The sequence below is a fragment of the Paractinoplanes pyxinae genome, from assembly GCF_026626335.1.
GTDB classification, from domain to species: domain Bacteria; phylum Actinomycetota; class Actinomycetes; order Mycobacteriales; family Micromonosporaceae; genus Actinoplanes; species Actinoplanes pyxinae.
In genome coordinates this window covers 173,014-216,783 of record NZ_JAPNTZ010000018.1, presented here as the reverse complement: position 1 = coordinate 216,783, position 43,770 = coordinate 173,014, and the positions used below count along the sequence as shown (strand labels likewise).

The window sequence follows — 43,770 nt, the reverse complement described above, 5'->3', positions numbered from 1 at the left end:
TCGGGCAGGCTTGATGCTTTGACCAGGGCCTGGTTTTCTGCCTCGAGATCGGACAGGTCCAGCACCACTTGACTGGGTTGCCGTCTGCAGTGGTGCGTAAGCGCGGCACGCAGCGCGGTGACTGAGTCATCGTCGGGTCGGCCATGGATCGCGACGTGCACAGTTGTCGGGCCCGTGTCGGCCTGCCACGTCAGTGGTGACACGACACCGACGCTTGTCTGGCGGGTGTGCGGAGCTGGTCGGGCAAGCATGAGCTCGGATGAGAGATGACAGCAGCAAGGCTCCAGCGTAGGACTGGTCTGTTCCGCGCTTCGACAGCGCCAGTCTTCTTGTGGCTACTGTTATCGACTATGTTGCCGATGCCCTTCATCTGATCCGTGACCATGATCGCTAAGACGGTTGATTGGGATGGTGAGCTTCGATGTGCTGTCACCCGACCTGCGTACCCCGAGGGTTCGCTAATAGCCCTGTGCACTGATTCCCGGAACGTGAGCCGGTGCCCGCCAAACTTGATGCCACCTGCGCTGGTTGGCTGACCTGCGCTGTGGTTGAGATTGAGCGATTGCTCTAGATCAGCTCGATCAAGCGTGGACGTACGACGTCGATCAGCACGGCTGCAAGCTTTCGTCGCTAGCCGAGCCCCGTCGGCCGCACACTCCGGCGACGGGCGGAAGCATTGACGTCCTGCTCAAGCCCGTACATCGCTGTGCGCACTGGCCGCCAGCGGCTTACGGCTACTTGACCTCACGCGGCACCAGAGCCGCCAGAGCATCGCCACCTTACTTCGATCGTCGCAGTTGGACCCGGAATCGACGTCACGCATCTAGGTGGGGCTGGTTCTGTTCGATTACTAGTGCGGCGGTGTCGGTCAGGGAAGTGCCGGCCGCGGCGGCTTGTTCGCACAAGATTAGGTAGCCGCGATGTGTGTCCATTCTGCCTGCGGACAAGATGGCGGCGGCTCGCCGGATCATGGCGCGGAGGGCTACGGCGCTGATGAGGCCCGCGGTCAATTCCCGGCCGCCGGGGTCCAGCGCATCGTGGTTCCAGCAGTCGAAGGGGTCCGGATCGTAAGCGGCCCACACCGCATTTGTCAGCGTCGACAGGGTACCGGCTCGGCGGCTGTAGAGATTAAGTGACGCAAATGTCACACCGGAACCGGCGAAGAGTGGAACCGATAGGGACGTCTTCAGGCCCAAGCTTGCTGCGGTATCGCGGAAACGCGGCCACGTGACGGTGGCGGCGATGTCCGGCACGAAAGCTGGATAATCCGCCTCAAGAGCTTCGAGGCACGGGCCGGCTCCGTCGTCATACTGTGCTTGGTCGACGGCCGCCGCCAGGTCGCTACCTACCGCGGCGGTAACGTATCTGTTCCCCAACCTGCTGGTGACTGATACCCAGTCGACTGCTGTGATCAGCTTCTCGGCCAGTTGAGCAACAATGATGAGATCAGTTGCGATCCGGAAGCTCCCGTTCGGTGTTGCGGCCAATGCTAAGCAATCGGTCCTGTAGCAGACCGGACAATAGTGTCTGCTCTGTTAGCGATGCCACAACTTCTCCTGTCGTCCGGCATAGGTGCCCGAGTCACGCGGCGTCGAAGTACGGGATCACCGTGGCGGCGAGCATGTCCCGGCTGTACACCGCCAATACGTGATGGTGGGCGAGAGCCGCCATATGCCAAGGACGCGGGCTTGAAGCTGATCAACCGTGACTTGACCATTCTCCCCCTCGACGACCGTGCCGTGGCATCGCCGTCCTCGGCGGCCCCGAGAGTCGGGACCTTTGGTGCGCTGGTCATCGACTCCTCCTTAGCGAGAAAGGTTCTCGACCTGCCGCGCATACCCTGCAGTGCGACAGAGATTCGTCGGAAGCGATCTCTTTTGATCCCGTCGTCGAGCCCGACGCTCCGCTTCAGACAGTTGGGAGAGCACCCGACCACGCTGGCGGATGCTCTCCCGCAAGGCGTCCGGCCGGTCCCGTCTGCGGTTAGCAGCGGCGCTCGAGCCCCCTCGCTCCAACGCCGCGAAGGACTTGACCGGCCGTCACGCGGACGGCCGTATTAGCCGACTCGGGCCTGATAAACATCGCCGCAAGCTGTTCTTGTGCAGCCGGTATCGCAGCCCGCCTCGCCGGCCTGCAGCTGCTTGCCACCTACCGGCTCCTCGGCCTGCGCGAGCGATCGCCGCCCGCGCCGGCGTGGTCACCGCCGTACTGGCCGAGCTTGACCGGCGCACCGTGCTACCCGCAGGTCATCTGCGCCGGGTATCTAGGCGGCATCATTATTCGTGACGGGCGGGATCGTCGACGTGCTGTCCTGTCGACGGCACCCTCGCTCCACCGGGGCCACAAGATGATGTCAGCAGCGATCGGGGGAGGCGCGGGAGCCCGCTGATCGGGTGCTGCTCTGCACCGGCGGCATCGTTGAGGCCCGGTTCATTACCGGCGAGCAGGACGGCATGGATCGGCTACTACAGCTGCAGTCCAAACTCGCGCTGATGGAGTCCCTGTGCAGAAGGCGCCAGTCAGGTGGATGGGGCGGGATCGTAGGAATCAGATCGGCCGCTGCTACCGCGATGTGGCTGCCCTCTCCGGGGCGCCGTTCGACTGAACCGGCGCGTGACTGGTTACCTCGTCAGGGCGGCGACAGCTGACGAGGTGAACTGGTGTTCGAAGTCGGCGGCGGGCATCGGCCGGGCGTACAGGTAGCCCTGCGCGTACTGGTAGCCGAGCCGGCGGAGCCGGTCGGCCTGTGCGATGGTTTCGACCCCTTCGGCGACGGCGTCGATGGCGAAGTCGGTGGTGAAGCCGATGAGGTTCTTAACGATGATGGCGCCGGCCTGGTCGGCGGCAGTGCCGCTGACGAAGGACTTGTCGACCTTGAGGATGTCGACCGGGCAGTCCAGCAGCAGGCTCAGCGTGGATTGGCCGGTGCCGAAGTCGTCCAAAGCGATGCGTACACCGACAGTTTTGAGCTGTTCGAGTCGGCGTGCGGCGACGGTGGAGGAGAAGACCGCGGTTTCGGTAACTTCCAGGACGAGCCGGCTGACGTCCATGCCGGTTCGCCGCAGGATCACCTCCATTTGGTCGACGAAGTCGGATTTGGCGAGTTGCCGAGCGGACACGTTGACGCTGATCTTGGCAGGGGCGTTGTCGCCGTAACGATCCCGCCAGGCGGCGGCCTGCCGACAGGTGTGTTCGAGCACCCAGTAGCCGAGTTCGACGATGCAACCGCTGCGTTCGGCCAGCGGGATGAACACGTCCGGGGAGATCAATCCGCGCTGCGGGTGCTGCCAGCGCATGAGCACCTCGCCACCGACGATAGCCCCGGTGGTCAACTCGACGATGGGCTGGTACAGCGCGAAGATCTGCTCATCGGGTAACGCTTGGCGCAGGTCAGCCGACAGCCGTGCAGTCTCGTTGGCGGCCTCGTCCAAGGCTGCGTCGAACCAGTGCCACCGATGGCCGCCGGCCGTCTTCGCGGCGTACATGGCGACGTCGGCGCGGCGCAGCAGATCCTGTGGGTTGTCGCCGGCGCGGCTGACGGTGACACCGATACTGACAGCGGTGACGGTGGTGTGTTCGCCGAGTTCCGCCGGTTGAAGGGCCGTTCGATCTGGTTGTAGTGCTTGTCTGTTCGGTGTCGAGGATTGGTGGTGGCCACCCGTAACCGCCAGGCGGGATCTGGGCCATGCCTTTGCTCCCACCTGATCCACCAACCAGGGCTTCGGCGACGATCTGCGTGAGGCGGTTGTTAGACCGTCAGCGAAAGCAATTTTTGCGGAGTTCGTGACGTGATGTCGGCCGCCGGTAGGAGAATGTCGGTTAGAACCTCCGACTTGTCGCGGCGGAAGTGGGACGGCTATGAGGGATGCGCGGTCCACGGTCGCGCTGTCCTGGGTTGTGCGGTCGTGGCGGCTCTCACCGACTGTGGCTGTCCTGGCGGTCCTGATTTTAGCTGGTCAGCTGGTCGGCGCCTTCGACGGCGAAGCCAGGCCGTGGATCGTCGGTGTGTCGATCCTTGTGCTGGACGCGGTCGGCGCCGCGGCCAGCTGGCGAGCCGCCAAGAGCTCTCTGACCGGTCCGCTGCCGTGGGGATTGATCGGGGCGGGCCGGGCAGCGTCTGTGCTGGCCACGATCGCCTTGTTCGCCGCCGACTCCGGAGCGACGACGATCTGGTGGTGGGTTGGTGCGGTCGCCCGGCTGGTCATGTTTGCACTGATCAGTGCCGGGATGGTCGCTGGCGGCTTACGTCAGTTCTCCGGCCGCCACCGCATCGCTTTGATCGCAGAAATCCTCGTCGTGCTGTGCGCCGGTTTCATGGTGACTTGGTATTTCGACCTTGAGCCCACCCTTGTCGCGCAGGACCCTTCACGGTTGTGGCTGATCAGCGTCGGCTGGCCACTGGGGGACCTGCTTCTGCTGGCCGCTGTCGCCTCGGTCGTGCTGCGCGGCGCGGTGACCCGGTTTGCCGCGCCGATCACCGCGTTCAGCATGGGGCTGGCTGTGTTATTCGCCGCCGATGTCACCTGGTCGATCATCGACGCTCGCGGAACGGCGGCGGCGGTATCCCCGGCCGCGGGGCTGAGCATCGTCACCGCCGGTCTGTTGCTCACTGCAGCACCGATCGTTGCCGGCGCACGCCGGGGACGGCCGTTCCAGCGCCGGTTGAGTGACCCGCCGACTTGGGCGACTCACTTGCCGATGGTCGCGATGGTGACCGGCGGTCTGCTCATGCTCATCGTTACTTTGCGCGAGGGGCAATTGCTGCCCTGGGGAGGTCTGGTCTGCGCGCTGATCGTGATGACCTGCGCGGCGGCGGTGCGGCAGACGATCTCGCTGCGCGAGAGCCATGATCAGGTCATCGCCGATCCGTTGACCGGCCTGGCCAACCGGGTCGGCCTGGACCGGGCTTTCGACCGGCTGGCTCGCCGCGGCGAATCGGCGACGGTGCTGCTGATCGACCTCGACGGGTTCAAGCTGGTCAATGACGCCTACGGTCACGCCGCCGGCGATGCCTTCCTGATCCACGTCGCCCGGCAACTGGACGCGGTCGTCCGCAAGCAGACCACCATCGCCCGCATCGGCGGCGACGAGTTCGTGGTCCTTCTGGCCGGGATCTCGTCTGCGACGCAGGCGACGGCGGTGGCCGGCCGGATCCTGGCCGCGCTCAGCGAGCATCCGGCAGACCTGGACGACGACGTGGTTCCGGTGCGCGCCAGCGTCGGCGTCGCTCTCGCCGAATCCGGCCAGGACAGCAAAATGCTGCTGCGGCAGGCCGATATCGCCATGTATCACAGCAAACGAGCCGGCAGCCATGGCCACACCCTCTACCATCCTGCCCTGATCGACCGGCGCGCCGCCGACGCCGCACTGGCCGACGATCTCGAACACGCCCAGGCCCGCGGTGAACTTCATGTGCTCTACCAGCCTCTGGTGGACCTGAACACCGAACGCCCCATTGCCGCCGAAGCGCTGCTGCGCTGGCAGCACCCTGTCCACGGCCTGATCTCGCCGGTGCAGTTCATCCCGATCGCTGAACGCACCGGAACCATCAACTCGATCGGGATGTGGGTCTTGGAACAGGCGCTGACTCAACTCGACGCCTTCCATCAGCAGAACCCGGCCGGGCCGCGAATGCACATCAGCGTCAACCTGTCACCCCGGCAGTTACGAGAACCGAGCATCGTGCACGACATTCTCACCGTGATCGCCCGCGCCGGCGTCGACCCGCGCCACCTCGTCCTGGAGGTCACCGAGGCCGTCTTGGTCGACGAAGCCGGCGGCATCGCCGCGCTACGGGCCCTGCGAGAACACGGCATCCGCATCGCCCTCGACGACTTCGGCACCGGCTACTCGTCCCTGCAGTACCTCACCCGCCTTCCCGTCGACATCCTCAAGATCGACCGGAGCTTTGTCGCTGAGCTCAACGGCACCGCCGAAGGCACCGCCGTCACCGAAGCCGTCATCCGCCTGGCCCAAGTTCTGCACCTGAACACCGTCGCCGAAGGCATCGAAACCAGCAATCAAGCAGCTGAGCTCCGGGCCCTGGGCTGCCACACCGGCCAAGGCTTCCTCTACGCCAAACCGCTTCCAGCCGGCGAGTTCACTCAGCTGCTGCAGCCGAGCTGAAAATAGTGCAGCACCGGCACCATGGCTTTGCAGCGCAGGAAAGGCATGGACGCCGCTTCGCGACACCCGGCCCGCGGACGCGTCGACGGCGGTTGCGCGCCTCGGCCAAAGTCGACGATTCGCGTCCGTACGCCTACCAGGTAGCGGGGCCACCCTCAAGTTCCCGCCAGGTGCGACCGGCTATCGACACAGTACCGGTTGGCGTTGACGGTCCTTTCGTGCGCACAGATCCACATGGGCCCCGGAATGAATCAGCATCGCTCGAAAGACGGGCATCCATGTGTGGCTCAAGTATTGAGTGCTCAGGCGACGAACTGTGCCCAGGAGGCGGGCGGAACGCGGAAGAGATCGGCCGCTCCGGGCGCCATGGTGAGCGCGACGAGCGCATGCGAAATGGTGTGCAACGGAAGGACCAGATCGACGCAGCCGGTGGCGAGCGCGGCGGCGGGCATCCCGGCGGCTCGGGCGGAAGCGGGGTCTTCAACCACGGTCCGGCCCCCGTGCCGTTTGACGGTGCGGATTCCGGCGGCGCCGTCGTCAAGGCGACCGGTCAGCACGACCGCAATCGCCCGAGTGCCGTAGGCCGCGGCGACACTGCCGATCAGCGGATCGGCGCTACGGGCACTGCCGGCCGGCTGGAGCCGCAGCCGGTCGCCGTCAACGATGCCAGTGTGCCGGGCGGGAAGCACGGTAACCCCGGTTGCGAGCACCTGCTGGCCTTCCCGTGCCAGCCGCACGGGTAGAACAGTGCGCCTCCGCAGGTGTTCGACGAACACGGTGTCGATCCTCGCGGTGCGGTGCTGAACCACCAAGACGGCGGCCGGAAAGTCCACGGGCAGTTCACCGAGCACAGCGGCCAGAGCGGCAGGCCCGCCGAATGACGCGGCGACAACGACCACGTCAAAGCCAGTTCGGCTGTCGCGGATATGTACGGGACCTGACACAGCATCAGCATAAGGCTTATGTACGGTGCCTGGCATAACCAGACTTCAAGAGGGTAGTCGCCGGCCTCGAAGGAGGACTCACCGTGACCGACCTAGACGACGCCCGCATCCACAACTTCCTGTTGTCCGCGCTGCCTGCCGACGAGTGGCAACGGATGCGACCGCACCTGCGGCTCGTGACCGTGCACCTCAAGGAAACGATGTACGAAGCCGGGCAAGCGATCGAGCATGTCGACTTTCCCGTCTCCGCGGTCCTTTCCATGATCACGCAGGTCGACCAAGAGACGGCCGTGGAGGTAGCGACCATCGGCCGGGAAGGCATGGCCGGCCTGCCGGTGTTCCTGGGCGTCTCGGACAGCCCCAACACCGTTGTCGCGCAGATCGAAGGACTCATCATCCGGATGCCCGCCGCGCGGCTGCGCGAGTTCCTTCTCGGCGACGGAATCCTGCACGCCCAGCTGCACCGCTACGTGCAGGCCACGATCGTGCAACTGTCGCAGAACGTTGCCTGCAACCAGCTGCATACTACCGAGGAACGCGCCGCCCGATGGCTGCTGATGACCGCCGACCGTGTCGGCAGCCCGCAGTTCGCGCTCACCCAGGAGTTCCTGGCGCAGATGCTCGGCGTACGACGGGCAACCGTGTCTCTGACCGCCGGCATGCTTCAGTCCGCCGGACTGATCAGTTACCGGCGAGGCAACATCAGCATCACCGACCGGGCGGCCTTGCAAGATGCTGCTTGCGACTGCTATCCCCGTATCCGGTCGGAATTTGACCGGCTACGCAATAACCGTTAGCGCTCAGCCCGTCAACTGGGGCCGTCATTTCCCGCCAGTCGACAAATACGACGGACAGAGGGGAGATCGGCGTAACGAGCTCAGCGATTCCGCCGAACGTGTGGATCGCCCAGAGAGTCTGACGAGAATGTGGGGATGTCGCTCAAAGGACGTCGGTAGCGTGCCGACCTGGCGCGGCAACCGCCGGCTCTGTTCGGCTCGGTACAGGTCGCGCACATAGTGGAGCAGGGATCTCCGGGCTCAGCCAAAGGTGTCGGAGAACTGTTCCCGGCTCTTTGTATTTTGAACCTCGTCTTGGCGGTCAGTTCATCGGCCTCGTGCTCGGTCATGCTGCATGCATGGCGAGCACTTTCATCGTTCGGTATGGGGTTCGAAAGAAGATGTGCACTGGCCGGGGCGATCGCTGGCAGGGTTGGCTCGGTGGGTCTGTCGGCGGCTCTTTGCCCGACTGCGCTGCCGGCTTCCCCGCCCGAGCATCCAGCAACATCGTTCCGGCGATATCGCTCAGGCAAGCACACCGTAACTTTCGAATTGGGGGACACCACGTTCCGAGGTTGCGGCGGCGCTCTATTCGCCAGGCTAGGCCTACTGGTCGCGGATGGCAGCGAGTGCGCAGGCGATGAGGGCTGGCTGGCCGAGCAGCCGCAAGGCTCGTTTGCCGTCGGTGTCCATGCTGGGATCGTCATTGCGCTCGATGTATTGGGCTATATTGCCCGGAAAGACTCCAACGAGGAATGCGGCGACCGCGGCGCCCAGACGGCGGCGGACAGGTGCTGTGGCTACGCGCCCGTCCGTCCGTCCGTCTGGAAAACGATCAAGCGTTCGGCTTGAGTAAGACTTTGGTGTAACCGTCTATGCGCTTGTCGAACTTGTCGTACGCGTCGGGCGCCTTGTCCAGTCCGATTTCGTGCGAGACGATGAATGACGGCTGGGCCTTGCCGGTGATGATGAGGTCGCGTAGTTGCCGGTTGTAGCGTTTGACGGGAGCTTGTCCGGTACCCATCGATTGGCCCTTGCTGAAGAAGGTGCCGTACTGCCAGGTCACCCGGTCCGCTCTTGTCGGCTGGTCGAGGCCTGGGTCCTCGGGGACGTACACCCCGACCACACCGATGCCGCCGGTGCTGCGTACGACGTTGACGAGGTGGTCCAGCGTCAGTCCGGGATGTTCGTCGCCGCCGGCGTCGTGGGCCTGGAAGCCGACGGCCTCGACGCCGCGGTCGCAGCCTTGGCCGCTGGTGTGTTGGAAGATTTGCTCGTCCGGGTCGCCGGCTGAGAAGTCGATCGGGGTGGCGCCGATCTTCTCGGCGAGTTTGAGTCGGTCGGCGACCTTGTCGACGACGAAGACCTCGGTAGCCCCGCGGATCAGGGCGCTGTGCGCAGCCATGAGACCGACCGGGCCGCCGCCGAACACGGCCACGCGGTCCCCGGGCTGGAAACCCGACAGTTCGACGCCGTGCCATCCAGTCGGGAAGATGTCCGACAGCATCGTGAAGTCATTCACGAACTCCGTGCCGGGTGGCAGGTGCAGCAGATTGACATCGGCGTACGGCACCCGCAGGTACTGAGCCTGGCCGCCGGCGTAGGGGCCCCATGTTGGCGTATCCGTAGGCGGCGCCGTCCATGCCCTCGGTCGGGTTGGTGCGGGTGCAGGACGACCACCACCCGGACTGGCAGTTACGGCAGGTTCCGCAGGCGATGTTGAACGGCACCGAGACCCGGTCACCGGGTTTCACCTGAGTGGCGCCCGGGCCGACCTCCTCGACAATGCCCATGTTTTCGTGGCCCAGCACCGTGCCCTGCTCTACAGCAGTGCGACCCGCGTACATATGTGCAGGTCGGAGCCGCAGATGTTCGTGGTGGTGAGCCGGATGACCGCGTCCAGCGGTCCTTCTACTCCGGCGTCCGGCACCTCTTCGATGGCGACCTGCTTGGTGCCCCGGTAGACAAGACCCTTCATCGCGACAGGCTCCCTTGACTGTCGAAGGCGGTCAAAAAGTGTTGGGCGGCCTCCTGCTGCGCCTGCTCGGACTTGTCCAGCACTGCGGAAGCACCGAAGAACTCGTGCATCACTCCGGCGTAGTAGCGGTGTGTTGTCGCGACGCCGGCGGCCTGCAGGTCTTCGGCGAACTGCTGGCCCTGGCTGCGCAGCACGTCCTGCTCATCGGTAATGACCAGCGTCGGTGGCATCAGCCGGCGCTGCTCGTCGCTCCAGTCGAGCAGGGCGATCCGCGGGTCCTCGGCCGCGTCCGGCCTTCCCTCGAAGGCGTGCATCGCCATCCAGGACAGCAGCGCACGGTTGAGCGGCCGGGCGTCGGCGGCATCCTCCATCGACTCACCGAACTGCTCCGCAGTGGTCACCGGGTAAACACATACCTGCGCGAGCGGAATCTGCTCACCCGCCTCGGCGAGCTGCAGCACGGTGGCCGCCGCCATGTTCCCGCCGACCGACTCGCCACCGATGCCGACACGGGCCGGATCACCGCCGAGCTGTGCGGCGTTGGCAACCGTCCACCGGTATGCGGTCAGCACGTCGTCATGGGAAGCGGGAAAACACTGCCTCCGGTGCCCGCCGGTAGTCCGGCGACACGACGATCGCACCGGTCTTGTTGGACAGACCTCGGCACGAGGCGTCGTAGGTGTTGATGTCGAACAGTACCCACCCGCCACCGTGGACCCAAACGATTATCGGTGCGCCGGTCTGTACCCCTTCGGGTTTGTAGACGCGCAGCGTCTGGGCGCCATCGGCGGCATCGGGAATCGTCAGGTCCTCGACCGATCCGACTGGCTCCGGGCCGTCCAGACCACGGTCGGCCATGACTCTCTTGACCGCGTCGTCCGGTCCTGGCTGTCGCCGCGCTTGTGCCGGCTCCAAGACTTCGAACGGCTGCGGCCCGAGTTCGCTGTGCGCGTTGACGATCGCCTGTGCCTGCGGGTCCAAGAGTTCCTGAACCGTCGGTGGCCAGCCGTGTCTTCTTTCCGCTGACGACGGCCTTGAACTGGTCAATCGGCTTGGTCAGCGCACCGACGAGCTTCTCGACGCCGCCACCGTCCGGCGCGCTCGGGTGCGCGGCGGTCGGCGCCTGACGCTTGGCGGCCAGGAATTCCTTACCGAGTTCGGCCATCCGCTGCGCACCCACCTTGGACCGGAACTCCGGCAGCTCCTGATCCTCCTCGTCGTGCACATGATGGCGGACAAGCGGGATCAGCTCGGCGAGGGCCGGTTCGAACTCCGGCTCGCCGGGGTCATTTTTGTCCAGCGTCATCAGCAGGTCCTTCATTCGCTGATGTTCCCCGCGGGCGTCCTCGTTCTCTTCTTCCATGCCCAGTTCGAGCCATGCCGGATACAGCACAACTCCTCGGCGAACGCGTGCAGGGCTAGCTCAAAGCCGATCTGGTCCACGAGGGTCCGGCGGTCTCCTCGTCCAGCCTCCAGGTGCTGGAACTGCCGCTCGACGATGGCGTGATCGTCGGCGATCAGGTGATCGATGTCGCCGGGCTGGGTCGGGTACGACAAAGGCATGGCACTCCCTGACTCGGAACGGCGTGGGCCGGTCGCTTACCCGGAGAAAGCACGACCATGCGGGCTTTCATGTTCGGCTCGGCGGCGTTCACGTGACCCGGCCGGCTGCAGCTATCGTCATCGGATGGCGCAATCAACCGGGACGGCCGGCATCTCCGACGGGCGCCTCCTGCGCGGCCAGCGCACCCGACAACTGATTTCCGCCAGAGTGGTCGACGTAGCCTCCGCGGAAGGCCTCGACAGTCTGTCCCTTGCGCGGCTCGGAGCAGACCTCGACATCAGCAAGAGCGGCGTCAAGGGACACTTCGCCAGTCGTCTTGACCTTCAGCTGGCGGTCACCGGCGTCGCAGCCAGGCTCTACATCGACCGGGTGGTCACACCGGCCATGACATAGAGCCGACGGGCTGCCTCGCCTATGGCATTTCTGCGAAAGCTGGATCGAGTTCATGCGATCCGGCGAACTCAGCGGCCGGTCCTTCTCCCTGACCGCTCTCGTCGAATACGATGCCCGGCCTGGCCCATCCGTGACGAACTCCTGCGCCTACGCTTGGAATGGGAGCACCTGTTCACCGCGTCACTGCACACCGCGGTGAGACTCGGCCACCTGAGCAGCGCCCCCGGTGACGCCCAACTGTTCTATGAGGTTGCCGCCCTCATCGCCGGCGCAACGCTCGAGGCCCAACTACGCCACGATCCCGGCGTCTTCGACCGCGCCCGCGCCGCAACCTTGACTCGCCTACGACTGCTGGCTGCCGCTGCAGACGTACTACCTGTGTCCTGATCGGTGCCGACCGACCCGCCGACTACCTTAGTGCGTCAAGAGATCACCTGATTCGATGGCACCCACACGCGCCGAGTTCTCGTCGACGCCGTCAACTGCCGTTCGACATCTTCATCTAGAACGAAGGCATTGTCGCCATCCCAGGTGCATCGCAGACTGGTACCACGGCACCGACGACCAACCGGCGGCGGCGAGTATCGTCGGTACCGGCGACGGCGACGTCGTGAATTGAATCAGCGCCCGGGCGGGGTCACGAGATGAGTTGACCATGCCCGTACCTTTGAGATGGACCATCAAAGCCGGCAACGGCTGTGCAATCGTGAGAGTGTGGGGGGCGCTGGATGTGGCAGCAGCCGCTCGCCTGCGCACCAGCATATTGAAGTATCTTTGTGAAGATCCGGCCGCTCTATTATTCGATCTGTCTGCAATGACTGTACGTGACCAGCTGAGTCTCAATGTATTCCCTGCTCTTATATCGCAAGCCAATAGGTGGCCGTCCATTCCTTTGCTGCTATGCAAGCCTCAGCCTTCCGTCGCCAGGGCACTGAAAAGCGGACGCTACGGGAGAGTGCCGGTCTACCCGTCGATCGTTGCCGGCCAAGCGGTCGCCCGCCTCGGCGCCGAGGCTTCGCCCACACTGACCGAACTGTTGCTGCCGATCGATGGTGCTGCTCGCCATGCCCGGTCCTTAGCCATCGAGGCATGTCTACGGTGGGGTGTACTGCACCTGGCCATTCCTGCGTGCTTGGTCACCGACGAGCTGGTCAATGGCGCGGTCGATAATGCCGGCACTATAATGACCTTGCGCATTACCCGACGCCCACAATTCTTGCTCGTCGCAGTTCTCCATGGTTCACCGGTACGTCCCGTCTTGCCGCGATTCCCGTTGTCTGATACCGAGGATCACAAACGAAGTCTGGTCGAAAAATTCGCCACCCACTGGGGCAGCTTACCCAGCCGTGACGGCAGAGCCGTCTGGGCGACATTGAAGATCGCGCGGCTTTGATCGGACATCGATGTCGTTGGCCAGCCAAGAAGCTTTCCCAGTGTTATGTCATTGACGGCCGCGTTGCGTTCCTCCTCAATGACCTTGCTGACGTCCCTGATTACGGGCGATGGCTCGGCCCGCGTCCCCCGGTGCCGTGAAAACTGCGCCGGGGCGCCAAGCGAAGATATTGCTCGCTCAAGGCGAGGTATTCACCAAACCGGTGATCACACAGATCGCCCGCCAGACAAGGGAGAACCTGGCGCAGGTCGTCCTGCGCTGGCACATCCAGCGCGGCGACATCATCTTCCCGAAATCGAAGATGGCCGAGCGGGTCCGTAAGAATTTCGCGATCTTTGACTTCGAGCTCGACGGCGGCGCGATGGGTAGCATCACCGCCCTCGACCGCGGCGACAAGGGACGCACGGGAGCCAACCCGGACACCTTGAACTACGGCGCCGAACACTGACCACCGCCGGCCCGGTCCGAAACGGCCCGGGTCTAGATGAGCCGCCCGGCGGCGGCATGCTGTGATCTTGATCGGGTGGGCGTCAGTAAATGCGCTGGCTTGTTAGATCAGCGCATCGGCTATCGTTTCAGGAATTGAACGCACCGTTACGGGTGCACGATGTTTGTTGGAGAAGAGTCTCATGGCCAAGCAAGTCATTACGGTACTCACCGACGACCTCGACGGTAGCGACGCCGACCGCACGCTCGAGTTCGGATTCGATGGTGTCAACTACACCATCGATCTGTCCGAGAAGAACATTGGCAAGCTCCGCAAGGCCCTCGACCCCTATCTGGCGGTGGCCTCTCGAGTGGGTCGCACCAGTGGAAGTGGGCGCATCGCGTCTCGCCCGTCGGCGCCGGCGCGAGCAGACCGGGACCGGAACCGAGCTATCCGGGAGTGGGCCGCGAAGAACGGCTACGAGGTTTCAGAACGAGGACGCATTCCCACCTCGATCGTGGAAGCTTTTGACGCCAAACGCTGAATCAGCCGACTAATCACGACCCTCCGAGATCATCTGCTGCTTACACACGAAGACAGCGAAGCATACTTGGACGTTGCTGCAAGGGGCAAGGCTGCGACGGCATTGCGGTAAACGGCGACTTGCTGAACTAGTCAGGTCGCCGTTCGCAGGCTATGAGTCGCATGGGTGGATGTTCGCCGCCTGTGGGACATTCTTGCCCTGAGCGACTCTGACCTCCACCTGCTGGCTGTCGAAAAGGTTGCGGAGAGTTTCGGTACGTGCGCGCTAGGACAAGCACTCCCGCCGGCCAGCGTAGCGAAAACCACACGACCCTGGCCCGGACGACGACTTGGGCGCCGCAGCAACCGCCCAGCTACCCACCACGACGTCCATATCGTCACCAGCACTGACCGTCCGAACGGCTCATAAAAAGTAGAATCCAACCGTCCACGACCCCGCGGCACGGGTCAAGACGTAAGTAGTCGCCGACGCCGGATCGTCCTTACAACCGGTCCTGGACGAGCAGACCTCGGTCCGCGGGGATCGCCGCGCCGGTCCGCCCAGCTTTAGCTCGATACATCGAGGTGTCCGAGTCGCGTAAGAGCTGGTCGGCGCTCATGCCAGTCGCGCAGTCCGCGTAACCGATGCTGACGCCGATTTGTGCTGTGCGATCGCCCAGTTGGTAAGGGGCGCTGATCGCCGTGCGCAGACGATCAATCAGGTTGTTCAGAGCAGCGCCGGGGGTGGTGTCCCGGAGCAGGACAACGAACTCGTCACCGCCGAAGCGGGCGGCCAGGTCCGACTCGCGCAGACAATGGCGGATGCGATCGGCGACCTGGATGAGCAGTTCGTCTCCGGAGTGGTGTCCCAGGGTGTCGTTTACCTGTTTGAAGCCGTCCAGGTCCATGAACAGCACGGTGCCGGGGCGGCCGACGGCAGCGGGAAGTGCGGCGGTGAATGAGGAGCGGTTGGGCAGGCCGGTCAGTCGGTCGGACTGAGCCGCCCACAGCAACCGGGCCTCCTGCTCACGCCGATCGAGCGCGACGGTGAGCAGAGCCGCGCACTGGTTGACGAGCTCCCGGCCGTCCTCGACGCGATTCTCGACCCGGTCGACAAGGGCGAGCCATCCGCGGTCACTTTCGGACACTTTCGCCCGTACGACGAAGATCGCCTTGCCGGGATCGGTAGCTTCTATGAGCTCGTCCGGAGGGAAGGCCTCGGCGGACGTAGGACCGGCGGGGATCGCAGGACCGGGGTGCCGCCGCCAACCGGGAGTGCGGACGAGGTCTCCGGCCCGGTCGCGCAAGGCGATCGCACCGGCGGTGGCCGGGGTCAGAGCCAACCATGAAGGATCTCGTGGGTCGACTTCGCGGCGGTGGAGAAGCGTGATGCTTAGGTCATAGTTCACGCTGATCAGCGAACGCAGATGCAGCTGGTCACCAAGTTGTAGCCGGTTGAACGAGCGCCCGAGAAACATCACGATGTCTTGAATGCCGCGGAGTGCGCCCGTCGTCGAGGCCGCGTATTCCTGAACCGCACGGCATATTACCCGCAGCGTTTCCTGGGTCGGGCTCGCCGCAAGCAGCGTGTGCAGAACTTCGGCTGCAGGCACAACGGCGGCGGCATCGAGTGCGTCGGCCACGATCGCACCCGTGGCAACGGGGTCGATGCCGGAATCGAACACGACTACATCGGCTAGGCGGATGGCCAGGCGACGACGCGGGTCGGCCGTCGGCAACTCCGGGAGCCGTTCGGCGAAGGCTGTGCACCCGCAAGATGTACGTCGGACGAACCGGGTCGGCAGCCGGTGCTCGACCGGCGGCACCGGCTCTCCCCGCATCTCACGTACCAGCAGATCAACTCCTAGACGGCCCATCGCGTCGAGCGGCTGGGCGACGGTGGCCAGCTCAGGCCGAACGAAGCTGGACCGGTCGAGATCGTCAAAGCCAGTCAGGAGATAGTCGTCAGGACAGTTGAGGCCGGACGCCGCGAGCGCCCGCTGAGCGCCGATCGCGTTGCGGTCGGTCGCCGCGACGAGGGCGTCCTGTCTGCCGTGACGGAGCCAGTCGGCCGCGGTCCACTCGATGCCCATCTCGATGTTGCTGGTGGCGGGCAGCAGCGGCCCAGGTGTCAGCCCATGCTCGTGCAGCACCTCGAGGTACGCCTCATGTCGTTCCCGGATATCGCTTGCTTCAAGGAACCCGGTGAAAGCGATCCGGGAACAGCCATGTTCGCGGATCAGGTGGGTGACGGCGGCTCGCATGCCGTTGCCGTTGTCGGCCAGCACAGCGGGGCGGTTCAGCCCGGCGACCGTGTGGCCGACCAGCACCACCGGCTTGCCCGCGCGGCCGAGCCGGTGCAGATAGCTGGGGTTCACGGCGTCGGCGAATACGACGAAACCGCCGATGTGGTCCCAGGCCACTGAGGCGTCGAAGGCCGGGCTGCCGCCGCTGACGGTGAGGTCGGCCGCCGCGTCCAGGGTTTGTATCGCGAACAGGGGGAGCTTCTGGGCTGCCGCCGCCGTGAGCGTGCCGGCGACTAGCGTGCCGTAGTAGGTGCCGCCGACGAAGGGTGCCAGTACGCCGACGCCATCCTTGGACCCCATATCGGCCCCATCGACCGCCGCGACCGCTTCCTTAGCTGTGATCGAGCAGCTCTTCGTACTCTGCAACTACACCAGGGACAAGGGCTCTAGCATTAGCCGTGCGACGTCCTGAAGAGAACGATCTCGAGCAGTAGGTTGAGCTGGGTCGCTTGCTCCAGTGTCAGGCCAAGTGGCTCTTCGACGTCGTTGACTGCTTCGGCGGCGGCGCAATGTGGCGCGACCGCTTGGTGTCAGGCGGCCGGTATTCGGCGCCCGGGCGCTCTATCGGCGGCAGAATAGCGCAGCCGATCATTGACTGCCGGATTCGGCTTTCTTGCTCTTAATTGGGCGTGCGTTGTGGATGAAGCCGAATCTGGGTGGGGCACCCGCGGACCGGAAAAGTGACAACGAACCGCACAGCCTCGGCGACATCTGCGGGGGCGAGCAGCTCGTGTGGCCGGTCTTTTCCCGCTGGTGTGTTGAGGCTGGCGCCGGCGGCGACCATGCCCGGCGAGATCAGGCTGACTTTCACGTCAAGGTCACGGACATCGAGGAACACCGCTTCGGCAAGCCCGGCCAAGCCGTGTTTGCTGGCCACATAGGCGGCGTTGTTGGCGAACGCGCGGTGAGCGGCGCCGGACCCGACGTACACCAGACTGCTGGGCGCGGCAGCGATCAACATGGGCAGCACGTGGGAGGTTACGGTGGCGGCAGCGGTGAGGTTGACGTCAATGACACGTTGCCAAGTTGCCGGGTCGGCGGTCTGCGCCGGCGCCCAGTCGAACATTCCTGCCGCGTACACCGCGACGGTCAGAGGGCCACGGTCGGCCACCGCTTGGATCGCGTGGCCGACCGCGGCGCAGTCCGCGACATCGACCATATCGACTGAGCAGTGCCGGCCCGTTTGCCGGCAGAGCGCCGCGGCCCGCCGCAGGCGTTCGCGGTCACGGCCCCACAGGCTCATCGACATGCCCAGGGATGCAAGCTCGACAGCAATGGCACTCCCGATCTCGCTGGAAGCGCCGATTACGAGGGCATGAGCTTCCTTCATGTCTACAGCATGCCAGCGCTGAGTCTGACCGACGGACCATGCTGAGGTTACTGCGCGCGTCGTCGGCAGCAGAGTGGTACAGCCGCTCACGGCCAACGGCGACCGTCTTCGAACGCGCCGGTCGGACCGGGCCTACCCTGCAAGGGCGGATTCTGCTCGAGCCACACCGCCGCCTGTCACCAACCGGTCGCGCTCGACGCACCCGACCGTGCTTTATCTGCGGCTAAATGAGTGCGCCGACGGCTCCATGCGGTGCGTCAGCTGCCCCTGGCGGATCTGGTTTGTCTGACTCATGCGGCGAGCGGTGGTGGGCGGTCCAGTGCCGCCCAGACCACTTTGCCGGTGGGCAGTGTAGTTGATCCCCATCTGACGGAGACGGCATCGACTAGTGGCAGGCCACGGCCACCGCTGACATCGGGCTCAATCTTCCGTGGTGTGGCGGCGGCGGGGGAGCCGTCGAACACGGCGATGTGCAGGTGGCACAGGCGTAGCCGGATTTCCAGCGTGATGAGGGTGTGGGCATGAACTGCCGCGTTGGTCACTAGCTCACTGGCGACCAGCATCGCATCGTCGATAAGGTCGGGCTCACCCCACTGTCGGCAAACATCCATGACTGCCGCACGGGCACGCTGAGCAGCACCGGCGACCGGAAGCAGCTCTTCAGTCATCGGTGCCACCCTGGCCTGTACAGCCGAGCGGCCAGCAGCGAGACTGCCGAACAACAGCCTTGGATCCAAAATGTCGGCCTCGAGCAAGGGCAGGACGTCGGTGGCGGGGGCGCAGACCAAGACCATCACGTCCGGCCACTGCACCGCTACCGCCATGATCCTGGTGAACACCGTCATTGCCTCGCGGTCGGCGATCGTCAGCCCGGACACGTCGATCAGCACCGCAGGCCGCCGCTGCACGACATCAACCAGCACGTCGTACAGCACCTGGCCGGAGGCTTGGGTCAAGGAACCTTGCACGGCCAGCGTTGACAATCCGTCGTGGATATCATGACGCCACGACATGGCATCGTCGGTTCCTGGCATGCTCAGTCCTCCTGCGCTCGCACCTGTGCGGAGTCACAAGTTGATGAACCTGAGAGCCGTTACCACGGGGTGAACCGTTGGCCTCCGAGAGTCAGGGTATGCCCGCTGCGACCTACGGCAAACGACCCGCCGTGCCTCCATGAGGTGGCAGGCGGTCAGCGCCCGGCTACTGCCCGGCCACGGATGGTCAGAAAGATGGTCGAGCGATGCCGAACCGATGCTGGCCAAGGGGGAGTTTTTGCACGGCAAGTGCTAGAAAAGCAGGATGGACGACGACTACTTCACCATCAGGAGAAAAGCCGCAGCTCCGGGCAGTGATGGTGTGGTCGAAAGCTACGTCGAACTCACCGGTGAACTCGACATTGGCGCCCGTGATGCGGTACGCGAAGTACTGCTCGACATCGTCGACCGTGAGTCCAGCCGGCGGACCATGGTCGACCTGAAAGATGTCGCCTTCATCGACTCCGAGGCCATCAGCGCCATCCTGGACGGGTACGTCGCCGCTCAGCAAGTCGGCAAGACTCTTGTGTTGATTAACGCCAACGGTGTGGTACGGCGGGTGTTCCACATCATCGGCATGGACGAACTAATGCGCGACCTCCGGTAACACCGCGAGCGGCCTGCCAGCTTCTGCTACCAGAGACGGCGGCTGCTTCAGGTGAGGCGCCCCGTAGCGCCGCAGCCCTGGAATTGGTCACCAGCAGCCGCATTATTACCGTCGAATCGACGTCGACCAGAGTCATTGCAGGGGTGTGATCCTCGGGGAACGGGGCATGCGGGCCGGATGTTAAGGCGATCACTTCCGTCACCCGCAGATGAGCTGCACTGCTGGCTCCCACGGCCAGGTAGTCCACTGTCAGGGCTACGGGCAGAGCTGCGGCAGCTGCTGACCGAGTCCAGGGATCACACTCATCCGGTGGATTCCGCGGTGATGTTCGGGGTGCCTCTGGCCGCGACCGAACTGATCAGCAACGCCTGGCAGCACGGAAGACCCCCGGTGAAGCTGAGACTGCTCCGTACCAACACGTCCTTCATCATCGATGTCGTCGATCATCATCCCGGTGCGCCGCCGGCCCCCAGGCCGCTGCGCTGGTCACCTTCGGACGGATACGGACTGCACCTCATCCGTCATGTGGCATCCATGTGCGGCTGGACCGAAGCGTTGCTGAGCAAACACATCTGGGCCAGCTTCCATATCGACGCCAGCAGAGCATGGCGCCGAGGATTCGACATCAACGCCCCTTTGCTCTAAGCGGCCGCCGTGGTGGCCGCTACTGGCCACAGAGCACAGGTAAAGGGGCCGCCGACATCAGACCGACACCGACTTGGACGAGATCACCGTCCGCCCACCCGCCGGAGAGCCGCGACCTTAACTTTCCTCGAACCGGCGTGAAATAGCGTCATCCTCCCCGCGAGCACGACGGGCCCGTATTCACGAAGAGGTAAGCGATGAGCCTGCTCGGCGATGTCGTCCGTCTGTCGCCGGAACTCCGGGAGGAGATTCGGGGCGACCCGTCAACCGCATACGACCGGGTGACAACGTTCGGTGGGTCGCAGCGTCTCGAACTCGATTGGGAGTGGAAGCTGTTCCGGCCCCTGTTCGCCGCGGCCAGCTTCCGGATCAACCCGTTTCTGTCCGGGGCGTACTTCCCGGACGAGCAGACCGCGTTCGGGGCCGGAGGCGACGCCCGCACCCTGGATCCCGACCAAGTTGTGGAGGCGGCCGCGCTGCTCGAGCGGACGTCCTTCGCCGCGCTCGCCCCTCATCTGCGGGGAGCGCTGGTGGAGCGGGACACGGTGCAGGTCGACTACGACTTCGCATCGCCGACGTACCGGCAGCCGCTGCCGCCAGAGCGGACCAGGACGCCGACGTTCTCCGACGAGCAGGTCGATTCCTACCGGACTCGGCTGGCCGGCAGTTACGACGACCTGGTCGGTTTCTACAACGCGGCCGCGCGTCGCGGTGAGTGCACCATCTTCTGGGCCGCGTGACCCGGCAAACCGGCGTAACGCCTTGACCGGTTAGCTCGCGCTCGGGCAAACTGCCGATCATGATGAAGAAGCCGGTCGTGCCGCCACCGCCGCCCGCGCCCGGCGACGATGCGCTTCGCGCTCAGATCCTGGGCGTGGAGCACTGGAGCCTGCTGGCCACGAGAGGCGCCATCTGGCAAGAGATTTTCAGCCGTACGGGAACGTTCCTCGCGATCCTCTCGGCCACCGTCGTGGCGCTGTCGCTCGTCGTGCAGGCGACCGGCTTCGGGCAGAACTTCCGGATCATCGCGCTGCTGGTGCTCCCGCTCGTCCTGCTGCTGGGCGCGGCGACCTACCTGCGACTGCTCGAGGCCGACATCGAGGACGCCTGGCTGGTCGTCGGCATGAACCGGCTGCGCAACGCGTACGTCGAAATGGTGCCCGGCCTCGACCAGTACCTCGTCACCGGCTACTACGACGACGAGGCGAGCGTCCTGCAGACGTACAACTTCCGCCGCCGGGTCGGCGCCACCCACCTGTTCGCCGGCTCCCCGGTCATCGTGGGCATCGTCAACGCCGTCCTCGGCGGCGTGCTGGCCGTCATCATCGGCCAGGCGCTCGGCCTGGCGACGTGGCTGCAGATCACCGCCGGCGTCGTCGTGGCCGTGCTGACCGCGGTGGCGCTGATCGCCATCTTCGTCCGCCGCCTGCGCAAATTCCGACGCGACCTCGTCCCGCGCTTCCCCCGCCCCCGCGCCGAAACGGTGGACCCCGTTGCTGCCGACTGACGAGGCGCTGCTGATCGCGATCGCCAACACCGGCCACGAGGACGCCGACGAACTGGCCGACGCCGACTCGGTCCGAGCCTGGTGGCCCGCCGACGAGGTGACTACCGGCCCCGATCAGCCCCGATCCGTCGCACGCCTCCGCGCGCTGCGATCCCTCATCAGACGCCTGACGTGGACCAACAACGGCGTCCACCTCGACCCGGACCCGGCCGGGGACGCCCTGCTGGCCACCCTGTCGCTGCGCCCCGAGGTGACCGGCTCACACGTGTCGCTGCGCCCGGCTCGAGCCACCGGCCTGAGCGACGCGATTACCGCAGCCGGTCTGACAGCCTTGCTGCGGGCCGCCGCCAGACCCGGCTGGCCGCGCGTGAAAGCGTGCCACGCCCTCGACTGCGGCTGGGTCTTCCAGGACGCTTCTCGCAACGCCGCCCGCCGCTGGTGCGACATGCGAGACTGCGGCAACCGAGCCAAGGGGGCGGCCTTCCGCATTCGTGAACGAGCGTCGCGCAACGTGACGCAGCCGGGGCGCTGATCCGAGCTCAGCCCACCGAAGCGGTGGCCACCGGCGGTAACGGCCGACGGACACTCTTCGCCCTTCGTCGCGGGCGGGTGTGACAATCGTGAAGGTCCGACCGCCGAGATCCGGGGAAGGCCGCGTGGACCAGCCGCTCAGCTACGCCGACGCCGTCGCCCTGCTCCGCGGTCCCGCCGAACGCTGGGCTGACGCCTTCGACAAGCTGAGCACGACCGGAATGCTGGGGTCACTGATCCACTTTCCCGACGTGGTGGGGTGGTTCGACGCGCGCGCGGAGTTCGCCCGCCTCACCTGCGCGGTGGCCCGGCACCTGCCTCAGCGGTGGCAGGGAGCGAGCGGCACGGAACGCCTGACCCGCCTGGACGCCGCGCACCGGTTGATCGTGATCGCCGCTTACTTCGAGGTGCTCGGCGAGAGCCTGCCGGCCGAGTTCGGTCTCAGCCGGGAGGAGTCGCGGACCGTCGCCGACGGGCCAGCCGCCCGAGAAGGTGGAGCCGCGTCGGCCGTGCTGGAGTCGGCCCTCGCTCCGATCCCGGCCGACCAGGAACACACCGCTCTGCGGGCCTGGTACGCCGCCCTGTCCGAGCGGGTGCTCACCTTCTACCGAGGGACTGGCGGCGTGGGAGCAACTTGCCGTGACCGAACGCGCGACGATCGCCAGGATCATCCGTGACGACCTGCCGGACGCCGCCGTCACCCGGTACCGCGGGGAGATCATCCGGCTCGCTGCCGAGTTTCCCGAGGTGGCAGCCTGGCTGGATCAGGATGGGCGGTCGCAGACCCTTCACCGGCTTGTGGAGTTGACGCCCGAGGTCGCGCTGCTCAGGCGCCACCAGAGCGCAGCGCTCGACCGGCCGGTCCTCGGCGGGCCCGGCGTGCCGGGCGGCCTGACCCTGCCGACGCTACGCCAGGCGTACCTCCAGCCGGCCTTCCGCACCGACAGCGACGACCCACTGACCTTGTACCTGGACGGTGCGGTACCACGTCCGGATCTGGTCACCTACCTGAGCGACCGCGTCGGCGGGCAGTCCGCGCACCGGACGCCGCTGATGGTGCTCGGCCAGCCAGGAGCCGGGAAGTCGATGCTGACCCGGGTCCTGGCGGCCCGCCTGTCGGAGACGGACGGATTGATCGCGGTTCGGGTCCCGCTCAGAGACGTGCCCGTCGGCGCGGACGTGCAAAGCCACATCGAGGACGCCATCAGACAAGCGACCGGCGAATCGGTGAGCTGGCCGCAGTTCCTGCGTTCGACCGGCCGCCGGCGGCCGGTCGTGATCTTCGACGGCTTGGACGAGATGATGTCCGCCGCCGGGCATCAGGAGAGCGACTACCTCGTGCGCGTGGCCGAATTCCAGCTGCGGGAACTCGATCTCGGCCGGCCGGTCACGGCGATCGTCACCGGGCGCACCGGTGTGCATCATCGTCTGGTCATCCCGGCCGATACCGAGGTGCTGCAGATGCAGCCGTTCGCGCCGGAACAGGTGATCGCGTGGCTGACGGTGTGGAACACCACGGACCGGCGGTACTTCGCCGAGCGTGGCCTGGAGTCGCGCAGTCGCGACGTGGCGCTGCGCCAGCCGGAGCTGGCGGAGCAGCCTCTGCTGCTGCTCATGCTCGCCCTGTACGACGCCCAGGCCAACGAACTAACCCGGGCCGACGAGCGGATCGGCGGGGCCGAACTTTACGAGCGCCTGATGATCACGTTCGCTGAGCGAGAGGCGCGGCGAGAGCAACCCCGCCTGGCCGGAGCGCCGCTGGCCGAGCGGGTGGAACACGACCTCGGCCGGCTGTCGGTCGCCGCGCTGGCCATGCTCAACCGCAAGCGCCAGTCGGTGTCCGAAGCCGACCTGGATGCGGACCTCGTCGCGCTGGGGGTCGCGTCGCGGACCGGCGACGACGGCCCGACTCCGGCCTAGGAGACGATCGGCGGGTTCTTCTTCGTCGCCGAGAACCGGGCCCGGACAGGCCCGGCGCAGCTGCGGTCGTTCGAGTTCCTGCACGCCACCTTCGGCGAGTATCTGGCCGCGCGGCTGATCGCGTTCGAGCTGCATGCGCTGGCTACCGAGGCCGGACATACCGGCGACCGTCTGCACGCGATCCTGTCGTTCGGACTCGTCCTGGCCGAACATTAGGAGGTGCTCGCGTTCGTCCGGGGCCGTCTGACCGCCGACCCCTACGACGCGCTCGTCACGGCTCTGGACGCCGCCCTCGATCTGCGGCCGAGCAGCGTAGTTCCCGCGTACCAGCCGATGACGCTGGATGCGCCCACGCGTGCCGCCACTTACAGCGTCAACCTGGTCCTCCTGCTGACGTTGGCCCGCGAGACCCTCGGCGTGCGCGCGTTGTTCCCCCACGCGGCCGACCCGCTGGCCGCGTGGGCGCGGCACAGTTCGCTGTGGCGCTCCTGCCTGGACTTCGACGCCGTGGTCTCCGTCCTGCGCGGACGTCGTGTCCGCGAGACCCGCGACGTGGTCATCACCCGCGAGGACGGCTCGTCAGTCAGCGTGAACGAGAGCATCGGCTTGCACGTCTACCCGGACAACGATTTGTCCGACCACCAGTGCGAGCCCGTACCCGACCTCAAGGTACGGGCGAGCAGCACAGCCGGCCGCCAACTGCGCACCGCGTCCTTACTGGTGGACGCCGAGCGCGACGGTCTGCTCGATGCGCTCGTCCCGCTGATCCGGGTGACAGGTGACCTGTCGACACACCGCGGCTGGAACACCGACCTGACGGACGCCCGCGTCGAGCTGCAGCGGCTGCTCGCCGGGCAATCGCTGCCGCCTCCGGCCAGGCTCGTCCCTCCGCCCCCACCTCCCCATGCCTGACCTGCGGCGCGGATGCGAGGTCGCGGTCGAGGAGCTCGAGCAGGCCATCGCTTTGTACCGGCAGCTCGCCCGGGCTCAGCCCGCGTTCCGCCTACGGCTCGGCACCGCTCTGGTCAACACCGCCGGGATCGTGCTCGCCTTGGGCGACGCGGCCCGAGCGGAGGCGATGATCGCCGATGCGGTCGCGGTGTTGAGCGAGGAACCGGTTCAGCCCTACGCCTTGGCCCAGGCCGAATCCGCGCTCACCTCGGTTCTGAGCTTCACCGGGCAGGCCGACCGGGCGGCCGCCGCGTCAGCGTCGGCGGTGGCGACCTGGCGCACGGCCGCGGAGCTGAACCCCGACCACCAGGTCTCGCTGGCCCGGGAACTCACCCGCAGCGGTGCGCTGGCGATGGACCGTGACGACGGCCCGACCTTCTGGCCGCGTCCGCCGAGGCAGTGAGCATGTTCTCCAACCTTCCCGCCGCCCCGGCCGACCTCGAGGAGGCGCTGTGGACGTACGTCAACGTCCGCTGAACCGTGGCCGTGACCCGCGCCGATCTGGCCGACGCCGCCACCGCCCTGCTCGCCCTGCTGGAGCTGACCGGGCACGGCCCGCGCGCGGTCGCGCACGCCGCCAGGTTCCTGACTGCCTTGGCCGAGCAGGGCGTCGGACGAACTGAAGGCCCGTTCGCCGAGCTGAGCAGCCGCGTACATGCTCGAACCGAAGGCGCCGATGATCCGCAAGCCGTCTGATCAGTCGCCGAGGCCGTTGATGCCGAACAGCACCCGCAGGGCGGGTTCGGTGCGTCGGCCAGAGCGAGAACCGCCCGCGCCGTAGCGGCCGGTCGCACTAGCGGTCCAACTTCGCTGATGATCGCAACGCCTCGGCCTCAGACACTCTCTGGAGCCGGAGCGTCGCTGTCGTACTGTTAGCCCTGCGCAAGGGTCTCCAGTTGGAGGCCGTAATCTAGCCGGCGAAGGACGACGATCGCTATGACGGCGCAGGCCCGACTGCTTAGCGGCAGGTATCAGGTCGGCGAGCTCCTAGCCTATGGCGGCACAGCTGAGGTCCGTTTCGGCCGTGATCTGCGGCTCGGCCGTGACGTGGCGCTCAAGCTGATGCGGTCCGATCTGGCCGGCGACGCCCGGTTCCTCGAGCTTTTCCGCCGTGATGTAAGCAATCTACTGATCCTCAATCACCCGGCAATTGTCGTTGTCTATGACAAGGGCGAAGACACGTCACCGTCGGGTGAGCCGCTGCCGTTCATCGTCTTGGAGCTGGTGAGAGGGCGCACGCTCAGGGAAGTGCTCGCCGACGAGGGGCGATTGCCGATCCGCAAGGCTCTCGAGATCATCGCCGACACCGGAGCCACCCTTGAGTTCAGCCACCGGCAGGGATATCTGCACCGCGACATGGAGCCGGGAAATGTGATGATCGCGCAGACCGGCCACGTCAAGGTCTTGAACTTCGGTGTCGCCCAAGCCCGGGCCGATGCGGCTGACAAGGACTCAGTCATCGGCACGGCGCAATACCTCTCACCTGAGCTGGCGCGGGGCGAGGCAGTCGACGCGCGCTCCGATGTCTACGCGGCCGGCTGTGTTCTCTTCGAAATGCTGGTCGGGCGGCCGCCGTTCGTTGCCGACAACCCGGTCGACGTTGCCTACAAGCAGGTGCAGGAGCAACCCCAGGCGCCGAGCGACCTGGTCGTGGACATTCCGCGGGACGTCGACGCCATCGTGCTTCAGGCGTTGGCGAAAGATCCGCGGGATCGCTACCAGAGTGCGCAGGAGATGCGGGCCGACGCATTGCGTCACATCGCCGGGCGGGCGGTGCTGGCCAAGCCGCCGACTCCGGCGATCATTGCGAGCGGAACCGCCCGCAACATCGGCTACGCGCGGGTGCCAAACAGTGCTCCCAGCGGATTCGTGTTCATCAGCTACAGCCACACCGACCGGGATTACGCAGCCGACCTGGCGAGCTACCTGGCCTCGCACGGCGTCGAAAGCTGGATGGACCACCGCCTCGACTACGGCGCCCGGTGGCCCGACGTGATCAAGCAGCAGATCGACGGCTGCTCCGCCTTCGTCGTGATCATGACGGACGAGGCCGAGAAGTCGAGCTGGGTCCGCAACGAGATCGAGCACGCCCGCCGCCGCGACAAGCCCATCCTGCCGCTATGGCTGTCCGGCGAGGTCTTCTTCGGCCTTTACGACACCCACTATGCCGATGTGCGCGGCGGCCGCAAGCCCGACCGCCGCTACGCCGACCGTCTACTCGCGCTGATCCAGACCTGAAAAGGCGTACTTGCCACGGCATCGACGACGTCACCTACCACCACCTCGGTCTGATCGAGACCCTGGCCGAGCCGCCCATCCTGGTTCAGGTACATCAGTGGCTCGATGGGCTGCCAACACTCGGAGCCTGACCAGCGGAATGCGAAACACTCTGTGTTTGGGTATGCGCGGCCGCAGTCTCGCTGCTAGGCCATTTCAGGACCGCCGGCGCGGCACGCCGACCCGCAGGTTTGTGGACCCCGTTCGGGTGACCTCCCTTGAACTGCGCGGCCGGGTCGTGAGGGGAACGTTCGTGAAGCAGCTAGGAAGATCCGATGACGCGATCCGATCGGTCCGATGATGATGAGGCCGGCAAAGCCCGGATGCGGGCAGCGGTGGCCGAGGTTGTCGGCACCAGCGCTGCCCGTCTGCGTGCGGCGTCAGCTCCGGCTCTAATCGGGATTCTGTCTGCCTCGGCGCTCACGCCGCTCGCTGTCGCACCGGCCGGCGGGATGGTCACGGCAGGTATCGCTGTCCTCGGATCCGTCGGCGCGAACGTGCTGACTGATGTCGTCACCGCCGCGGTCGCCAAGCTGCGTCCCGATGAAGCCGGCGCCCCGCAGGCGGTGGCCGCGGTCCGGCAGGCGTTCCTCGACCGCGTCGAAGCGGCTTTCACATCCTCCAGCGCTACCGACCAGCGGGTACGCGAGGAGGTCATCGCCCTGTTCGCGACCTATGACATCGCCGGTACTGCGCTCGAGGCGGCGGCCGGGCTCGACGACACCGAACTGCTGCCTCGGATGGTAGGCGTGTTCGCCGATCTGACGGCGACCGTCAGTGGTTTTGGATCCGTTCTGGTGAACACGCGGCTCGACGTGCACGCTCTGCACGAGGATCTGCGCCGCGAGATCGCTCGGCAGAGCGCCGACCGGGAACGCTCCCGTCAGACCGGCGCGGATCTGCGGCGGCTGCTGGACGCAGTCCGAGCGTTGCGCATCCCGCAGTCCCGGCCAGCGGATGTCCCCGCTCGGTGGGACGGCTCGCCGTTTCTCGGGCTGATGCCGTTCGAGGAAAAGCACTCCGCCGTCTTCTACGGCCGGCACCGGCTGACCCAGGAGCTCACGGAGAAGCTCGGCGAGCGGCTCAGCACCGGCGAGATCCTGCTGGTCATCGGCGCTTCGGGGGCCGGTAAGTCGTCGCTGTTGCGGGCCGGGCTGCTTGCCGCCGTCGCCGACGACCGCCTCGTACCGGGAAGCAGCCGATGGCCTCGTTGGGCACTGAACCCGTCGGCCTCGCCCGTTCAGCACTTGGCGGCCAACCTCGCTGCCCTCGGCGCCGGAGACGCCGCGAGCGTCTACCAGGCGTTGCTCAGCCACCCGGAACGTGCGCACCTGCTGGCCGCTCAGATCGTAGCCTCCGCTTCGCCCAATCCCGATCCACCGAGGCTGGTCCTGATCGTTGACCAGCTCGAGGAACTGTTCACGCTGGGCATCGAGCCCGCCGAGCAGCAGACGTTCCTCATCGCCCTGCATGCCATGGCCACCAACCCGACCGGCCCGGACGGAGTCCCGGCAGCCCTGGTGGTTGTCGGGATCCGCGGCGACTTCCTCGATCATGCGACCGCATTCCCCGCACTGGAACGGGCGGCGCAGAACGGGGTGTTCACGGTCGGGCCGATGACCGAGAGGGAGCTGACCCAGGCCATCACCGGCCCGGCAGCCGAGGCCGGCGTGGCGGTGTCGGCCGAACTGACCGCCGCCATCCTGCACGACCTGCGTGACCGGACCCCGGTCGTGGGCTTCGATTCCGGCGCTCTGCCGTTGTTGTCGCAGGTCATGTTTGTCATGTGGCAGGCCGGCGATGCCGAGCGCCTTACCGTGGCGGGCTACAACCGGACCGGCGGCATCGCGGGCATCGTGCAGACCAGCGCGGAGAGCGCCTATCTCGGCCTGACCGAGAGGCACCGCGATCTGGCCCGGCGCGTCCTCGTCCACCTCACCCGCGTCACCGACGGGCGGCTTACCCGCAACCTCTCGACGTACGGCGCTCTGCGGATGGCGACCGGTTGCGCGGACAGCGACCTCGACGCTGTCCTCGACGCCTTTACCGCCCAACGCCTGATCACGCGCGCGGAAGGTGGCAGTGTCTCGATCGCGCACGAGGAACTGCTGCGATCATGGACCCGCTTGCACGGCTGGCTGCAGTCCGGCCTGGCTGACCAGGCGCTGCACCGAGCGTTGATCGATGACGTGCAAGATTGGAATGCCCACGGTAACGACGCCTCCTACTTGTACCGCGGCGTGCAGTTGGACGCCGTCCAGGAGGCCGTCGACCGGTGGATCACCGACCCGGGCCGGTCACTGATCGTGGACGACGACGTCCGGGAGTTCCTCGCGGTGAGCACCCGTCGCAACCGACGGCGGCGGCGCGTCTACCAGAGCATCGCCGCGGCGATGGCCGTCCTGATCGTCGCCACCACCGGCGCCGCGGTGCTGGCAGGTCGCAACGCCAGTCTGGCCGCTCGTAACGCCCGCAGTGTTGAGCAGCAACATGCGGTGGCGTTGTCTCGCCAGCTCGCAGCGCAGAGCCAAGCCGTGAGCCCGACGGAGTGGGGACTGGGCCAGCGCCTCGCCGCGGCGGCGCTGCACACGTCATTCACCCGCGAGGCGGCTGACGCGGCGAGTGCCCGCCTCGCCCATTATGGCGACATTCTCCAGTACCCCGGCCAGGCGATGGCGATCGCCTTCAGCCCCGACGGGAGAAACCTGGCGGTCGCCGGTAACGCGCGGATCTGGCTCTGGCATCTGGCGGGCGGTCGGACCACCGGGGCACCGCTAGCCACCGATCCTACGGGCACGGTGAACGCATTAGCCTTCAGCCCGGACAGCACGACGCTGGCCTTCGGCACTGATGACGGAGTCGTTCAGCTGTTGAGTGTCGTCACCGGACGGCCGATCGGTGCTGCTCTGGTCGAGAAGGCGCGCCCACTTCCGGACTGCGACGGGTGTATGACCAGCTCGCAGGTGCAGTCGGTGGCATTCAGCCCGGACGGGAGCATGCTGCTGATCGCGAGCCATTCGTCCATGCGACTCTGGCATCTGGGAGCCACCCGGGCCGTTGACAAGCTGGCTGATGACGGTGCTGAGGCGGGCGCGTTCAGTCCGGACGGAACGTGGCTGGCAGTGAGCCGCGGATCGACGGTCGAATTGTGGAATCCGGCGACTGGCCGCCGCGTCAGAAGCATCCCGGCATCCCGAGGCCTCGTGGAGGCAGTGGCGTTCAGTCCCGATGGGAAGATGCTCGCCACCGGCGGGGGCAACGACCGCGCCGTACGGGTGTGGAACCTGGCGACGGGCCGGCAGACCACAGCCCCAATGGCCGGTCACACTCGCGCGGTGGAAAGTGTCGCCTTCAGCCCTGATGGAAAGCTGCTGGCCTCCGGCGGAGACGACAACGCCGTACGCCTGTGGAATCCGGCCACCGGCCGGCAGATCGGCGCAACCCTGACCGGCCACACCGATGTCGTGTCGACGGTTACGTTCAGCCCGGGCGGGCGCTCGCTGGCCAGCGCCTCCTGGGACGGAACCGTGCGGCTGTGGAACCCGTCGACCGGCTTGGCGCTCGACGGTCCCGTGGTTGCCGAAGGGGGTAGGAAGGCGGTGGCCTACAGCCCGGACGGCAAGCTATTGGCGTACGGGACTGACGACAATCGCGCGTATTTCGTGAATCTGACCAACGGAAGCGCCATCGGCCGAGGGCTGGACATGCAGAGTAACCGCGCGGACGCGATGGCGTTCAGCCCGGACGGACGCTTGCTCGCGACCAACAGCTTCGACCAGGTGCTGATGTGGAGTCCGCACACAGGCTTGCCCGTCGGCGAGCCGATGATCTCGCCGCCGACCAAGGCGATCGAGGACGAGCGATCGGTGAACGTGGTGAACGCGATCTCGTTCAGTCCGGACGGCACGACGATCGCATCCGGATCCAATGACGGCTTGGTGCGCTTGTGGAATGTCGCCACTCGCCAGCAGATCGGCCGGCCGCTGACCGGGCACTCCGGCCAGGTGTCCGCACTGGCTTTCAGCAGGGACGGAAAGATACTGGCCAGCGCGGGCCAGGACATGACCATCCGGCTGTGGGATCCGGCGACCCATCGGCAGATCGGCCGCTCATTGCCAGGCGGGGCAGAGATATTTTCCGTGGCCTTCAACCGGGACGGCAGCCTGCTTGCCTCGGGCGGAAGCGACAACGCTGTACGGCTCTGGAACCCTGCAACAGGTCGCGCAGTCGGACCGGTGCTGACCGGCCACACCGACCCGGTGACTGCGGTCGCGTTCAGTCCGGATGGCACGATGCTGGCCAGTGCCAGCCAGGACGAGACGGCGCGGCTGTGGAATCCGGCGACCGGCGAGCAGGTGGGTGTCCCGTTGACCGGTCACAGTTCCACGGTGTGGTCGGTCGCCTTCAGCACGGACGGCTCAACGCTGGCGACCACGAGCTACGACGAAACTGTCCGGCAATGGCATCTGGCGAGCTTTACTGATCCTATTCGGAGGCTGTGTCAGCAAGCCGGCGAGCTCACCACCGAGGAATGGACAACGTACGCCTCGGACGAGCAGTTCAGCGAAGCCTGCGGCTAGGGTCTTAATCCGGCGTTGCTCCTCTGCAGCCTGTTCGGGCGTCTCACCTCGACCGCGGCTTCCATCGAGCAGGAGTGGCCTGGCTGTCAGCGCATCTGGGTCCGAGAAGCGGATACCTGCCTGTGTTGCGTGGGGACGCCCTCGGCGCGGGCTTTGGAGCAACTTCGTTCTTGAGTCCATTGCATGCATGCCACACTCACCGAGCATGCTCGGTGCCGCTTCGGTGACGAGTATCAGGCTGCGGCCCTGATGAGCGTACGGATCTGCCGCCGATGAAACTCGGTGCCGAGGCAGTGCGCGTGGCGAGCGGCGGATGCTGGCCGTGCAGGGTCCGGTGAAAGTTTGCGGGCACAACGCCCGCCGGCGCGATCGAGACTACGAGCAGGGAAGCCCGATACCGACGAAGCATCCGGGCGGGTGCCATGCGGCTAGCAGTAATCGGCGCATGCCCGAAGTCGACCGGTCGTCGACGCCGCCGTCCAGTCATCTCAGCGACGCGCACCGCCGAGTGCGGGGCAGCAGCTTCACCTGCCGGGTCGCCGCGAGCCGGGTCGCCGACCGCTACGCGCGGGCCCAAAAGTGCGGGCTCTGCTTGGCTGATCAGCCGGTCCGTCGACGGCGCCGGGGCTGGAGAACGACACCGAAGGCGCTGCTGGACGGGAGGACTTCGGTGGCGGCCATTGCGACGCCGTGATTTGGGCCCCGGTGACCGGCAGGGTCGGCGTGATCTGGTCGAGCAGGCGCTGCGCCACAGTGGCGTCGATCTCGAGGTCAGCGCTGATGCGGACATCGGCTGCGGTCGCCAGGTCCACGACGTCATCGCTGGTGAACGCGTCGGTTCCAAGAGTACTAAGCCGCCGCGCGAACTCGTGAACATTGATCATGTGCAGCCTCATCGTCGGATTGTTGATGATTCACCGTAACCCTCGCATCCGGTCGGCGGTCCCTGCGCCCATCGTGCGGGCCACAGCCCTTCCAGTGAGGTGCGCACGCCGCACGGCGGTGGGTACATCTTCGATGAGCTATCGCGCGCGAAGACCAGCGAGGCCGTCACGCTCCGTGCTGTTCCATGCTACTTACGAGGCGCAGATGAGCATGATCGGTTTGCGAATTGTGGTAGTCGCCTCTTGGCTTAAGCGGGAACACTGATCTGCCGCCGTCCATGCGTGTTGGACTGCGCAAGGCGTCACAGCTGCTGACTGGCGGTCGTGCCTCTTTGCCCGGCGCAACTTACTGCGGGTGTGGGGTGCCGAGGTTGTCTTGTCATGCTCAGTGGGCGGTCGCACATAACGCCTGTTCGTACTGGTGCCGATCAAATGCAAAGTCGCGTAGTTCGCGGTAGTCCCACTCGCGATGTCCGGTTCGGTAGCCGGACCAGGTGACCGCGTCCTCGGTGACTGTCACCATTGCGGTGAACGGCCAGCAACCCCAGTCGCTGCAGACGCAGCCGAGTAAGACGGTGTCACCGTCGCCGAACCAGCTGAGGACGGGCTTTCCGAGGTAGTGCCAGCTTGGCCAGCGTACTTCCTGGCCCACAAGGCCCGCGTAGCTGCCTGCGAGGTCAGGTTTTCCTTCACGTCGGGCGAAGGGCAGCTCGGCCCGGCGAACCAGATCGCGCAGAGGAACCCCGTTGAGGTACGGCATCAGTGTGGTGAGCACTCCTATGCCGAGTTCCTCCTCGACGGTGCGGAACTCGATGTGCTCCATAGGCTCAAGGTTAGGAGTGTGCTCCTCGACGTGGCCGAGCGGCCCTTGTCATCGCGGGTCGAGCTTTCCCTCTCAGCCGTCCAGGGCGCTCTTCCGCCGCGGCCCGTGCGCGCTGGTCAGTGCGGCATTTGGAGCACTCATCGTCAGCGGTCAGCCAGGCCCAGCTGATCTCCACGATCAGAAACGGTGCCCGCCAGGCTGATGGTTCCAGACATTGCCGGACCATCCCGTGGTTCAAGAACCCGCAAACGGTTAACGCACGCCTGGGTGCTGCCAACCGACGTCAAGTCGGGACCTTCACCGTGACTTCGCCGCCGCGCTCGGTTTCCCGTCCTACTACGGTGGCAACCTCAACGCCCTGAACGACTGCCTCGGCGATGTCGCGGTCGGCGAGTATGGGGTGTCGTCGGAGAGCACGGGCCTGGTGCTGGTTCTGGTCGGCTATGACAAGTTCGCCGCCACTGAGCCGGAGGTCGCTCAACGCGTGCTCGACATCTACGCCGGCCAGGCACGTCACGCTCTACTTTTCGGCCGTCGCCTGATCTGCCTCGTCCAGACTGACGATCCTGGAATCGCCTTCTCGCCGGTCGGCGCTACGCCAGTCACGTGGAACGACGCCGAATGGCTCAACTCGAGCCGAGAGATCGACTGATGCACCTGGCAGGCGGCAGCTGATCACACTCATTTGCCGCCGAGCGCGCGCGGCGGCAGGCGGTCAACCAGCCCGGCGACATGACGCACGGCCGCGGTGTTCCGACGCACGCTCATGCCGATGAGCGCGCATTGCATCAGACCTGGCTGTTGTTGCTTCTGTTGAAACGAGGGCACACGAACACTGCTCTGTTTTCATTCACCCTCGGATACGATGGGTATGCAAGACGCATCCGCCTACCGTTCGTTCAGCAAGCCGGCAATGGAGTTTTGAAGTCGACACAGCCCTACCAGCAAAGCAAGACAGACAGCCTGGATTCCGAATGCGATGCAGGCGTGTACGCCCCAGGCGCCCATAAGCGTCGGGCCGCCCCAAGCCTCAGGAAGCACCTGGCGGTCAGGGCTGAATGGATGCCCGAGGGCGGCGATGGTGTCCGGACGCAAGGGATACAAATATCCCGACCACACGACAAACAGCTGCATAGCTGTGGCGAGGAATGCCAACGCAGCCGGAACGGCCACGAGCGCACTGTGCATCACCACTCGAACCGCGGTCGTATCCGGTCGTCGCCCGGGGACAGTGACCCCATTCGCTGCAGCCGGAAAGCCGGCTGCCAGCCGCAGCTGGATCTGCGCCGCCGTCCCAGCTCTCCCGGCGAGAGACATCAATAGCGCTGCCAGAGCAAGTGGAAGACCAGTAGAACCACGTACAAGCGTATCGGCAATCCATCTACGCGGCCGGGAGCGAATGGAACGTCCGGATCTCGCCGAGCCGTTGAAGCGCCTGTGAGTCTGCATAGGTCGAGCCTGCCGGTACACCTCAGAACCGAGCAGCCGGAAATCATCCATCTACAGATGCGGGTTATCCCCCATACGAACCTTCATTGCTTCCGCCAGGTCGCGTGCGCAGACCTGCCGAGATGACCGTCGAGAACCCGCCAAGGGCAGAGGACGACGAGTGAGGAAATCCGAGGAATGCCTCGCCGGGGCTGCGTTCGAGGACGTCGCCGTCGGCGCGAAGAGGCGCATTGATCTGCCGCTGGTCGAGCGCTCCACGCTTCGTCCTTGTGCCGCTGGAAGGCTGCTGTGCAGACAACGGGCTCAGCCAGCGATTCGGGTGAACACGACTTGCTGGGCGGCTCGGTCGGCGGCCGCCGTGTAGCCGGCAGCCATCCAACCGAGACGGCTCTGACTGTGCGTGCTGCCGGGGTCGTCTTCGTTGTTCCACCACGCGTCGTACCGGTAGGCGCTCGGCGGCAGGCCACCTGGGAGTAAGTCAGTGATCTCATCGAAGGACATTTGCACCTCTAGCCGACCGGACGTACGAAGTCGGTCCCGCAGCACCGAATACTTACTCACGAATCCAATCTGCCGGAGATCCGCCAGCCAGCGCAATGCGCTTCCTTCTGCCGCAACCAACCTCTGCATCGACTCGGTGCACGGATCTGCCGCGACAAGTGCGTGCCGAAGGGGCTACCAGACCACGGAACGTGAAGTTCAGCGGTCTTTCGCTGGGCTGTCTGTCGATCCGGTGGAAATCGGTGCTGCTTGGAGGTCGACGAGCTCAGCCACCAGATCCTCCGACGTCCGCAGCGGCGCAAGTAGGTCTTGGACGTACGCCCGTTGCTGCTCGCGGCTCATACCGTTCCAGTGGCCTGCGGTTGACAACAGGTGTTGCCGTACCGCGTCAATGCGCTGTTGGTGACCCTCCGCGTCGCGCCATGTCGTCCATCCAGATCCGGGATCAGCGGCCTCAAGCGCGTCGGCAAGGCGATTCTGAATCGCCGCGATGAAAGGACTTCCGGCGTACTCGCTGGAGAGATCCCCACCCTTGCTCTCGAAGAGATACCGGTGCAGAGCAAGCACCTCGTGGTAGCTCTCAATCTGAACCGTCCCGACATCCACGGTGACAGTCTGTCGTACCGCCGATCGTGCTCGCTGCCGAAGACCCGTCCAGCATCCTGCTACCGAGAGTGATGAGCATCCGACGCTGGTCGGAAGGCTCCGATGACAGTCACCGCCGAGAAGCCGTACCGGTGACGCCTGAAGCCGGAACTCGGTGACGACTACCGCCGGAAGTCACACCAGCGCGCTCCGCCCGTCGCGACCAGCAGCGTGAGTAGGCCTGCAGCGGACACGATCAAGAAGCCGGTGGTTGCGCCGTAGTGGGCAGCGATCACTCCCGAGGTTGACAGCCCTATCGCTTGGCCGCCGACCAGGCCGGCGTCTACCAGAGACATGCCCTCATTGATGCGTTCCTCCGGGGTGAGCTGCTGCAGGAGACCCAGAGTCGTGATCAGGAACGGCGCGAACGCGGAACCCACGACGAAGGCCCACGCTCCGAATAACACCAGGTTGCCGTCGAGGAGCAGGGGCACGGGCATCAGGCAGGCGCTCAGGACGGCCGAGACCGCGAGAGTGCGGCGACGCAGGTCGCTTTTGAGTTTGAGTGTGCCGAAGTACAGACCGGTCAGGCATGAGCCGAGGCCGATCAAGGCCAGGAAGATGCCGGAGTAGGACCGGGAGCTGTGCGAAGCGACGTAGTTGACTGTTACCAGCTCCATGGATCCCAAAGCGATCCCGAAGATGGGAAACAGCGCCACAGTGGCCGTGATGCCAGGCGTCAGGAGCCGCACGCGTTTCTGGCTCTTGTCGATCGGCACCGGGATCGGCTCTGTTCTGCGCTGCGCGGCGAACAACAGGGTTCCCACCAGCAGCAGCGTGTTCGCGGCGTACAGCCCAGCGGCCGGGCCGATCGCCCCGCACAGCAGGCCGGCAGCAGCCGGCCCGGTGATGAAGACGATCTCGTCCACGATTCGTTCGAAGGCGTTGGCTGTGTGCATCATGTCCGGTTGCTCACGGTAGATGCGAACCCAGCGTGCCCGGGCCAAGGTCCCGACGAAAGGGCAGGGAGCGGACAGAGCGTACGTGACGTAGATGGCCCACATCGGTGCTCCGTATTGCGCGCAGAGCACGGTACCGGTGCACGCAGCGACCGATGTCACGGTGGCGGGGACGGCGACTTTCGCCTGTCCGTAGCGGTCCACGAGCCTTCCGACGAGGGGCGCGCAGACAGCCATAGCGACGAGGCCGACCGCCGCAACCCGGCCGGCCGTGGCGTAAGACCCGCTGGTGTCGACCATGAGCAGCAGGACGCTCACCCCATACATGCCCATCGGGTACCGGGCGACGACTCCAGCGAGGGTGAAGGCCAAACTACCCTCGGCGGAGAACAGCCGCCGATATTGGCCAAGCATCAAAGGCTAGTCATGGGGTGACGGCCGGCGACGGTGTCCATGTCGAGATCTTGGGCCGCGGGACGCTGAGCGGCAACGCCATTATGCCGTGGCCACAGACGTCGGCTTGTCAGCGACGTTGCCGAGAACGGTCATCGCCCGGCGCACATGGGCCGAAGCGCCTCCGTGTGGAGCACCGCCCCATTCCATGATCACGTGCACGGATCTGCCGCTGACCGTGCGCGTCGGCCGGCGTCATCGGCACGCTGCGTGTCGGGCTGGATCGGGCCGAGCGTGAGTCGGCGATGACATCGGGCTGTGTTGCCGGACGCAGGTGGCCGGATGGTAGGAAGGGCGGGTGGCGTCTCACGTGGTTCTTTTGCCGAGTCCGTTCCTCGGCTCCGTGGTTTGGGAATCGGTAGCCGATGTGCTGCGGGGCGTCTACTCGTGTGCGGTGACGGTGCCGGTGCCGCCGGATCCGGCGGCTGCGGATCCGGCTGTGGTGCTGGCTTCCTTCGAGGCGCAGCTGCCAGACGGTGAGCTGATTCTGGTCGCCCACAGCAACGCGGGGTTGTACGTGCCGGCGATGGCGGTTCGTCGGCCGGTGCGTGGTGTTGTGTTCGTGGACGCGGTCCTGCCGCCGGCGAGGGGGGAAATGTCGGTGGCGCCCGTGGGTTTGAGAGAGTCGTTACGCGATTTGGTGGGGGCGGACGGGAAGCTGCCGCCGTGGACGACGTGGTGGCCGGAGGATGAGGTGGCCCGTCTGTTCCCGGACGATCGCTTGAGAGCACTGGTGACTGCGGAACAGCGCCAGGTGCCGTTCGCATACCTGGCCGCGCGGATCGAGGTGCCCGCCGGCTGGGACGACATGCCGGCGGCCTATCTGTCGTTCGGTGATACGTACGCCGATGAGCGGGCGGACGCGGTGGCCCGGGGTTGGCCGGTAAGTGTGATGGTGGGGGGACACTTGCACATGCTGCACGCACCGGCAGCGGTAGCGGCGGAGGTGATGCGGCTGGTGCCTGGCGGCGCCTGAGAGCGGCCGGGCCCTTGGTAGCGAGCGGGGGCGGTACCCGGATTTGCCGCGGAGCGCGCCTGGTCGGTCGGATTGCCGTCGCGCCGAAGTTGACGCCGCAGTACGGTCCGCACATGGATGGCACCCAGCTGCACGTCGACCGGATCGATGTTCGGCAGACCGATGACGAGCACACGCTGAGCCTCGGCGCTGTGGGCGTCCACGTCATGCTGATCCGGTTACGTTACGACGGCTGGGTGGACGAGGTAATCCACGGCGCCGGCACGGTTGCGGCAGGTCCCGGCGCATGCCGAACCCCGCCTACGCGACGAGGGCCATGATCTCGTTCGGGATCAGATGCTCTCCCTCCGTGATGGCTGTCAGCAACAGACTTTCATCTGCGCCCTCGCAGAGGGCCAGGGCTGATGCTCCACCACAGACGTCGCCACCAGGAGCGGCGCGCGCGAAGCTCATCCGCGTACGCCACCGCCTGACTGCCGGCTTTGGCGGCTTGGGTTTCGTCGGCCGAGCCGGGGGCGAAGCCGACCGTGTTGATGGCGGCGACCAGGTCGTCGAGCGGCGGCAGGTCGCCTGCGGCGGGCTCCGGCACGGCTTTTCGCAAGCGCTTGCGGGGTGGTTGCGGTTTCCCGGCGTACGTCGCAGCTTCCGTCGCGGCCAGATGCGGGGGCACCGGTTGGCCGGCCAGCCGCAACGCGTCGCGGAATTCGGCCCAGGCGCCGGTGATCCGGTCGTCGGGGGTGCCCGTGGACAGCCGTCGCCGGCGCAGCGAGCGGCGCATCAGCACGATGGTCCCGGCCGCGGCGACCAGCACCAGCAGCACCGATCCGGTCGCGCCGCCCGCCACGACCACAGCCGGCGGCCCGCCGCCTTGTCGTGCGGCGAGCACCGCGGGCGGCGCCGAGGACGGTGGGGTCTCGGTCGGTGGCGGCGGTTCCGAGGGCGGGGTCGGCGGTTTGGTCGGCTTCGGTGTGAAGTCCTCCTCGACCGGGCGCGGGTCCTTGGTCTTCGGCATCGGGTCGAAGGCCACCCAGCCCAGCCCGTCGAACAGCACCTCGGGCCAGGCCAGCGCCCGCGCCGCGGTGACGATGCCGCCCGCGGCCGGCGCGTCGAAGCCGACCACGACCCGGCTGGGCAGGCCGGTCAGCCGGGCCAGCAGCGCGAACGACGCCGCGAACTGCTCGGACGTGCCGACCTGGCCGCCCTGGCCGCGCGGCCCGAACAGGAAGAAGTTGAGGTTGGGGAAGGCGTGCCCGCTGGGCGCGTCGGCGACCTTGCGGTAGTGCTCGGCCAGGAACTCCTCGATGGTGATGGCCCGGTCGAACGCGGCCCCGTTGTCCTCGGCGAGTTGGTCGGCCAGGCGCTGGATCTGCGGCGGGACCTCGGTGCCGCCCACGGTCAGGAAGCGGGCCACCGCCTCACCGGAGGGCACGTCGGCGGTCGGCAGCAGGTTAAGGTCCGGCGTCTGCAGCTCGGAGGTCACCGAATAGCGCAGCCCCGGCGTCAGCCCCTCCGGGCGGATCATCGTGCCGGTGGAGGCGTCGAAGGCCACTCGCGCGCCGTCCACCCCGGTCGGGGTGGGCACGACCGGCAGCAGCCGCCCGGTCAGCCCGTCCACGGTGACGGTCTGGCGCACCTCGGTGACCTGGGCGTCGGGCATCCTGGGCGGGGCGGGCAGGATGCGCCCGGCGTTGCGATAGGTGGCCCCGACCCGCCACGTCACCCCGTCGTAGTCGGGCAGCACGGCCAGCCGCAGCCGCAGCCGCTTGCCCGGCGAGGCCGACGCCTTCGAAACCTTGAGCAGCGGTTCCTTGGGCGTGAGGGCCCAGCCGGAGATCCGGTTGAGCGGGCTCTCGTCCAGGCTGTCGACCTGCGGCGGCTCCACGTACTGCCGCGGATCGACCGGTGTGGCGCCGACCTGCCCGCTGATCCACGGCCCGACCGCCACGGTGAGCACCAGCACGGCCGCCAGCCCCGCCGCCGTACTGGCCAAGGACCTGGTTTTGGTTTTCGCGGTTGCAGGCTCGTCGGACGGCGTCTTCGTGCCGTGAGCGCTGGCCGCCAGCGCCGCCACCGCGAGCGCCGCGAAAACGACCGTGGTGGTCCCGGCCGAATCCGCATTGGGCCCCACGACGTAGAGCGCGCCGCCATAAAGCCCGATTGCGGGTACGAGTCCCAGCAGCACACGCCCCGCTCGGACCGCAATCTCGGCCCCCGCCAACCCCGCCACCCAGGTTGCGATCACCGGCACCACAACGGTTTCCGGCGCCGGCTCGACCGGGATGAGCGCGGTGAGCAGCCGCGGAATTCCGTTCTCGATGCTGTCCCGCACGATCCGCAGCAGCGGCCCCGCCAGGTCGGCCCGCGCCGCCGCGATCTTCAAAGCCAATAACGTGTACGCGGCCAGCAACACAGCCGAAAGCGGCGCCACCACCCAGTTCGGCAGCCGCCGGCAGGCCAGGCTCAGCCCCACCGACCCGGCCGCCGCCCCCACCACCAGTTCCAGCAGCAGTGACCCGGAGAAGATCCGCCCCAGCACCACCCCGGACAGCGAGATCATCCCGGCCAGAGCCACCGCCACCACCGAAGCCCGAACCCATCTCACCATCCGCCCACCCCCGCGGCGGCCGTCCGCAGCCCTGCGGCGGTCGGCTCCACACGTGCGCGTCGGAGGGTCACCATTCGCAGGCCCGTGCGGTGACCGGCTTCACGAGCGCGCCAGGAGATCACCATCCGCGCACCCCGTCCCAGGCGGCGGCGAACTCGTCGCCGTCGTCGGCCTCGATGACGATCAGGCCGTCGCCCGCCGACACCGGCGCCCCGTCGCGGTCGCCGAACAGCCCGGCCATCACCACCGGGTACGCGCCGCGCAGCGCGCTCACCGCACCCAGGTCGCCCCGCCCACCCGGACCGGTCAGGAACACCAGCGTGTCACCGAGCCTCTGGGCCCGTACGCGCCGGATTGTCGCCGCCAGATCGCCCGGCCGCAGCGTCGCCCGGGTGAGCACATCGAGGTAGGGCCCGGTCGCGACGTCGGTGACCAGGTGCAGGCTGACCGGGATATCCTCGCGCACCGCCGCGGCCACGATCGACGCCGCGGCTTCGCAGGCCGCCTCGAACGACTCGGCCGTCCCGTCGCGCACCTCCGGATGGGCGGCGGCGCGGTCGTCGAGCAGCACGACGATCGTCGGCTCGGACGTATCCAGCTGCTCGCGCACCATCAGGTCGCCGACCTTGGCGCTGGACCGCCAGTGCACCCGCCGCAGCTCGTCGCCGATCACGTACTCGCGCAGCGTGTCGAACGTGGTCGTCCCGTGCGGCACCTTGTCGATGCGCCCGTCGAGACTACGGGCCATCCCGGCCGGCACGGCGCGCAGCAGATGAATGCGGGGATGAACCCAGACCTCGGCCGGACCCCCGTACGTACGGGCCAGAGTGACCAGCCCGAGCGGATCACCGCGGGTGACCCGCAACGGCCCGATCGGCACGATCCCACGGCGCGTGGTCGGCACCGGATAACCGACGGTCGTGTCCCGCCCCGGCCGCAACCGCAGCAACGGCACCGGAACGCTCTTGTTGCCGCAGCGGTCCGACGCCACCAGATTGGCCGCCCGTAGCCGGCTCGTGTTGCGCACGGTGAGCGTCATCCGTGCCGACTCACCGCGCGCGACCCGGTCCGGCTCGGCCACCCGCTCCACGCCCAGCCGGGGGCGCCACGACGCGAACCCCACCGCACACACCAGCGCGATGCCCGCCGCGGCTCCGAGCATGGCCAGATCCGGGTACCCAGAACGGAATCCCGCCACGAGCAGCCCCACTGCAGCCAGCACGATCCCGAAGCCGCGCGCGGTAACACCTGTCAGAGCCCGCCACCGACTCAGCCCGTGCGCAATGCGCATCGATCGATCGCTAACCCGCCGGCTCCGCTTCCGACCGCTGCCCGCCACGTTTGCCGCGCCGCCCGCCGCGTTTGGCGCGCCGCCCGCCGTGCCTGCCGCGCCGCCCGCCGTGCCCGCAGTGCCTGCCGCGCCGCCCGCCGTGCCTGCAGTGCCGCCAACGCCGCCCGCGCCGCCCGCCGTGCCTGCAGTGCCGCCAACGCCGCCCGCCGTGCCGCTGGGCGCGGCTGCTGCGCCGTCCGGCTGTGGCCAGGCGGCATCTGCGCCCGTGGGGGAGGGGCCGCCGCCGGTCGGCGGAGCGCTGCCGACCGGCAGCGGCGGCTCTCCCGGCGGCGTGCTCACGCCCCGGCCGTGACTCGGGTGGTGTCCGGCAGCGGCACCGGCACCGACTGGACCGCGTCGCGCAGCACGTCGGCCGCCGTCACCCCGCGCAGCTGGGCGTCGGCCGACAGCAGCACCCGGTGCGCGAACACCGGCTCGACCAGCGTCTTCAGGTCTTCCGGAAGCACGTACCCGCGGGCGTTGATCAACGCGTAGGCGCAGGCGGCCCGGGTCAGCGCGATCACCCCGCGCGGGCTGACCCCGACCCGCACCTGCGGGTGGTTCCGGGTCGCGGCGGCCAGTCGCACCGCGTACGTGTAAAGGGGGTCGGCGATGTGCACCCGGGTCGCCATCCGCACCATCTCGCCGACCACCGCCGTGTCGGTGATGGGCTCGAGGGCGTCGGGGGAGCGCAGTGCCGCCCCGCGCAGCACCTCGACCTCGACTTCTTCGCTCGGGTAGCCGACGGAAAGCTTTACCAGGAACCGGTCGAGCTGCGCCTCCGGTAGACGGTAGGTGCCGTCCATCTCGACCGGGTTCTGCGTGGCCACCACCAGGAACGGCTGCGGCACCGGATGCGGCACGCCGTCCACGGTGACCCGGCGTTCCTCCATCACCTCTAGTAGCGCCGACTGGGTCTTGGGCGAGGCCCGGTTGATCTCGTCGGCGATGACGATGTTGGCGAACACCGGCCCGGGGTGGAATTCGAACCCGCGCGAGGCCTGGTTGAAGATCGTCACGCCGGACACGTCGGACGGCAGCAGGTCGGGTGTGAACTGGATGCGCCGCCACTGCCCCTGGATGGACGCCGCCAGGGCGCGGGCCAGCGTTGTCTTGCCCACGCCGGGCACGTCCTCGAGCAGCACGTGCCCCTGCGCGAACAGCGCGGTGAGCGCGAGCCGCACCACCTCGGGCTTGCCCAGCACGACTGCGCCGATCCGGTCGGCGAGCGCGGCCGCCACCTCGGCGAAGCCGTTCACGTGCTGCGGCGGCAGTGGTTCGGTCACTTTTCGATTCCCCAGTAGCTCGGCTCAGCAGGTCGGCAGGTTGTTCAGGTTGTCGCCGCCTTCGAGGTTCAGCCACGCCCACGGGATGTAGTTCTTGCCGCTGTAGTT

43 protein-coding genes and 3 pseudogenes (1 of these 46 only partly in view) are annotated in these 43,770 nt (G+C 66.7%); 23 read left to right on the top strand and 23 right to left on the bottom strand.

Annotation, left to right across the window (positions count from 1 at the left end; translation table 11 throughout):
* From OWR29_RS39795 to OWR29_RS39785, 3 genes are all read right to left on the bottom strand, one after another.
* Positions 1-203: STAS domain-containing protein (locus OWR29_RS39795; protein WP_267568726.1), on the bottom strand; the 203-nt coding region annotated here is incomplete at its 3' end.
* A gap of 612 nt (positions 204-815) precedes the next feature.
* Positions 816-1,487 (bottom strand): GAF domain-containing protein, encoded by a 672-nt coding sequence (locus tag OWR29_RS39790; protein WP_267568725.1) that lies wholly within the window; start codon positions 1,485-1,487, stop codon positions 816-818.
* Positions 1,488-2,621: 1,134 nt separating this feature from the next.
* Positions 2,622-3,710, bottom strand: coding sequence for a putative bifunctional diguanylate cyclase/phosphodiesterase (locus tag OWR29_RS39785; RefSeq protein WP_267568724.1), 1,089 nt, complete (start codon positions 3,708-3,710; stop codon positions 2,622-2,624).
* 214 nt (positions 3,711-3,924) lie between these two features.
* On the opposite strand from OWR29_RS39785, the gene OWR29_RS39780 reads away from it, so the two are divergent.
* On the top strand, positions 3,925-6,126 hold the full coding sequence (locus OWR29_RS39780) for a putative bifunctional diguanylate cyclase/phosphodiesterase (protein ID WP_267568723.1): 2,202 nt from the start codon (positions 3,925-3,927) through the stop codon (positions 6,124-6,126).
* Positions 6,127-6,428: 302 nt separating this feature from the next.
* On the opposite strand, the gene OWR29_RS39775 is transcribed toward OWR29_RS39780, so the two are convergent.
* A complete protein-coding gene (locus OWR29_RS39775; protein WP_267568722.1) occupies positions 6,429-7,070 on the bottom strand; it encodes a chemotaxis protein CheB in 642 nt (213 codons plus the stop codon).
* An 83-nt stretch (positions 7,071-7,153) separates the two neighbouring features.
* Here OWR29_RS39775 and OWR29_RS39770 point away from each other — a divergent pair, with 83 nt between their 5' ends.
* The gene (locus OWR29_RS39770) at positions 7,154-7,867 is read left to right on the top strand and encodes a Crp/Fnr family transcriptional regulator (RefSeq protein WP_267568721.1); all 714 of its coding nucleotides are present in this window, start codon (positions 7,154-7,156) and stop codon (positions 7,865-7,867) included.
* A gap of 814 nt (positions 7,868-8,681) precedes the next feature.
* Here the strand turns inward: OWR29_RS39770 and OWR29_RS39765 are convergent.
* From OWR29_RS39765 to OWR29_RS39740, 6 genes are all read right to left on the bottom strand, one after another.
* Positions 8,682-9,284, bottom strand: coding sequence for a zinc-binding dehydrogenase (locus tag OWR29_RS39765; RefSeq protein WP_267568720.1), 603 nt, complete (start codon positions 9,282-9,284; stop codon positions 8,682-8,684).
* Between the two features lie 76 nt (positions 9,285-9,360).
* Positions 9,361-9,639 carry an alcohol dehydrogenase catalytic domain-containing protein gene (locus OWR29_RS39760; protein ID WP_267568738.1) on the bottom strand — a complete coding sequence of 93 codons (279 nt, stop codon included), beginning with the start codon at positions 9,637-9,639 and terminating at the stop codon, positions 9,361-9,363.
* A gap of 29 nt (positions 9,640-9,668) precedes the next feature.
* Positions 9,669-9,824, bottom strand: a complete 156-nt coding sequence (locus tag OWR29_RS39755) for a hypothetical protein (protein ID WP_267568719.1) — start codon at positions 9,822-9,824, stop codon at positions 9,669-9,671.
* Positions 9,821-10,396 (bottom strand): alpha/beta hydrolase fold domain-containing protein, encoded by a 576-nt coding sequence (locus tag OWR29_RS39750; protein WP_267568718.1) that lies wholly within the window; start codon positions 10,394-10,396, stop codon positions 9,821-9,823. The genes OWR29_RS39755 and OWR29_RS39750 overlap by 4 nt, the downstream gene beginning before the upstream one ends.
* A gap of 4 nt (positions 10,397-10,400) precedes the next feature.
* On the bottom strand, positions 10,401-10,805 hold the full coding sequence (locus tag OWR29_RS39745; protein WP_267568717.1) for an alpha/beta hydrolase: 405 nt from the start codon (positions 10,803-10,805) through the stop codon (positions 10,401-10,403).
* A 336-nt stretch (positions 10,806-11,141) separates the two neighbouring features.
* Positions 11,142-11,387, bottom strand: coding sequence for a hypothetical protein (locus OWR29_RS39740; RefSeq protein ID WP_267568716.1), 246 nt, complete (start codon positions 11,385-11,387; stop codon positions 11,142-11,144).
* A gap of 124 nt (positions 11,388-11,511) precedes the next feature.
* Here OWR29_RS39740 and OWR29_RS39735 point away from each other — a divergent pair, with 124 nt between their 5' ends.
* The 5 genes and pseudogenes from OWR29_RS39735 to OWR29_RS39720 all read left to right on the top strand — a co-directional run bounded on the left by OWR29_RS39735 (position 11,512) and on the right by OWR29_RS39720 (position 14,145).
* A complete protein-coding gene (locus tag OWR29_RS39735; RefSeq protein WP_267568714.1) occupies positions 11,512-11,781 on the top strand; it encodes a hypothetical protein in 270 nt (89 codons plus the stop codon).
* 10 nt (positions 11,782-11,791) lie between these two features.
* Positions 11,792-12,168 (top strand): annotated as a pseudogene (locus OWR29_RS48350) (TetR family transcriptional regulator C-terminal domain-containing protein).
* A gap of 268 nt (positions 12,169-12,436) precedes the next feature.
* Positions 12,437-13,174 (top strand): STAS domain-containing protein, encoded by a 738-nt coding sequence (locus OWR29_RS39730; protein WP_267568713.1) that lies wholly within the window; start codon positions 12,437-12,439, stop codon positions 13,172-13,174.
* Positions 13,175-13,310: 136 nt separating this feature from the next.
* Entirely contained in the window at positions 13,311-13,622 is a 312-nt protein-coding gene (locus tag OWR29_RS39725; protein WP_267568712.1) for an aldo/keto reductase, read from the top strand.
* Between the two features lie 181 nt (positions 13,623-13,803).
* Positions 13,804-14,145, top strand: coding sequence for a histone-like nucleoid-structuring protein Lsr2 (locus OWR29_RS39720; RefSeq protein WP_267568711.1), 342 nt, complete (start codon positions 13,804-13,806; stop codon positions 14,143-14,145).
* Positions 14,146-14,626: 481 nt separating this feature from the next.
* Here OWR29_RS39720 and OWR29_RS39715 read toward each other — a convergent pair whose 3' ends face one another.
* The 3 genes from OWR29_RS39715 to OWR29_RS39705 all read right to left on the bottom strand — a co-directional run bounded on the left by OWR29_RS39715 (position 14,627) and on the right by OWR29_RS39705 (position 18,793).
* Positions 14,627-16,729, bottom strand: coding sequence for a substrate-binding and GGDEF domain-containing protein (locus OWR29_RS39715; protein WP_267568710.1), 2,103 nt, complete (start codon positions 16,727-16,729; stop codon positions 14,627-14,629).
* A 319-nt stretch (positions 16,730-17,048) separates the two neighbouring features.
* Entirely contained in the window at positions 17,049-17,759 is a 711-nt protein-coding gene (locus OWR29_RS39710) for an SDR family oxidoreductase (protein ID WP_267568709.1), read from the bottom strand.
* 290 nt (positions 17,760-18,049) lie between these two features.
* Positions 18,050-18,793, bottom strand: a complete 744-nt coding sequence (locus tag OWR29_RS39705; RefSeq protein WP_267568708.1) for an ATP-binding protein — start codon at positions 18,791-18,793, stop codon at positions 18,050-18,052.
* A 265-nt stretch (positions 18,794-19,058) separates the two neighbouring features.
* Between OWR29_RS39705 and OWR29_RS39700 the strand changes: the two genes are divergently transcribed.
* The 13 genes and pseudogenes from OWR29_RS39700 (at position 19,059) to OWR29_RS39640 (ending at position 31,811) form a co-directional block, all read left to right on the top strand.
* On the top strand, positions 19,059-19,400 hold the full coding sequence (locus tag OWR29_RS39700; protein ID WP_267568707.1) for an STAS domain-containing protein: 342 nt from the start codon (positions 19,059-19,061) through the stop codon (positions 19,398-19,400).
* Between the two features lie 177 nt (positions 19,401-19,577).
* The gene (locus tag OWR29_RS39695) at positions 19,578-20,045 is read left to right on the top strand and encodes an ATP-binding protein (protein ID WP_267568706.1); all 468 of its coding nucleotides are present in this window, start codon (positions 19,578-19,580) and stop codon (positions 20,043-20,045) included.
* 197 nt (positions 20,046-20,242) lie between these two features.
* Positions 20,243-20,785 (top strand): DUF1877 family protein, encoded by a 543-nt coding sequence (locus tag OWR29_RS39690; RefSeq protein ID WP_267568705.1) that lies wholly within the window; start codon positions 20,243-20,245, stop codon positions 20,783-20,785.
* A gap of 59 nt (positions 20,786-20,844) precedes the next feature.
* Entirely contained in the window at positions 20,845-21,552 is a 708-nt protein-coding gene (locus OWR29_RS39685) for a hypothetical protein (protein ID WP_267568704.1), read from the top strand.
* Positions 21,539-22,084 carry a CGNR zinc finger domain-containing protein gene (locus OWR29_RS39680; protein WP_267568703.1) on the top strand — a complete coding sequence of 182 codons (546 nt, stop codon included), beginning with the start codon at positions 21,539-21,541 and terminating at the stop codon, positions 22,082-22,084. Before OWR29_RS39685 ends, OWR29_RS39680 begins: the two co-directional genes overlap by 14 nt.
* A 124-nt stretch (positions 22,085-22,208) precedes the next feature.
* A complete protein-coding gene (locus OWR29_RS39675; RefSeq protein WP_267568702.1) occupies positions 22,209-22,760 on the top strand; it encodes an NACHT N-terminal helical domain 7-containing protein in 552 nt (183 codons plus the stop codon).
* Complete coding sequence (locus tag OWR29_RS39670; RefSeq protein ID WP_267568701.1) at positions 22,723-24,003, top strand: NACHT domain-containing protein; 1,281 nt, start codon at positions 22,723-22,725, stop codon at positions 24,001-24,003. Before OWR29_RS39675 ends, OWR29_RS39670 begins: the two co-directional genes overlap by 38 nt.
* A 219-nt stretch (positions 24,004-24,222) precedes the next feature.
* The gene (locus tag OWR29_RS39665) at positions 24,223-24,915 is read left to right on the top strand and encodes a hypothetical protein (protein WP_267568700.1); all 693 of its coding nucleotides are present in this window, start codon (positions 24,223-24,225) and stop codon (positions 24,913-24,915) included.
* A complete protein-coding gene (locus tag OWR29_RS39660) occupies positions 24,908-25,357 on the top strand; it encodes a hypothetical protein (RefSeq protein ID WP_267568699.1) in 450 nt (149 codons plus the stop codon). Before OWR29_RS39665 ends, OWR29_RS39660 begins: the two co-directional genes overlap by 8 nt.
* A gap of 77 nt (positions 25,358-25,434) precedes the next feature.
* Positions 25,435-25,650 carry a hypothetical protein gene (locus OWR29_RS39655; protein ID WP_267568698.1) on the top strand — a complete coding sequence of 72 codons (216 nt, stop codon included), beginning with the start codon at positions 25,435-25,437 and terminating at the stop codon, positions 25,648-25,650.
* Between the two features lie 240 nt (positions 25,651-25,890).
* A pseudogene (locus OWR29_RS39650) lies at positions 25,891-26,742 on the top strand (protein kinase domain-containing protein); the annotation flags it as partial.
* Entirely contained in the window at positions 26,728-27,192 is a 465-nt protein-coding gene (locus OWR29_RS39645; protein ID WP_267568736.1) for a toll/interleukin-1 receptor domain-containing protein, read from the top strand. The pseudogene OWR29_RS39650 and the gene OWR29_RS39645, both read left to right, overlap by 15 nt.
* 314 nt (positions 27,193-27,506) lie before the next feature.
* Complete coding sequence (locus OWR29_RS39640; RefSeq protein WP_267568697.1) at positions 27,507-31,811, top strand: nSTAND1 domain-containing NTPase; 4,305 nt, start codon at positions 27,507-27,509, stop codon at positions 31,809-31,811.
* 524 nt (positions 31,812-32,335) lie between these two features.
* Here the strand turns inward: OWR29_RS39640 and OWR29_RS39635 are convergent.
* Positions 32,336-32,707: a hypothetical protein gene (locus tag OWR29_RS39635; protein ID WP_267568696.1), complete on the bottom strand. Its 372-nt coding sequence runs from the start codon at positions 32,705-32,707 to the stop codon at positions 32,336-32,338.
* A gap of 373 nt (positions 32,708-33,080) precedes the next feature.
* Positions 33,081-33,518 carry a hypothetical protein gene (locus OWR29_RS39630; protein ID WP_267568695.1) on the bottom strand — a complete coding sequence of 146 codons (438 nt, stop codon included), beginning with the start codon at positions 33,516-33,518 and terminating at the stop codon, positions 33,081-33,083.
* A gap of 283 nt (positions 33,519-33,801) precedes the next feature.
* On the opposite strand from OWR29_RS39630, the pseudogene OWR29_RS39625 reads away from it, so the two are divergent.
* Positions 33,802-34,170 (top strand): annotated as a pseudogene (locus OWR29_RS39625) (barstar family protein); the annotation flags it as partial.
* Between the two features lie 29 nt (positions 34,171-34,199).
* Here OWR29_RS39625 and OWR29_RS39620 read toward each other — a convergent pair.
* The 4 genes from OWR29_RS39620 to OWR29_RS39605 all read right to left on the bottom strand — a co-directional run bounded on the left by OWR29_RS39620 (position 34,200) and on the right by OWR29_RS39605 (position 37,426).
* A complete protein-coding gene (locus OWR29_RS39620; protein ID WP_267568694.1) occupies positions 34,200-34,346 on the bottom strand; it encodes a hypothetical protein in 147 nt (48 codons plus the stop codon).
* A 924-nt stretch (positions 34,347-35,270) separates the two neighbouring features.
* Positions 35,271-35,597, bottom strand: a complete 327-nt coding sequence (locus OWR29_RS48345; protein WP_438872715.1) for a DUF7662 domain-containing protein — start codon at positions 35,595-35,597, stop codon at positions 35,271-35,273.
* A gap of 69 nt (positions 35,598-35,666) precedes the next feature.
* On the bottom strand, positions 35,667-36,074 hold the full coding sequence (locus OWR29_RS39610; RefSeq protein ID WP_267568692.1) for a ferredoxin reductase domain-containing protein: 408 nt from the start codon (positions 36,072-36,074) through the stop codon (positions 35,667-35,669).
* Positions 36,075-36,235: 161 nt separating this feature from the next.
* Entirely contained in the window at positions 36,236-37,426 is a 1,191-nt protein-coding gene (locus OWR29_RS39605) for an MFS transporter (protein WP_324291303.1), read from the bottom strand.
* 337 nt (positions 37,427-37,763) lie between these two features.
* On the opposite strand from OWR29_RS39605, the gene OWR29_RS39600 reads away from it, so the two are divergent.
* On the top strand, positions 37,764-38,441 hold the full coding sequence (locus tag OWR29_RS39600) for a hypothetical protein (protein WP_267568690.1): 678 nt from the start codon (positions 37,764-37,766) through the stop codon (positions 38,439-38,441).
* A 113-nt stretch (positions 38,442-38,554) separates the two neighbouring features.
* Complete coding sequence (locus tag OWR29_RS39595; RefSeq protein ID WP_267568689.1) at positions 38,555-38,761, top strand: hypothetical protein; 207 nt, start codon at positions 38,555-38,557, stop codon at positions 38,759-38,761.
* Between the two features lie 53 nt (positions 38,762-38,814).
* Here the strand turns inward: OWR29_RS39595 and OWR29_RS39590 are convergent, their stop codons facing one another.
* From OWR29_RS39590 to OWR29_RS39575, 4 genes are all read right to left on the bottom strand, one after another.
* Entirely contained in the window at positions 38,815-41,046 is a 2,232-nt protein-coding gene (locus tag OWR29_RS39590) for a transglutaminase TgpA family protein (RefSeq protein ID WP_267568688.1), read from the bottom strand.
* 118 nt (positions 41,047-41,164) lie between these two features.
* The gene (locus OWR29_RS39585; RefSeq protein WP_267568687.1) at positions 41,165-42,337 is read right to left on the bottom strand and encodes a DUF58 domain-containing protein; all 1,173 of its coding nucleotides are present in this window, start codon (positions 42,335-42,337) and stop codon (positions 41,165-41,167) included.
* A gap of 335 nt (positions 42,338-42,672) precedes the next feature.
* Complete coding sequence (locus tag OWR29_RS39580; RefSeq protein ID WP_267568686.1) at positions 42,673-43,662, bottom strand: AAA family ATPase; 990 nt, start codon at positions 43,660-43,662, stop codon at positions 42,673-42,675.
* A 24-nt stretch (positions 43,663-43,686) separates the two neighbouring features.
* Positions 43,687-43,770, bottom strand: partial view of a fibronectin type III domain-containing protein gene (locus OWR29_RS39575; protein WP_267568735.1) — the 3' portion only. 2,472 nt of this gene lie beyond the right edge of the window; 84 of the gene's 2,556 nt are visible here — the last part of the coding sequence; its start codon lies beyond the right edge, outside the window — the gene reads right to left on this strand; its stop codon occupies positions 43,687-43,689.

What these genes read in the sequence shown, in the direction of transcription:
- OWR29_RS39760 (WP_267568738.1), bottom strand. Translation starts at nt 9,639, where the DNA reads ATGGGCATTGTCGAGGAGGTCGGCCCGGGCGCCACTCAGGTGAAACCC.
- OWR29_RS39755 (WP_267568719.1), bottom strand. Translation starts at nt 9,824, where the DNA reads ATGAAGGGTCTTGTCTACCGGGGCACCAAGCAGGTCGCCATCGAAGAG.
- OWR29_RS39740 (WP_267568716.1), bottom strand. Translation starts at nt 11,387, where the DNA reads ATGCCTTTGTCGTACCCGACCCAGCCCGGCGACATCGATCACCTGATC.
- OWR29_RS39735 (WP_267568714.1), top strand. Translation starts at nt 11,512, where the DNA reads ATGGCGCAATCAACCGGGACGGCCGGCATCTCCGACGGGCGCCTCCTG.
- OWR29_RS39730 (WP_267568713.1), top strand. Translation starts at nt 12,437, where the DNA reads ATGCCCGTACCTTTGAGATGGACCATCAAAGCCGGCAACGGCTGTGCA.
- OWR29_RS39720 (WP_267568711.1), top strand. Translation starts at nt 13,804, where the DNA reads ATGGCCAAGCAAGTCATTACGGTACTCACCGACGACCTCGACGGTAGC.
- OWR29_RS39715 (WP_267568710.1), bottom strand. Translation starts at nt 16,729, where the DNA reads ATGGGGTCCAAGGATGGCGTCGGCGTACTGGCACCCTTCGTCGGCGGC.
- OWR29_RS39710 (WP_267568709.1), bottom strand. Translation starts at nt 17,759, where the DNA reads ATGAAGGAAGCTCATGCCCTCGTAATCGGCGCTTCCAGCGAGATCGGG.
- OWR29_RS39705 (WP_267568708.1), bottom strand. Translation starts at nt 18,793, where the DNA reads ATGCCAGGAACCGACGATGCCATGTCGTGGCGTCATGATATCCACGAC.
- OWR29_RS39700 (WP_267568707.1), top strand. Translation starts at nt 19,059, where the DNA reads ATGGACGACGACTACTTCACCATCAGGAGAAAAGCCGCAGCTCCGGGC.
- OWR29_RS39695 (WP_267568706.1), top strand. Translation starts at nt 19,578, where the DNA reads ATGTTAAGGCGATCACTTCCGTCACCCGCAGATGAGCTGCACTGCTGG.
- OWR29_RS39690 (WP_267568705.1), top strand. Translation starts at nt 20,243, where the DNA reads ATGAGCCTGCTCGGCGATGTCGTCCGTCTGTCGCCGGAACTCCGGGAG.
- OWR29_RS39685 (WP_267568704.1), top strand. Translation starts at nt 20,845, where the DNA reads ATGATGAAGAAGCCGGTCGTGCCGCCACCGCCGCCCGCGCCCGGCGAC.
- OWR29_RS39660 (WP_267568699.1), top strand. Translation starts at nt 24,908, where the DNA reads ATGCCTGACCTGCGGCGCGGATGCGAGGTCGCGGTCGAGGAGCTCGAG.
- OWR29_RS39640 (WP_267568697.1), top strand. Translation starts at nt 27,507, where the DNA reads ATGACGCGATCCGATCGGTCCGATGATGATGAGGCCGGCAAAGCCCGG.
- OWR29_RS39635 (WP_267568696.1), bottom strand. Translation starts at nt 32,707, where the DNA reads ATGAGGCTGCACATGATCAATGTTCACGAGTTCGCGCGGCGGCTTAGT.
- OWR29_RS39630 (WP_267568695.1), bottom strand. Translation starts at nt 33,518, where the DNA reads ATGGAGCACATCGAGTTCCGCACCGTCGAGGAGGAACTCGGCATAGGA.
- OWR29_RS48345 (WP_438872715.1), bottom strand. Translation starts at nt 35,597, where the DNA reads ATGCAGAGGTTGGTTGCGGCAGAAGGAAGCGCATTGCGCTGGCTGGCG.
- OWR29_RS39605 (WP_324291303.1), bottom strand. Translation starts at nt 37,426, where the DNA reads ATGCTTGGCCAATATCGGCGGCTGTTCTCCGCCGAGGGTAGTTTGGCC.
- OWR29_RS39595 (WP_267568689.1), top strand. Translation starts at nt 38,555, where the DNA reads ATGGATGGCACCCAGCTGCACGTCGACCGGATCGATGTTCGGCAGACC.
- OWR29_RS39590 (WP_267568688.1), bottom strand. Translation starts at nt 41,046, where the DNA reads ATGGTGAGATGGGTTCGGGCTTCGGTGGTGGCGGTGGCTCTGGCCGGG.
- OWR29_RS39585 (WP_267568687.1), bottom strand. Translation starts at nt 42,337, where the DNA reads ATGCGCATTGCGCACGGGCTGAGTCGGTGGCGGGCTCTGACAGGTGTT.